Source organism: Sporosarcina sp. P26b, from assembly GCF_002743245.1.
In the GTDB taxonomy this organism is placed as follows: Bacteria; Bacillota; Bacilli; order Bacillales_A; family Planococcaceae; genus Sporosarcina; species Sporosarcina ureae_C.
Window position 1 is genome coordinate 1 of sequence record NZ_PDYW01000021.1, and the last position, 42,491, is coordinate 42,491.

The window sequence follows — 42,491 nt, forward strand, 5'->3', positions numbered from 1 at the left end:
GTCAACACTTTCACTTAAAATGTTTTTCTTTATTAAGTTTGATGTTTTCGCAACTGCTCAATGCGACGCTTATAAATATACCACCGTGTTTAAAGGAATGCAAGCTTTTTCACCATTCTTTTAAAAAAGAATGGTGAAACCGCGTACCTACAATGAAAGAAAGATACAAATCACTTATGCAATGGTGATTTAAAGACTTCATATTCTCTTTAGTTGTTTGTAGTTGTATCTTTATTTAGGGTTTGATGTATTAAAAGACCTTAACGATGGATATTTTTCTGTTAGATGATAAGTCAATATGGATGCCTGTATCTAAAATCTTCACTATCGGACGCAATGGGAAGTCTCGGTGTAAATAAATAACTTCGGCTATCTCATTGGTCGTTAGTTTTAATCTGGTTCCAATTGAAAGCTTATTGATCAGTTCGTGTAATACTTCAATTACCTTCATATCAAACTTGCCAAATTCCTCTTCCCTCATCAACTCAATTACTTTGAAAGAACTTTCCTTTTGTCTGTACGGTCTTTCCGACACCATCGCATGGTATACATCCGCCACTGAAAGTATTTGGGAGATTTCCGTAATCTCTTGTCCTTTCAGCCCTCTCGGATAACCACTGCCATCGAAACGCTCATGATGCTGGAGAATTGCTACTTTCATTTCCTGTCGTACTAATGAAGAGTCGTTAACCATTTGGAAACTGTGAATCACGTGTTTCTTTACTTCATTCAATTCCTCGCCTGTTAGGAACGCGACTTTATCAATGATTTTCTCATCTACTTTAGCCATACCGCTATCCGCTAATACGCCAGCTATACCAATTTGTAGTACTTGTCCTCTTGGGTACCCCATAGCATCACTTATTAATGCTGCTAGAATCCCTACACTAATAGAATGATGTGCGCGATAGTTTTGCATGGAGGAAAACTCATTTAGTCTTCTAACGTATTCCTTCTTTTCCAAAAATGCTTGAATTACCGGTAAAACAATTGTTCGCACTGCCGCGACGTCTAGTTTCTTACCTGATCTATAATTGATAAATTCTTTTCTATATGATTCTACTGCCTCGTCATATAATGTTTCCAATGATCTCGACTTTGGAGGGGCACTTTGATTCATCAGCTTTTCAACTTCTGGTGTTAGTTTTACTTCCGTTATTTGCTCTACAGGTCCTTGGTCTGTTTTACTAAGTGCCTTTGATTCAACCAAAACGCGGGTAATACCAAATGAATGAAGAATTTCGAAATGCTCTAGCATTAACTTCGTGTCTTTGACCATAATCGGGTTTTTCGTATTGACATACAGATCCTCTTTTAGAAAACTACCGGGCCTCAATTCACTTACCTCTTTGTAAATATCCAACGTTTTCACCTGATTTCTTGTTCGCTCTATCTATTATCATATAATATTCTCAATTATATGGATAGATGTCTGAGCAAATTTTCCTATTGAAAGCAAAAAAGTTATTGGAGAGGTTTAATTTACCTCTCCAATAACTTTTGCTTATTCTTCTGAATCTAGTTCAGTATCTATTTCCGTCTCTGGCAATACCTGTTCAGATGTTTCCACTTGATCGTCAAGCTCTTCCTCAATCTCTTCTTCGAGGTCATCGTCTTTTTCCACCTTTGCGACTGTTGCTACTCGTTCATCATCAGCCAAGCGAATAAGTCGTACCCCTTGTGTAGATCGACCAAATATAGAAATATCACCGATCGACATACGGATTAAAATCCCGTGAATCGTAATTAACATTAAATCTTCTTCTCCGTTAACCGACTTCATCGCGACAATACCGCCATTTCGATCTGTCATATGCATAGTTTTTAGTCCATAACCGCCACGTGATTGGGATCGGTACTCACTTTCAGGCGTACGTTTACCATACCCCTTCTCAGTAACTACAAGGATGTCGTCTCCAGCATCTACAATGTCCATGCCAATTACTTCATCCTCGAGACGCAATCTGATACCACGTACACCTGCGGCAGTTCTGCCGAGCGGACGGATAGTTTCTTCGTCAAAACGAATCATCATACCTTGTTTTGTACAGATCGCAATATCTGACGTTCCATCAGTAGATCTAACGGATATCAATTCATCTTCTTCACGCAATCCTAGTGCAATTAAGCCGTTCGCACGAATATTGGCATAGTCCATAATCGACGTTCGTTTAATAACACCTTGTTTTGTCGAGAAGAACAAGTAATGATCTTCAGTAAACTCATCAATTGGGATCATGGCCGTAACCTTTTCACCTTTTTGGAAGTCTAGCAAATTAATAATCGGCAAGCCTTTGGCAGTACGGCTGTATTCAGGAACTTCATAGCCTTTTTTACGGAATACACGGCCTCTGCTCGTAAACAGTAAAATCGTGTCATGCGTAGATGTATTTAACAAGTGCTCTACAAAGTCATCCTCATTCGTGCCCATACCTTGAATTCCACGACCGCCACGTTTCTGACTGCGATACGTATTGGCTGGTAGACGTTTAATATATCCTTGATGAGTTAATGTCACAATGGAGTTTTCCACGGGAATTAAATCCTCATCTTCAAGCATTTCAGAACCGCCAAGCATAATCTCTGTTCGACGTTCGTCAGAAAAACGCTCTTTAATTTCAGTCAATTCTTCACGGATAATTTCAATTAACTTTACTTCATCCGCCAAAATTGCACGCAATTCGGCAATAAGTGTCAGCAACTCCTGGTACTCAGACTCAATCTTATCTCTTTCCAATCCAGTTAGGCGTTGTAGACGCATATCGAGAATAGCTTGTGATTGACGATCGGATAACTCGAATGTCTCCATCAAGCTTGCCTTTGCTTCCCCTGTCGTCTTAGACGCACGGATCAATGCAATAATGCGGTCGATATGATCAAGAGCTATACGTAATCCTTCTAAGATATGCGCACGGTCTTCTGCTTTATTCAAATCAAATTGTGTACGGCGACGGATGACCACTTTCTGGTGTTCTAAGTAGTGGTATAGAATTTCTTTCAATGGCAACACTTTTGGTTGCTTGTCTACAAGTGCCAACATATTGATACCAAAACTAGTCTGCAAGGCAGTTTGTTTATACAGGTTGTTCAATAAAACGTTAGCATTGGCATCGCGTCGTACTTCAATAACAATTCGCATTCCTGTGCGGTCAGATTCATCTGCCAAGTGCGTAATGCCTTCAATCTTCTTATCGCGCACAAGCTCCGCAATCTTTTCGATTAACTTTGCTTTGTTTACTTGGAATGGTATTTCATTGACGATAATTGTTTCACGACCGTTTGCAGCCGTTTCGATTTCTGCCTTTCCTCGGATAATTAGGGAACCACGGCCTGTTTCGTAAGCTCGACGAATTCCACTACGTCCAAGGATCATACCGCCCGTTGGGAAATCCGGGCCTGGAATGATTTCCATCAGTTCCTCAGTTGTAATCGCACTGTTCTCTGCCAAGGCGAGTACAGCATCGATCGTTTCCCCTAAGTGATGGGGAGGAATATTTGTCGCCATTCCTACCGCAATCCCAGATGTACCGTTTACTAGTAAGTTTGGATAACGGCCTGGTAAGACGGCAGGCTCTTTTTCCTGCTCGTCATAGTTTGCTTGGAAATCAACTGTATTTTTATTGAGATCGCGTAATAATTCCATTGCTATACGAGACATACGAGACTCCGTATAACGCATTGCAGCTGCACCGTCCCCATCCACAGATCCAAAGTTTCCGTGTCCGTCGACTAGCATGTAGCGATAACTGAAGTCTTGCGCCATCCGTACCATTGTGTCATATACTGCACTATCACCGTGTGGGTGATACTTACCAATAACGTCTCCTACAATACGTGCGGACTTTTTATGTGGCTTTTCCGCGGTAATGCCGAGATCATGCATAGCATACAAGATACGGCGATGTACGGGTTTCAAACCATCACGAACGTCTGGAAGCGCACGGGAAACAATAACACTCATCGCATAGTTCAGAAATGATGTTCTCATCTCTGTATTAATATTTATTTCCTGCACTCCGCCTTTTGGCAAATCTGCCATGTTGTCAAGCTCCTTTCACCACTTATATCTATAATTTTGATCGATGCTAATTCATTCACAATCAATCAAGTATCGATATTTTGTGCGAAAACTGCATTGTCTTCAATGAATTTTCTGCGTGGCTCTACTTCGTCACCCATTAGTTCTTCAAATGTTGCATTGGCTTCTATTGCATCGTCCATACGAACTTGCAAGAACGTACGCTTTTCAGGATCCATTGTTGTTTCCCATAGCTGTTCTGGATTCATCTCACCTAGACCTTTGTATCGTGTAATGTCTGGTTTCGGTGAAGCTGGCATTCTGCTCAAGATTTCTTGCAAAGCCTCTTCGTCATAACAATACTCTTCCTTTTTCCCTGCGCGCACACGGTAAAGCGGTGGCTGTGCAATGTACACATAGCCTGCCTCGATCAACGGACGCATGAAACGGAAGAAGAAGGTTAATAATAACGTCCGGATGTGGGCTCCATCCACGTCAGCATCTGTCATAATGACAAGCTTGTGGTAACGGGCTTTATCTAAGTTGAATTCAGGTCCGATTCCTGTACCGAGTGCCGTAATGATCATACGAATCTCTGCGTTCCCTAGGATACGGTCCAAACGTGCTTTTTCTACGTTGAGGATTTTCCCTCGTAATGGCAAGATCGCTTGGAAGTGACGGTCACGACCATTTTTTGCAGATCCTCCAGCTGAGTCACCCTCAACGATATACAATTCACTGATAGCTGGATCTCTTGAAGAACAATCTGAAAGTTTACCCGGCAAACTCGAGATTTCCAACGCCGATTTGCGACGAGTCAATTCACGAGCGTTTTTAGCGGCCATACGTGCTCTTGCTGCCATTGTACTCTTACCCACTACTTGACGCGCTACCACTGGATTTTCAATTAAGAAACGTTGCAGTGCTTCGGAAAATAGTGAATTCGTAATCGTGCTAACTTCTGAGTTACCTAATTTCGTTTTTGTTTGACCTTCGAATTGAGGATCAGGGTGCTTAATGGATACGATAGCCGTTAGTCCTTCACGCACATCATCCCCTGTCAGATTATCTTCTGACTCTTTCAATAAGCCGTTTTTACGTGCATAGTCGTTAATCACTCGAGTCAATGCAGTTTTGAAGCCTTGCTCGTGTGTACCGCCTTCATACGTATGGATGTTATTCGCAAATGACAATAGGTTTTCTCCGTAGCCACTGTTGTATTGCATAGCCACTTCAACAGTAATCCCATCACGTTCGCCTTCGGTATAAATTGGATCTTCAAAAATCGGTTCTTTATTTACGTTCAAATGCTGGACGTATGATTTGATTCCGCCTTCGTAGTGAAACAGTTCTGATACTGTTTCTTCACCGCGCTCATCCGCAATGGTAATGCGTAAGCCACGATTTAGATAGGCAAGTTCACGTAAACGTGTTGCCAATATGCTGTACTCATATTCCGTTGTTTCCGTAAAGATTTCAGAATCCGCCTTGAATCGAATTGTAGTACCGGTTTCATCCGATTCTCCAATGACTTCAAGTTCTTTTGAGACGGGTCCTCTAGAAAACTCAATTGCGTATAGTTTATTATCACGCTTAACATAGACTTCCGTCTTCTCTGACAAAGCATTGACAACTGAAGATCCTACGCCGTGTAGACCACCAGAAACTTTATATCCACCGCCGCCAAACTTACCACCAGCGTGTAATACAGTCATGATGACCTCAACTGCGGGTCTGCCTGTTGACTCTTGAATGCCTACTGGAATCCCGCGGCCATTATCAGCTACACGAATCCAGTTATCCTTTTCTATGGTTACTTCGATGTGATCACAGTACCCAGCGAGGGCTTCGTCAATACTGTTATCTACAATTTCCCATACAAGATGATGAAGTCCTTTTGCACTTGTAGTCCCAATATACATACCGGGACGTTTGCGGACAGCTTCAAGGCCTTCCAATACTTGTATCTGACCTGCATCATAATCGGTCTGTATGTCCTTATCTTCAATTGCCAAGGTGTTCACCTTTCCTTTCCAAACCTATCAAACCGTACTGACCTATTCTCTACGTGAGACAGATCCGTCATGCACTTCAAAAATAGCTGCTTCCTGAATCGTATTATGATCAATTCCTGCGATATTGGTTGTCGTCACAAATGTTTGTACTTGTCCTTGCATTGTACTTAATAAATGTGATTGTCGATAATCATCCAATTCCGATAACACATCATCTAGCAATAAAATCGGAGTTTCGCCCACTTCTTGCTTTACTAGCTCAATTTCCGCCAGCTTTAAAGAAAGAGCAGTCGTCCGTTGCTGCCCTTGTGAACCGTACGTTTGAATATCGTACCCATTGACAAAAAACTGCAAATCATCACGATGTGGACCTATCAGTGTCAGCCCTCGTTCTAATTCGCGTCTTCGTACACTCTGTAACTGATCAGCAAATATTGTTTCCATCTCTTTGGCAGTCTGCCCAGAATGGAGATCTTTTAAAGTCCCATATGAAACTTCTAGTGATTCAAGACCACGTGAAATCCCTTGATGAATGGGGTTTGCCCATTTTTGTAGCAATTCCATGAAATAAAAACGTTTTCGAATAATTTGAACTGCCACTTGAATATACTGTTCTGTGTAAATATCGAACATAACATCCTGGAGATCCAATTTACCTCGATTTGCTTTTAACAAGGCATTGCGTTGTTTTAATATCTTTTGGAAATTGACCAAGTCATGCAAATAGACTCTCGAAATCTGTCCAATTTCCATATCTAAAAAACGCCTGCGCAGCTGTGGGCTGCCTTTTACGATATTCAAATCTTCAGGCGCGAACATGACTACATTCATCTGGCCGACATACATACTCAAACGATTTTGTTCCAGATGATTAACTCTAGCCTTTTTTCCCTTTTTGGAAATCGTCAGCTCTAACGGCATATGTCCAAATTTACGTTGGACGTCCCCTTCTATTTTACCACACTCTTGTTCCCAACGTATAAGTTCGCGATCATTTGACGTGCGATGGGATTTTGCCATGGCTAATACGTAAATAGCCTCCATGACATTGGTTTTCCCTTGTGCATTTTCGCCGATCAAGACATTCATTGTGGGAGAGAATTCTAATTCCAAAGATTCGTAATTTCGATAGTTCGTTAATTTTAGCCGATCAATATGCATCCGACTGTCCAGATTCATCCAATGACAGTTTGAATTTTCCTGCACCCGGGATATTTACTACATCACCGTCATATAGTTTCTTACCGCGTCGTTGTTCTGGTTCGCCATTTACATAGACGACATTTTCACCTAAAAACCATTTAGCCATTCCACCAGAGCTGATCACGTTCGTCATTTTTAGTAATTGTCCAAGCGTTATATATTCAGTATTAAACTGTACTGTTTCCATTTTTTTATCAATCCCTCTTAAAATATTCTGTCCCTCTAGTTTACCTAACTTTTCGCAATAAGTAAAAAGGTAGCCAACATGTTGACTACCCTTTTAAAAGATATTTTCTATAGTTACGGGTTAAAACGTTCTAACCGGTAAAATTAGTTGTAATATTGCTTCGCTATCAATTGATTTTAAGATGAACGGTCGCATGCTGCCAGTAAAATGAATCTTAAGATCCTGACCATCAATTGCCTTCAATGCATCCATCATATACTTTGCACTAAAGGAGATTTTCAAAGGTTCACCTTCGATATGCACAGCTTCTACCAATTCTTCTACATTTCCGACATCCGGAGAGTTTGAAGAGATTTGCACATGTGGACTACCGTCTGTTGAGAAGTGCACAATATTATTCCGATCTTCACGCGCTAACAAAGATGCACGGTCAATTGCTTGCAACAAATTACGACCATTAATTGTAATGGACGTTTTGTATTCAGTTGGAATCAGACGTGAGGTGTCGGGATAATTGCCCTCTAATAGTCTTGAATAGAACAAGACATTGTGCAACTTGAATAGTACTTGCTGATTGGCAATGAAGATTTCTACTGCAGTCGAGTCGTCGGGTAATATTTTGCTGAGCTCCTGAAGGCTTTTACCTGGAATGACTGCATTGAATGGTGAGCTCGCTTGAATTTCAGGTGTCACAATACGTCTAGCTAATCGGTGACTATCAGTTGCAATGCAATACAACTCTTGCTCTTTCATAATCCATTGAACGCCGGTTAGAACTGGACGCGTTTCTTGTTGAGATACAGCAAATACAGTCTCACGGATAAGCGATTTCATCAGGTCCGCTGGCATTTCAAAGCGTTCTGCATCTTTTACATCTGGCAGAATGGGATATTCGTCAGCACTTTGGGCAATAATATGGAATTCAGACTGACCAGAACGAATATGTGTTTTCATTCCATCACGTAATTCAATCATGACTTCATTAGTTGGGAGCTTACGAATAATCTCGTTGAATACTTTTGCTTGTAATACTAGTGTACCTGGTTGGATCGTTTGAATGATTTGTGTACCATCCTCTTCTACTGGAATGAAAGTAGATATCGTGATATCTGAATCACTTCCAGTCATCGTCAATCCCTTTTCAGTAATTTCTAATTTGATACCTGTCAAAATAGGTGTTGTCACTTTTGAACTGATCGCTTTGATAACATCGCTCAATCCATCCAATAATCTATCTCTCATAATTTCAAACTGCATATCGATACCTCGCTTATATAATAATAATTAAGTAATTAAATATAGTAGTAATAGTAGTAGGGGCTGTGGATATGTGGAAAAGCCTTTTGAATGTATGAGAATCATAGTTTCCCACATGTGCATAACAAGTGGACGACCTTGCATTACTTGTCCACAGTTATCCACAACTCTTTAGGCTCTTCCTAAAACCTTTTTAATATCTTGTACATCTTGTTGTAGTGATTTGTCTATATCAAGTTGTTTCGAAATCTTTTCATGTGCGTGAATGACAGTGGAGTGATCCCGACCACCAAATTCCGAACCGATCTTCGGCAGTGATGAATCTGTCAGCTCTCTTGAAAGAAACATCGCAATTTGCCGTGGAAATGCAATAGCACGTGTTCGTTTCTTCGCTACAAAGTCTTCTAATCTAATATTAAAATGCTCACCGACGGCTTTTTGAATGTCTAGAATCGATATAATCCGCGGACGTGAGTTTGGAATAATATCCTTTAATGCTTCAGCAGCCAAATCTGTCGTGACATCTGCATTTACTAATGAGGAGTACGCAACGACGCGAATTAATGCACCCTCTAGTTCCCTAATATTTGTATCAATTTGATTGGCAATGTATAGCATGACATCGTTTGAAATGTCGACTAAACCATCTGCTTTAGCCTTTTTGCGTAAAATTGCAATTCTTGTTTCAAGATCAGGCGGTGCAATATCTGTAATCAGTCCCCATTCAAAGCGAGAACGTAAACGGTCTTCCAGTGTGGGTATCTCTTTTGGAGGTCGATCACTGGAAATGATAATTTGCTTTGATTCTTCATGCAGCGTATTGAATGTATGGAAGAATTCTTCTTGCGTTTGTTCTTTTCCTGCCAAGAATTGAATATCATCAATTAATAGCACATCTACGCTACGGTATCGGTCCCTAAAATCACCGGCTTTATTATCACGTATGGAGTTAATAAACTCATTCGTAAACTTTTCAGATGATAAATAAACTACCTTTAGCGCGGGATTTTGTTCCAGTACATAATGACCAATTGCATGCATTAAGTGCGTTTTTCCTAATCCAACGCCTCCATAGATAAAGAGTGGATTATAGGCTTTTGCGGGTGCTTCTGCAACTGCAAGTGATGCAGCATGAGCAAAGCGGTTTCCTGACCCAATGACGAATGTATCAAATGTATACTTTGGATTTAACATGCCAGCTGAATTGGCCATAGGCGCTCTTTCTACTGGTTTAGGCTCTGGCTTTGGTAATTTAATATCGTTCTCCGCCATGTCTTGCGGAACGATAAACTCAACAATTCGATCTTCACCCGTTAGTTCGGATAGAATCCCTGTTATTAGATGGACGTAATGTGTTTCAAGCCAGTCCTTAGCGAATGAGTTTGGAACAGAAATAGTTGCATGTTCTGCTTCATACGTTAGTAATTTTGTTGATTTCAACCACGTCTCAAAACTAGGCTTCGAAACTCTAGCTTCAATATTCTTCAATACTTGTTCCCATAAACTCGATAGATTTTCCAAACGTGTGCCTCCTTTACAATAAAATATTAAAAAGCCCTGAATGCGCTTATACACAGTATCCATGGCTGTGGATAAATATTATCGAAACATGTTGAAAAAACTATCCACACTGTATTCACATATGTGGATAAGATTTTAGCTATAAATTATATACACAACAAAAGCTTTCTAATTGTAACAGGGAAAATGAATATTGACAAGGAGTCTGATGATTTATGCACAACTCCGTTAACTGTGCATAAAGTGGTTATCCACAGGCTTGGATATGTGAAAAACTTGTCGACAATTGCCGGTATAAGAAATCCACAATTTTAATCCATTAACAATTCATCCAGAGCGGCGTCATGGAGTATTGTGGATAAGTCTATATGGCAATTAAAAGTATTGCGTGCGGATCCTAAACTAAGGAATAGAAAAACATTGACATTCTTTTACTGGGTGGCTATACTATTCAAGACTGTCATAGTAGGAAAAGAGACAATCAAAGCAGGAGGTGTCTTACGAAATGAAACGTACATTCCAACCAAATAAACGTAAACGCGCTAAAGTTCACGGCTTCCGCCAAAGAATGAGTTCGAAAAACGGACGTAGAATTCTAGCAGCTCGTCGTCGTAAAGGAAGAAAAGTTCTTTCAGCATAAGGCCACTGACATCAGTGGTCTTTTTTTTAGCTATTGGACTATTTCTTAGTGACTGCCAAGTCTCTACCATTAGAGGATCAGCAGACTGTGGCGGAAGAAAATTAAAGCAGGTGCCAATATGAAAAAAAACCAGCGAATTAAAAAAAATAAAGAATTTCAGACAGTATTTAAAAAAGGTAAGTCCTTTGCTAACCGACAGTTTATTGTCTATACCTATAAGAAGGAAGACCAGGAAGAGTTCAGAATTGGCTTATCTGTCAGTAAAAAGGTAGGGAATGCCGTCACACGAAATCGGATTAAACGATACATCCGACAATCGTTCCTGGAAATGAAAGATGAGGTCAAACCTGATCTGGATTATGTTATTATCGCGAGAAATCAAGCCGCTACGCTTGATTTCCATACGGCCAAGAAAAATCTGCGACATGTACTAAAAATCGCGAAGGTATTTAAGTAAAGTTAAAGTCTCATTAAGATGTAGAACGATTAAAGCCGTCATGTTACACTGAAAAAAACTTAATAAATGATCTTGCGACTGTTTGGGGGAAAAAATGTTGAAAAAGAAATTAGTGTTCCTTTCACTACTTGTTGTAGTCGCTGTCTTCATGGCAGGTTGTACCGAATTCAAGGAGCCGATCACGGCCGAAAGCACAGGTATCTGGAACGAATATATCGTGTGGCCACTCGTCACATTGATTATGAAATTCAAATCGTGGTTAGGTACATATGGACTGGCAATTATCGTCGTTACAGCAATCATTCGTACCGCATTGCTTCCATTGATCATTCAACAAACGAAAAGTTCGAAGCGCATGCAGGAAATCCAGCCGCAACTGAAAGCGTTGAAAGAGAAATATAAATCCAAAGACGCGGTGACCCAGAAGAAGTATCAAGAAGAAATGCAACAGATCATGATTAACGAGAAAATCAATCCAGTTGCAGGATGTCTACCGGTTATCATTCAGATGCCAATATTTATTGGTTTCTATCACGCGATCAGCCGGATGAATGCGACGCCGACAATTGAACTGGGTAACTTCTTTGGAGTTGCACTTGGTTCACCAAGTATTTTATTTGCTGTCATTGCTGGGTTGTTCCAATTGACCGTTCTACGTACAGGGCCTGCAATGGATAACCCACAAATGAAGATGATGATGTATATTATGCCATTTATGATCATGGTATTCGGTTCATTCTTACCAGCAGCACTTGCTTTATACTGGATTGTCGGAAATATCATTTCATTGCTCCAAAACATTTTCATCTATAAGCCGTTCGATAAGCCGAAAAACGTCGAAGTAGAGAAAGCGGGAGGGAAAAAGAAATGAAACAACTTACACAAAGGGCAGCAACAGTTGAGCTAGCAATTGAATCAGCGTTACAGGACCTGGGTGTAACAAGAGATGAAGTAGAGGTACAGGTAGTGGAAAAGGGTAGAAAAGGATTTCTTGGTTTTGGCTCAAAACAAGCCGAAGTGCATGTAACTGTATTGAAGAAATCAAAGCCTGACCCTAAACCTGTAGTCACTCCGGTCACTGAACCGGCACAGACGCTAACGGATGACAGTAAAGAGCCATCACCTGTGACTGAGGCTCAAGAAGTTGTTCAACAGCCTGAGGTCAAAGCAGAGCCTGTGATGGATGAAGAAGCCAAACCAGCACAAGAAACTAAGACTTATAATGAAAAAGAAGCAATTGAAGAAACTAAGCGATACATCGAAGAGATGGCTGAAGGAATGGGTATTGAAGATTTAGTCATCACATATCAAACAAAAGGGAAGTACATTAACTTCCAGCTAGAGAGTGAAAAGGCAGCGTTCTTAATAGGCAAAAGAGGGCAAACGCTTAATGCAATCCAGCAATTAGCGCAGCTCGTCGCCAATAAAGTAACGAAGCAATTCAAGATTGTAAGAATTGATGTAGCGGATTACCGTGAGCGCCGTGAGCAGTCACTAGAACAGCTGGCGGATCGCATGGCAGACCGCGCAGTGCGCACTAAACGTCAAGTGGCACTGGAGCCAATGCCGTCCTACGAGAGAAAGGTCATCCATAACGCATTATCACTTAGACTCGATATCGAGACATTCTCTGAAGGAAAAGATCCATACCGACACATCGTCATCAAAGGAATCGAATAAAACGAACCCCGTGGAAGCTTCTACGGGGTTTTTTAGTGCGTATAAGTAGAGAATGACCTTTTGTGCGCTAGGAACTTTCACTTCTAGCGGGCGATCGTGTCCTGTCTGGAGCGTAAATTCCCTTCTCAATACACATGTAAGTCACTCAAATACTCTTTAGATTTCTTGCATACTTTCTTGCTCCTATATTATCTTTTCAGAAAGTTTCTACATGAGAAATCTTGAAACGACAGTGTTCTTTGTCGACTGCTAGCACATGATAAATTAACATGACGCTTGGTTCAAAATTCCTGAATTTATCCACATTTTTTTAAATTCGCGTGCTAGGAGATTCCGACGATTTATGATAATATAGGTTGTTAGAAAGTAGTATTCGCTATAAAAGATATGCACATGTGCACAACGAAGCCAGGAAGGTGAAAAACTTGCATTTTGATACGATAGCCGCCATTTCCACTCCCATGGGAGAAGGAGCGATTGCCATCGTTCGTCTGAGCGGCGATGACGCATGGAAGATTGCAGACCGTATATTCCAGTCACCAGCGGCGAAACCACTCTGCGAACAACCATCGCACACAATTCATTATGGACATTTGCACGATCCCGCCACTGAAGAATTAGTGGAGGAAGTCATGGTGTCGATCATGAAAGCACCAAAGACCTTCACGCGCGAAGACATTGTGGAGATCAACTGTCACGGAGGCATCACTTCAGTCAATAGAGTACTCCAATTGGTATTGACAGAGGGGTCTAGATTAGCAGAACCCGGCGAGTTTACTAAACGAGCATTTCTTAATGGCCGGATTGATTTATCCCAGGCCGAAGCAGTTATGGATTTGATCAGGGCCAAAACAGATAAAGCCATGAACGTTGCACTGAATCAGATGGAGGGGAAACTATCCCACTTGATCGGCGAATTGCGACAGGCATTACTCGAAACACTTGCACAAGTGGAAGTTAATATAGATTATCCGGAATACGATGATGTTGAAGAAGTGACAATTCCTTTGATGATTGAAAAAGGAACGTGGGTAATGAATGAGATTGATGAGTTATTGCGTACATCATCACAAGGGAAGATCTTGCGTGAAGGATTATCTACTGTAATTGTAGGACGTCCAAACGTTGGAAAATCATCGTTACTTAACAGCTTAGTGCAGGAAAACAAAGCGATTGTTACTGATGTTGCGGGCACTACCCGTGATATTATAGAAGAGTATGTCAATGTTCGTGGAGTTCCTTTGCGTCTTGTCGATACTGCAGGAATCCGGGAGACAGAGGATATTGTCGAGCGGATTGGTGTGGAACGTTCCAGGAAGGTACTGAAAGAGGCGGATCTCATTTTATTGATGGTGAATAGTTCTGAAGTGTTAACAGATGAAGATGAGCGATTATTTGAAGCTGTTGCCGGTATGGACATGCTCGTAATCGTCAATAAAACAGACTTGCCAGCAAAAATTGATCTGGATCGAGTCTATGAATTGGCAGGAAGAGACCGCGTGATTACTACTTCCATTCTGCAAGAGCAAGGTATTGATGAGTTGGAAGAAGCGATTGCTGCACTGTTCTTTGAAGGTTCATTGGAATCTAATGACTTAACGTATGTATCCAATGCCCGCCACATTTCGTTACTAAAGCAGGCGCGTAATACGATTGACGATGCAGTACAAGCAGCACAAGCAGGAGTTCCTATTGATATGATTCAAATAGACGTTACACGCACGTGGGAAATTCTCGGTGAAATCATCGGAGATACCGTTCAAGATAGTTTAATTAAAGAGTTGTTCTCAAAGTTCTGCCTCGGAAAATAATGATTTTATAAATGGGAAGGATGAACGAACATGCCACAATTTGAAGCAGGCACGTTCGATTGTATCGTCATTGGTGCTGGACACGCAGGCGCAGAAGCAGCCTACGCATCAGCCAAGATGGGCGCATCGACATTAGTTTTAACAATGAATTTAGACATGATTGCTTTCATGCCATGTAATCCCTCTTTGGGAGGGCCTGCAAAAGGGATTGTAGTGCGTGAAATAGACGCACTTGGCGGTGTGATGGCAAAAGTCATAGATAAGACGCATATTCAAATGCGTTTATTGAACACAGGGAAAGGTCCAGCAGTGCGTGCTTTACGTGCACAAGCAGACAAAGTATTGTATCAGCAAGAAATGAAGCGCATTCTGGAAGAGGAACCGAATATGACACTTCGCCAAGCAGTCGTCGAGCGATTAATCGTAGAAGATGATGAAATAAAAGGCGTTGTGACACAGATTGGCGCAATATTCCGTGCGAAGACCGTTATTATTACAACGGGTACATTTTTACGCGGGGAAGTCATCATCGGAGATCTCAAATACTCCAGTGGGCCGAATAACCAAATGCCGTCAATCAAACTGGCTGAACATTTACAGGAGCTTGGTTTGCAGACGGTTCGATTTAAAACGGGTACACCACCACGTATCAACAGCAATACAATTGATTACAGCAAGACAGAAATTCAGCCAGGAGACGATGTACCGCGTTCATTCAGCTATGAAACAACGGAATACATCATGGATCAATTGCCATGTTGGTTGACGTATACGACTCCTGAAACGCATGAAATTATCAATGATAATCTTCACTTATCCCCGATGTATTCGGGCGTAATTAAAGGAAAAGGACCAAGCTATTGTCCATCCATTGAAGATAAGATTGTGCGTTTTGCGGACAAGTCACGTCATCAGATTTTCCTCGAGCCTGAAGGTCGTAATACAAGGGAAGTATATGTACAAGGATTGTCAACAAGTCTTCCCGAGCATATACAACACCGCTTGATTGCAAGTGTACCAGGACTTGAAAAGGCTGAAATGATGCGTGCAGGTTATGCAATTGAGTACGATTCCGTCATTGCTACACAATTATGGCCGACGCTAGAAACGAAAAAGATTAAAAACTTGTACACAGCTGGCCAAATCAACGGAACATCCGGATATGAGGAAGCTGCAGCACAAGGACTGATGGCGGGAATCAATGCAGCATGCAACGTACTTGGCAAGGAAGAAGTTGTGCTGGGTCGAAGTGATGCATACATTGGCGTACTCATCGACGACCTTGTCACTAAAGGTACAAGCGAACCGTATCGTCTATTGACGTCAAGGGCTGAATATCGTCTATTATTACGACATGACAATGCCGATATGCGTTTGACGGAGATAGGTTATCAAAATGGAATGATTAGTGAAGAGCGCCATACGAAGTTTTTGGCGAAGAAAGCACAAATCGATGCGGAGATTGAACATTTACGCAAGATATCAATTAAACCGACAGACGAAGTTCAAGCAATTATCGCTGAAGCAGGTGGAGCAGCACTTCGTGAACCAATGAAGGCAGCTGATTTATTAAAGCGACCTGAAATGAAGTACAGCGAATTATGCAAAGTGGTTCCGCCTCTTGAAGAAATTAGCGATGAAGTGGCAGAGCAAGTTGAGATCTTCATTAAGTATGAAGGGTACATTGAGAAGTCTATGCAACAAGTAGCAAGAATGAAGAAGATGGAGAATAAGCGGATTCCTGAAAATATTGATTATGATGCAATTTCAGGTATTGCCAAAGAAGCAAAGGCCAATCTTAAAGAAGTCCAGCCGTTGTCGATAGCACAGGCATCACGTATTTCGGGTGTCAATCCAGCAGATATCTCGATCTTACTTGTCTATATTGAACAAGGAAAGATTGCGAAAGTATCCGGGTGAGTATAGGACTGGCGCTTAGGTGCGTCAGTCTTCTTGAAAAGGAATGAGAACATGACGGAAGAACAGTTTTACGAAGCGCTACAAGAGAAAGGCTTTGAATTGTCCGATACGCAGAAACAACAGTTCAAACGTTACTTTGAAGTACTCGTTGAGTGGAATGAAAAGATGAACCTAACGGCTATTACGGATGCACCTTCTGTATATCTAAAACATTTTTATGATTCCATCACAAGTGCATTTTACGTAGACTTCACGAAGTATGAATCAATTTGTGATGTAGGAGCGGGCGCAGGTTTTCCGAGTATCCCGTTAAAGATTATCTATCCACATCTTCACGTAACGATTGTAGATTCCTTGAACAAACGTATTACATTTTTAAACCATTTAGCTAGTGAATTAAAGCTTGAAAAAGTGGCATTCGTCCATGCAAGAGCAGAGGAGTTCGGCCGTAATCCGAAGTATCGTGAACAGTTTGATGTAGTGACTGCGCGCGCAGTAGCACGTTTGTCGGTATTGTCGGAACTCTGTATTCCACTTGCCAAGCAGGGGGGGCTCTTTGTTTCCATGAAAGGTGCAGATGCCTCCAACGAAATGGCAGATGCTACACGTGCTGTAAAACTACTAGGGGCAGTTTTACAGAATGAACATGCATTCCTTTTACCGGAAGAAAATAGTGAACGCCACATTTTTGTCTTTGAAAAGAAGAAGCAGACACCGAAGAAATACCCAAGAAAACCAGGTGTGCCTAATAAAACACCGATTACAGCAGACTGATTTAGGGGAATGTTTCACGTGAAACAATTGTATAGAAGAGATAAGAGGGAATAGTTCCGAAAAGGTGGTGCAGAGGTTGAAAAGTACTTTTTCGCGTTTTTTTGGTGGGGGAGAAAAGATGGCTACGATAGAAGAAGTTAGAGTTCAGCATCTGGAGAAGGTAGCACAGATAGGTATTGATACAATCATACCGAATCAATACCAGCCACGGGCAATTTTTAATGAAGAAAAGATTGAAGAACTTGCTAGAACGATTCATACACATGGCGTCATTCAACCAATTGTCATTCGTACAAAAGAGGACGGATCATACGAAATCATTGCTGGGGAACGAAGATATCGTGCGATGCGTAAGCTTGGCTGGACAGAAGTACCGGCAATTGTAAGGGACCTGGATGATAAAGAGACGGCCTCTATTGCTTTAATTGAGAACTTGCAACGCGAGGAACTGACGGCAATTGAGGAAGCACATGCTTATGAACGTTTACTGGAACTGCATGAATTGACACAGGAAGCATTGGCACAAAGACTTGGTAAGGGGCAGTCTACCATTGCGAATAAGATGCGCTTGTTGAAGTTGCCTGAACCAGTTCAAACAGCAATCTTGAAAAAAGAAATATCTGAACGTCATGCACGTGCATTATTACCTTTAAAGGAATCCGCACTTCAGATGGAAGTGTTGGAAGAGATCAAAACGAATCAATATAATGTTAAAGATCTGGAAGCTAGGATTAAAGAGATCTTGTACCCAACTGAATCAGTTGAGAAAGTGCAACCTGCAAGAAAGCGCGGACCTCGACAGAAAGCTGTTAGTAAGGATGTTCGTATCGCAGTAAATACGTTGCGCGAATCACTGGTACTAATGGCCAAGAGTGGGATTGAAGTAGAATCCGAAGAAGTAGATTCCGAAGAATACTACACAATCACGGTAAAGATATGTAAAAAGTGACGTATGAAAACTCTTGCTGACATACTAGCAAGAGTTTTCTTATATATCAATAGAGTTCGCACAGTGAAGATGATAAACTGAAATAGACCACATAGAACACATTTTTTGTCAGGTATTTTAAACATAAGAAGCAACTAGTAAAATTTTGGTGTACTATTAAGATAAATGAATTAGGAAAGAAAGCAGGTGCAAGAGTGGGTAAGATTATTGCTATAGCAAATCAAAAAGGAGGAGTCGGCAAAACGACGACTTCTGTAAACTTAAGCGCATGCCTTGCCCATTTAGGCAAAAAAGTGCTCTTAATTGACTCGGATCCACAAGGAAATGCAACGAGTGGAGTCGGTGTAAACAAAGGCGACGTGCAAGATTGTATTTATAATATTTTAATCGACGATGTACCGGTACGAGATGTTATTTTTCCAACGGATATCGAAAATCTTGAAATTGTTCCTGCGACCATTTCACTTGCAGGAGCTGAAATTGAGTTAGTATCTACTATTTCACGTGAAGTTCGCATGAAACACGCAATTCAAGACATCAAAGACGATTACGACTATGTCATTATTGACTGTCCGCCATCACTTGGTCTCTTGACTTTGAATGCACTGACGGCTTCTGACTCCATCATCATTCCTGTGCAATGTGAATATTATGCGCTCGAAGGACTTAGTCAATTACTGAGCACAGTCCGTCTCGTTCAAAAACATTTGAATGAATCGCTCTATATTGATGGGGTATTATTGACGATGTTTGATGCACGTACGAATTTAGGTATTCAAGTTATTGAAGAAGTAAAGAAATACTTCCAAGATAAAGTGTACAAAACGATCATCCCACGTAACGTTCGTTTAAGCGAAGCGCCGAGCCATGGTAAGCCCATTATATTATATGATCCACGATCCAAAGGTGCGGAAGTATATTTAGAGCTGGCAAAGGAAGTGGTGGAGAATGAGTAAAGGTCTAGGTAAAGGTCTTAATGCATTATTTCCTCGAGAGTCATTGGAAAAGGTAGAACTTTTACGCCTGAAAAGTATTAAAGTCAATCCATACCAGCCACGTAAAGAATTCAATGAAGAGTCCTTGATTGAATTGAGCGAATCCATCAAGGAACATGGCGTTCTACAACCTATTATTGTACGAAGTGTAGGGACGCAGTATGAAATAGTAGTAGGGGAAAGAAGATTCCGAGCTTCTGAATTGGCAGGTAAAAAGGAAATTCCAGCCGTTGTACGTGATCTAACAGATGAGCAATCAATGGAAATGGCTATTCTTGAAAACTTGCAGCGTGAAGATTTATCACCAATAGAAGTGGCGGAAGCCTATCAAAACTTGATGGAAAGTCTAGAGTTAACACAAGAACAACTTGCCTTTAGACTAGGCAAAAGTAGACCACATATCGCCAACCATATCCGTTTACTGGCGTTACCCGAAAAGGTCTTGAAAGACATTTCCCAAGGAATACTATCTATGGGACATGGCCGTACGCTTCTTGGTTTGCGTAAAAAAGAACAAATCTTAGCCATTGCTGAAAAGATTAAGACGGAAGGGTTAAATGTCCGTCAATTAGAGAAACTAGTACAACGTTTAAATGAAGATGTTCCACGTGAAACAAAAAAGGAAAAGAAAAAAGATATATTTATTGAAGCCCAAGAAACTACATTGCGTGAGCAATTCGGTACGAATGTTACTATCAAAAAAACCAAGAAAAAAGGTAAAATTGAAATCGAGTTTCATTCGGATGAAGACTTCGAACGTATTCTTGAATTATTGAACGCAGAGCGATGATACAAAAACCTATTTTGCTTTCATTGCAAAATAGGTTTTATTCTTGAAGAGAACTTGGACGTGACATCATGATATTGTTTGGATCGCTGTTTAATGTATTTACGATTATAGTGGGTACATTAATTGGTAGGTTTTTATACGCAATACCAGAACGAATGAAAGAAACGATCATGTATGGAATTGGTATGGCTGTCGTAGCTATTGGATTGCAAATGACATTCGAAACAACACAAATTGTCATTGTCATTCTTAGTATAGTCATAGGTGCAATTCTTGGTGAAATAATTGATCTTGATCAAAAGGTTAATCAATTGGGGCATTGGATTGAAAGAAAGTTACCTACCAAAAAGGCTGGGCCGGGAATTGCTCAAGGTTTTGTAACGGCTACGTTGTTCTTTTGCGTAGGCTCCATGGCAATCATCGGTGCTATTGATAGTGGTCTGCGTAATGATCACAATGTATTGGTAATGAAAGGAATCTTGGATGGATTTACTTCCATTATCTTTAGTTCCACTTTAGGAATAGGTGTAGCTTTTGCAGCCGTACCTCTATTCATTTATCAAGGAAGTATAACTTTCCTAGCTACATTCCTCAGTCGGTTTGTCCCTGATGAGTTAATGGAGTTATTCATCTCTGAAATGACCGCTACAGGTGGCTTAATGATTGCGGCAATCGGATTAAATTTAATCGGCTTGACGAAAATCAGGGTAGCTAATTTCATCCCAGGGATTGGTGTAGTTGCGATCATCGTAACGATTGTATACGCCTTTTGATGGCTGACGATGATGTGCTAGTTGCAAGGCTCGACCAATCATACGACTCATTTCAAACGGTAGATGTAGCCGAGTGCTTTGTAAGACGGCTTGCTCCATGAATCCACCGATATTAACGATTCCTTTGATTGATACATCGCCAACAGGTGGTAGTTCCTTACCAACCGCTTTGCCAGGTGCAATAGGTCCGCTATGAAACAATAGATCACCAACTGCGTCCTTTTTACTTAGACATGCATCAATTGCGACTACGAATGCATCGGGATACATGGATTTTGTTAACTCGATACGTTGCTGCAGGTTAAGCGCGTGCAAAGGGTCTCGTAACGTGCCGACTACCTTGTAAGGGAATAGACTTAGTTCAGACAAGTAAGAGCCGGTCAACGGACCAAGCGAGTCGCCGGTAGAGCGATCCGTTCCAATACAATAAAATATGATTGGTTGCTGTTTGAAGGGTATATGTTGCGCGAAGTAAGAACTTAATTTCCACACGACACCGGTTTCTTTACTGGAAATTCGGTAATGATAGGAAGAGGATTCAGCTCTATACATAGGATGACACCAGTCCTTTGTGATTATTTACGCTGAAGAGTATTCTGCTCAGGTATTGCTGTGCAGTATATCCTCGGGCGAACTGGTTTATACGAAAGGAGGATTTCTTTCAATGGCAACAACTTCTGCTACAGAAGAAGCGAAAGAAAGCCTAAAAGGTTTAGAAGCAGCAATGCAACAAGTAAAAGATACGATATTCAGTGCCGACTTTTGGCTCTCTACTGGAATTTTTGCTATTCGCATTCTCTTGATTATTGTGGTGGCAGGTGTAGTAGTAAAAGTAGGGCAAGTATTAATAAGGCGATTCTTCGCTATTAAGTTGAAAAGTCCGATGCGCAAAACAGAACGACGTGAAAAGACCATGATCAAACTTTTAGAAAACGCATTGAAATACATTGTCTATTTCTCCGCTATACTAGCCGTTCTGACAGAGTTCAAGATAGACGCAAAAGGTCTACTTGCAGGTGCAGGCGTGCTTGGTCTGGCTGTCGGCTTTGGTGCTCAAAGTTTAGTAAAGGATGTCATTTCAGGGTTTTTCATCATTTTCGAAGATCAATTTGGAGTAGGGGATTATGTACGTATTAACTCAGGTGAAGGAACGGTCATGGAAATTGGTCTCCGTACAACAAAGATTGCATTGTATGGTGGAGAGTTATATACCGTCCCGAATGGACAAATAGGTGAAGTTGTCAACTACTCTGTTACCAATTCCATGGTATTGCTTGATCTTGCGTTATCCTATGAAACGGATATTGATCGCGCAGAGGAATTAATCAAGGAATTCTTGAAACGATTGCCGAAAGATCGTTATTCAGAAGTGATTGGAGTTCCGGAAGTATTGGGCGTACAAAGTATGGAACCGTCCAGAATCCTTTTGCGTATAGCTGCAGAAACGGAGCCGGTAGCCAATTTCAGCGTAGGTCGCAAACTTCGTCAAGACTTGAAGAAGTTTATGGATGAGAATGGAATTAAAATTCCTTATCCAAAAATGGTGATCCGTGATGAACAAAAGGAAGGGGATTCATATGATGGCGGACAAAGAGTTTAATTTGCATGACGTGGTGGAGATGAAAAAACAACATCCATGTGGAACGAATGCATGGAAGATTATTCGGATGGGCGCGGATATTCGGATTAAATGTGAAGGATGCGGACACAGCGTCATGATACCGCGTAATGAATTCGCCAAAAAGATGAAAAAGGTTCTGCTAAAGAACGAGTCGTGACAGCACATGGACAATCTCACGCATTGTCCTTATAATGAAATGGTTGACTAACGAATAATGTAAGCTTTGGATAGATAAGAAAGGTGTGGGAATAATGGCGTTAACAGCTGGGATTGTAGGTCTTCCGAACGTTGGGAAATCCACTTTATTTAATGCAATAACAAAGGCAGGAGCAGAGGCAGCGAACTATCCGTTCTGTACGATTGATCCGAACGTAGGAATCGTTGAGGTGCCAGATGAGCGTTTGGATAAATTGACTGAGCTTGTCACACCAAAAAAGACGGTGCCGACTGCATTCGAATTTACGGATATTGCAGGAATCGTAGAAGGCGCAAGTAAAGGTGAAGGACTCGGTAACAAGTTCCTATCACATATTCGTGAAGTAGATGCAATTTGTCAGGTTGTCCGTTGTTTCGTGGATGAAAACATCACGCACGTATCAGGAAAAGTAAGTCCAATCGATGATATCGAAGTCATTAACCTAGAATTGATTCTAGCGGATATGGAAAGCGTAGATAAGCGTTTGGCGCGTGTTTCCAAAATGGCGAAGCAAAAAGACAAAGAAGCGATGGTAGAAGAGCCAATTCTACTGAAATTACGTGATGCATTTGAAAATGCAATGGCAGCTCGTTCCGTTGAATTAACTGATGATGAGCTTCAAGTCGTTAAAGGCATGCACTTGTTGACGATCAAACCGATGTTGTATGTTGCAAACGTTTCAGAAGATGAAATTGCAGATGCAGATAATAACCCATATGTACAACAAGTTCGTGACTTTGCAGAGAAGGACAATGCAGAAGTAATCGTAGTATGTGCGAAGATCGAAGAAGAGATGGCTGAGCTTGAAGATGACGAGAAGGAAATGTTCCTTGAAGAGTTAGGTATCAAGGAATCAGGTCTTGATCAGTTGATTAAAGCGACGTATAACTTACTTGGCTTTGCAACATACTTCACGGCAGGCGTGCAGGAAGTTCGTGCATGGACATTCCGCAAAGGCATGAAAGCACCACAGTGTGCTGGCGTAATCCATACCGACTTTGAACGCGGATTTATCCGTGCAGAGACGGTAGCATACGACGACTTAGTGGAGCACGGTTCCATGACAGCGGCTAAAGAAGCCGGCAAGGTTCGTTTGGAAGGTAAAGAATACATCGTTAAAGACGGCGACGTTATGCTGTTCCGCTTTAACGTATAATACAAAAAGGCTGATTCTCCCCGTGAGAATCAGCCTTTTTATTGGTTTGGAGTTAGCAAAGTTTAAGAATTACGGAGGTAAGTAGTAGAAAGTTAATTAGTGAGTACGAGGGGATTGCAACACTAGCCAGCGTACGCTTTTCGGGGGCACAATCTTGGGCCGCTTCCCTCCTACTGCCAGCTTCTTCACTTTATTGAGCTGGATAAACATATAACTTAGGCAACTCGGGATCATCCTTCACTAGTGCATCATCCGGAAACTTCTTTAACTCCTTATACATAGCAAAATCTCCGGCAGCTCCGCCGATTAGCATCGCACCTAACAGCAACAGCACGCCATCATTAAAGTACAACGCCAGAACAGCAGGCAACACACCTGTCATCCAAAATGGTAATAATAACGCTTTGCGAATACCTTTATTGTCCATCAACTGATCTGCAGTAGCGTACGCAACACCCATCTTCAAATTGACACCATACGCCATGTTCTTCCATGGCACATTACAAAAAATACGGAAACCTAGCAAATGAAAAAACTCATGTATAATAATTAATAAAATATATCCAATCAAAGCATAGACAACATACCATACTGAAAATGTCAAAGAGACTTCACCTTGTAGCAGACTGCGAATTAATACTAGTCCTATGAGCGGTAGTAAAGTGAGCCAAAGACTTTGCTTCGCTATTTTCTGTAAATCGAGCTCGACAATCACAGGCTGTTGTTCTTCCATATGAAATCACTCCTTATTCCATTCAGTATAGTATATCGGGGGTTGATATTTCAATTACGTTGTGATAACATGTACTGATGTGAGTAATATTAAATTTACTTACTCCTTGCCCACTTGTAAAAGTAGGGCCCAAGTCCATAAGGAGGTGACTATTGATGAGAAAGTACGAAATTATGTACATTATGCGCCCAACTCTTGAAGAGGACGCGAAAAAAGCGTTGATTGAACGTTTTGATACTGTCCTAACTTCAAACGGAGCGGAAATCATCGAGTCGAAAGAGTGGGGCAAGCGTCGTCTTGCTTACGAAATCGACGACTTACGTGAAGGTTACTACCAATTAGTAACTGCTAACGCTGGTGCTGAAGCAATCGATGAATTTACACGTCTAGCGAACATCAACGAAGGTATCATTCGTCATATGACAATTCGTGTAGATGCGTAATCTGATATAAAATTTAAAAATCTATGATGAGGGAGGTTTGATTCTGAATGATAAACCGTGTCGTTTTAGTTGGTCGATTAACAAAAGATCCTGAGCTGAAGTATACACAGACTGGAATCGCTGTAACTCGTTTCACACTTGCAGTGAACCGTGCGTTCGCTAACGCGCAAGGAGAGCGAGAAGCCGATTTCATCACATGTGTTGCTTGGCGTAAACAGGCTGAAAATATCGCGAATTACTTACGAAAAGGAAGTCTAGCTGGAGTGGATGGCCGTATACAGACGGGCAGCTTCGAAGGTCAAGACGGTAAGCGCGTTTACACGACAGAAGTTGTTGCGGACAGTACTCAATTCCTGGAGCCGAAGAGTTCTAATACAGAACGGCAGCAGACACCATCTTATGGTGGTGGAGCACCTTCGTATAATGCACCTTCTCAAGACCAGGGACAAGGATACAATAACCAGCAATCCTACCAACCGAATCAGCAAAATATGACACGTGTCGATAATGATCCATTCCAACCAGGCGGCGGTCCGATTGAAGTAACGGATGACGACTTGCCATTCTGATAGAACGGTTCACTTGATAACGTAAATAGGAAGGAGGACAACAATTATGGCACCACGTCGTGGAGGTCGCAAACGCCGTAAGGTTTGCTACTTTACTTCTAACCACATCACACACATCGACTATAAAGATGTAGATTTGTTGAAGAAGTTTATCTCTGAGCGCGGAAAGATGTTGCCTCGTCGAGTTACTGGTACAAGCGCTAAATACCAACGTAAATTGACGGTAGCAATCAAACGTGCACGCATTATGGCACTTCTTCCGTTCGTATCTGAAGAGCGGTAATATATAAACCACCACTGACTGAGTTACTCAGTCAGTGGTGGTTTTTTATTTATACAAAATGCAATAGTAGATTATTCACTACATATCCAATTTGCTGGAAACGACAACTGCCTGTATTTTTGATTTCACATCGAATCGTGATACAATTAGAAGGATGAATGTAGCTTTATATGAATTAAGGAATGTAACACTTTGTCTCCTAATTACTGATTGGTGGCAAAAGAAGCAATGAATGAATTGAGGCGTAAATATGCAAGATCAAGCAAGTAGAATTACGTATGGTGCGATGATGGTAGCACTCTTCGCTATATTACTGGCAATGACTTTGTACGTGCCATTACTTGGGTTATTGACAATATTGCTAGTTCCATTGCCCATTACGATTTATCGTTTGCGTTATGACCGAGTCTCCACGCTGATGGTTGCTGTGTGTACATGGCTTATCACATTATTGATTGGCGGATTACTTTCCATTCCAGCGGCAATTGTATTGAGCGCAGTTGGATTCATAATTGGAGATACTGTACGGACAGGCAAGACAAAGCTTTATGTATTTATGGCAACAGGCGTCACGTTGCTCATCTCACTAAGCTTATTGTATCTCGGTACTGTCTGGTTCATGAAAATTAATCCGATCGAACAGTTGCTACAACAATTTGAAGCTATACAGAAAGAAGCGTTTGTAATACTCTCTGGAATGGGAAGTTCAACGAAGGATATGGAACGGACTGTGGCAGAGGCGTTTACGTATTATCAAACCATTGTGCCTTCGCTGTTTATTTTATCTACCTTCGTGGTGGCCTATATGTTTATCATGCCCATCTTAGCGGTAGCGAAACGCTTACGTTTTGAAGTTCCTAAATTTGCCTCTTTCCTTAACATGCGCCTACCATTTGCAACGGTAGTAGCCTATCTAGTGTTGCTATTGGTTTCCATCTTATCGCAACCGGAACAAGGGACGACATTTTATCTAATGGAGGCAAATGCCATTCTCATCTTTAGATTCTTATTCTTCTTACAAGGTTTGGCGCTGATTTATTATGCATTGCGCAAGATGAAGCTTCCATTGATCGTCAATGTGCTAGCTACATTATTTGCCATGTTCCTCAGTCCCTTCACCGTTATGCTAGGTGTTTTGGATATCGCCATTAACATTCGTACATGGATAGATAAAGACAAGAGAGCGTAGGAGATGAGACAGTGAATATATTTTATAAAAAACGAGCGATACGGATCCCACTAGCCATCTTATCACTGCTTGGGGGAGTAGGTTCTGTACTCCTGATGCTATTGAACTTTTGGGTTGGCCTATTTTTTGCGCTCGCCTATGCGCTCGCACTTGGAGTTGCCTGGAAAGTAGAGAATGATAGCTATCTGGAAACCGAGAAGTATATAGAGACCCTATCCTATCGAATGAAAAAGGTAGGGGAAGAAGCGTTACTGGAATTACCCATTGGGATTATCTTGCTCAATGATAAGCAATTAATTGAATGGGTCAACCCATTTATAAACTCTATCTATCCAGACAAAACTTGGATTGGATCACAACTTTACGAGATGAACGAATCATTCCGTCAAGTAATTAAAGAAGACAGTGAGCAAGACGTTATCGTATTAAATGATCGCTCATATCGTGTGTACTTTAAGCCCGAAGAAAAGCTACTCTATCTATTTGACGTAACGGAGCGCGTGAAGATTCAATCCCTTTATTATGCTGATAGAACGACAATTGGAATTCTATTGGTTGATAACTATGATGAACTATCTCAGACGATGGATGATCAAACACGAAGCCAGATGAATTCCCTTGTTACGTCTTTAGTTAACCAATGGGCGGATGAGTATGGAGTATTTGTTAAACGAATATCATCTGAACGCTTTTTAGCAGTGTTTAACGAAGGGACGCTTGAACAATTAGAAAGAACCAAGTTTGCATTGCTTGATACGATTCGTGAGAACACGTCTAAACATAGCGTACCTCTTACGATGAGTATTGGGGTAGGTACAGGAACAACGTCGCTTACAGAGCTTGGTGAGCTGGCACAGTCGAGTCTTGACTTGGTTCTAGGACGTGGCGGAGACCAAGTAGCAATTAAGCACCATGACGGAAAACTGAAATTCTATGGGGGTAAAACAAACCCAGTAGAAAAACGTACGCGTGTGCGTGCACGCGTTATCTCACATGCGTTACGTGATTTAATCCAGGATAGTGACCGCGTCTTTGTTATGGGTCATAAGATGCCGGACATGGATGCCATTGGTGCATCGATTGGTGTACGTAAGATGGCGCGTATGAACGGTGTAGAAGGATATGTTGTTGTTAATTTTGACCAGCTCGATGCTAGCGTCAGTCGTCTGATGGATGAGGTACAGCAAGATGAAGAACTATATGATCATATGTTAATGCCTGAAGAAGCATTGGAATTGATGACAGAGCGTTCGTTAGTCGTTATAGTCGATACGCATAAGCCAAGCATGGTTATTGAAGAACGTGTACTGGAGAAGGCGCAGAAAGTCGTATTGATCGACCATCATCGACGCGGTGAAGAGTTTATCAATAATACTGTGCTCGTCTATATGGAGCCGTACGCGTCTTCTACGGCAGAACTTGTGACTGAATTGCTCGAGTATCAGCCGAAAAATGAAAAATTGACGATGCTGGAATCCACTGCCATGCTTGCAGGGATTGTGGTGGATACGAAAAGCTTCACACTTAGAACAGGTGCTAGGACATTCGAAGCTGCTTCCTATTTGCGAACGCATGGCGCAGACACGATACTAGTGCAACGTCTACTGAAAGAAGATATCACGACATATATTGAACGTTCAAAACTGATTGAGACTGTTGAATTTGCAGGGAATGGAGATATTGCGATTGCGAAAGGGCAAGAGGACGTTGTGCATAGTTCCGTATTGATTGCTCAAACGGCAGATATACTCCTAACGATGCAAGGCATCTCAGCATCCTTTGTTGTCGCGAAGCGTGATGACGGGAAAATTGGTATCAGTGCCCGCTCATTAGGTGAGTTGAATGTTCAAGTCATAATGGAAGACATGGGTGGTGGCGGTCACTTAACAAACGCGGCCTGCCAATTAGGTGTAGAGACAATAGATGAAGCCATAATTCTGTTAAAGAATACACTAGATCAATACGTAGAGAGGGGAAATGAATGATGAAAGTTATTTTTTTGAAGGACGTTAAAGGAAAAGGTAAAAAAGGTGAAGTGAAAGAGGTTTCAACAGGCTACGCACAAAACTTTTTATTGAAAAATAATGTAGCGGTTGAAGCAACGCCAGGTAATTTAAGTAAGTTGCAAGGCCAGAAGGAACGTCAGAAGAAAGATGCAGCTGCAGAGTTGGCAGAAGCTAAAGAATTAAAAGAGCAAGTTGAAAAGCTGACTGTAGAGCTACAGGCAAAAACTGGCGAAGACGGTCGTCTATTTGGTTCTATTACGTCCAAACAAATTGGACAAGCGTTGGAAAAGCAAAACAAAATTAAAGTTGACCGCCGTAAGATGGAATTACCTGAGCCAATCCGTGCACTTGGCTTTACAAATGTTCCGATCAAATTGCACCCTGATGTAACAGCTACACTTAAAGTGCATGTTACAGAAGAATGATAAGGAGATAATAGCTTGAACCAGATGATCGAGCGCACACCTCCGCATAACAACGAAGCAGAGCAGTCGGTTCTTGGGGCAATATTTTTAGAGCCACAGGCACTGATTACCGCATCTGAAATATTGTTGCCGGAAGACTTTTATCGGATCGCGCATAAAAAGATTTTCGAAACCATGCTTGTATTGAACGACAGAGGTCAACCAGTCGATTTGGTGACAATCGCCGAAGAGCTCAAAGTGAAAAATGAGCTCGAAGACGTCGGGGGCATTTCATATATTACAGAGCTTGCCAACGCGGTTCCGACTGCAGCAAACATTGTCTATTATGCAAACATTGTGGAAGAAAAAGCTTTGTTGCGCAGATTGATTCGCGTTGCAACTGATATTGTGGAAGATGGCTACACCCGGGAAGACGAAGTAGAAGCCTTACTTGGTGAAGCCGAGAAGAAAATGATGGAAGTATCCAATCGAAAAAACGCAGGTGACTTCCGTCATATTAAAGATGTACTAGTAGAGACGTATGACAATATTGAATTATTGCATACACGTAAAGGTGATGTAACGGGTATTCCAACCGGATTCCGTGACTTGGATAAGATTACAGCAGGCTTCCAACGTAATGACTTGATCATCGTGGCGGCTCGTCCTTCCGTCGGTAAGACTGCGTTTGCGTTGAACGTGGCGCAAAACGTGGCAACCAAGACAGATGAAAATGTTGCGATTTTTAGTCTCGAGATGGGAGCGGAACAGCTCGTTATGCGTATGCTCTGTGCAGAAGGAAACATAGATGCGCAAGTGCTTCGTACGGGGAATCTTGAAGCCGATGACTGGCGCAAGCTGACTATGGCGATGGGATCGTTATCCAATGCAGGAATTTTCATTGATGACAGCCCAGGTATCCGTATCAATGAAATACGTTCAAAATGCAGACGACTTCAACAAGAACACGGTCTAGGTATGATCATGATCGACTACTTGCAGCTGATCATGGGAAGCGGACGTGGCAGTGATAACCGTCAGCAAGAAGTATCTGAGATCTCCCGTTCACTGAAAGCCTTGGCGCGGGAATTGAAAATTCCAGTCATCGCACTATCTCAGCTATCACGGGGAGTAGAGCAACGCCAAGATAAGCGCCCTATGATGTCCGATCTTCGGGAATCTGGAAGTATTGAGCAAGATGCCGATATCGTCTCCTTCCTCTACCGGGAAGACTACTATGACAAAGAAACTGAAATGCAAAACATGATTGAAATCATTATTGCCAAGCAACGTAACGGCCCAACTGGTACTGTTACCTTGGCATTTGCAAAGGAATACAATAAATTTCTTAATATTGACTGGAGTCAGCATGAATCACCTCCGTCTTACGAATAAAACAGCACGCTCTTCTTCTACGACTGTAGAAAGAGCGTGCTGTTTTTTCATCGTTCCAAGCTAGCCACCCCTATCTGAAAAAGTGCGAATTCACACAAATCATGATAGAGTTAAAGGATATGGAATGATATATTTCAGCTTTAGAATAAGGTTGTACCCATAGAAAAGATCGTTAAGTGTTCGTTGTGCCGTATAAGTGTACAACGTCCAAAATTCATTGCCAATTATGGCTAGAAAGGAAAAAATCATGCAAAATAAAACAATATTTATCGTAGACGATGAAAAACCCATCGCAGACATTATAGAATTCAATCTGAAAAAGGAGGGCTTCAACGTCTTTTGTGCATATGACGGTGAAGATGCCATTAATCGCGTAGAAGAAATCCAGCCAGACCTTATGCTTCTAGATATCATGCTGCCTAAACGCGACGGCATGGAGGTGTGTAGAGAAGTACGAAAAAAACATGATTTCCCTATCATCATGCTGACTGCAAAGGACTCGGAAATTGATAAGGTTTTAGGGCTTGAGCTAGGCGCAGACGATTATGTAACCAAGCCGTTCGGAACAAGAGAATTAATTGCTCGTGTTAAGGCTAATTTGCGTCGTCATGCAAGAACGATCGCAGAGGACCAGGAAGAAGAAACGAATGATATCACTGTAGGACAACTGGTCATCCAACCGGACGCATACTTCGTTCAAAAGCGTGGTACTACAATTGAACTAACGCATCGTGAATTTGAATTACTGTATTACTTGGCAAAACATATCGGTCAGGTAATGACACGTGAACACTTACTACAAACTGTATGGGGCTATGATTACTTCGGTGATGTACGAACCGTTGATGTAACGATTCGACGCCTTCGTGAAAAGATTGAAGATACACCAAGCCATCCAAGCTGGATTGTTACAAGACGCGGTGTAGGCTATTACTTACGCGACCCGGAACAGGAGTAAACCACTATGCATAAGGTAGGTTTTTTTCGATCGATTCAAGTCAAATTTGTCTTGATCTACGTCTTGCTTATTCTTGTGTCTATGCAGATTATTGGGTTATATTTTGCTCGTGAACTGGAACAAACACTAAAAGATAATTTTACAAATTCGATTGTAGACCGGATGAATTTAGTCGAGTTCAGTGTAAAAGAAGAACTCATAAAAAAGCGGAATGATAACGATGTCACACTTGAACAAAGTTTAAAAGATGTGTTAGTCGAATTCACTTCAGACGATATTATTGAAATACGTGTCATCAACTCCAAATATCGAATTTTAGCTACAACTGCATACGAAAATCAGATGAAAGTTGGCCAACATTCAACGAATGATAATGTGCGTAAGTCCATTACATCAGGGAGTATAAAAGACATCATCACGCTTGATCCCAAGTCACATAATCGTGTACTTTCGTTAGCCCAACCGATTGAAAATGGCAATGAAATTATAGGATCACTCTATGTAGAAGCCAATATCGAATCAGTCTTCAAGCAAATTGAAGAAATCAATCGAATATTGGCGGGATCAGCAGCCGTTTCTCTCATCATTACGATTATAGTAGGGATCTTCATTGCAAGAGCATTCACCCGACCTATTTCAGATATGCGGCGACAAGCACAGGCAATGGCGAAAGGGAACTTCACCCGAAAGGTTAAAGTGTATGGAACGGATGAGATGGGTCAGCTGGCCATCGCATTTAATCACTTAACTAACCAGCTGCAAGAATCGCAATCCACCACTGAGAGCGAAAGGCGGAAGTTGGCATCTGTTCTGGAGAATATGACAGACGGAGTCATTTCAACCGATCGTAAAGGACGGGTGAGCCTGATTAACGACTCTGCCCTTCAAATGCTTGGTGTGACGAACGATCTTGTGATTAATCGACCAATCGCCAGTATTCTAGGTATTGATGAGGAATATACATTTGAAGAATTAATTCAAATGAAAGAATCCATTCCACTCGACTTCAGTACAGAAGACCAAGCGTATATTTTGCGTGCGACAATCTCCGTCACGCAGCGTGAAACAGGGTTCGTCAACGGCTTGATCATTGTATTGCATGACAATACAGAGCAAGAAAAGATTGATATGGAACGTCGTGAATTTGTATCGAACGTTTCTCATGAATTACGCACACCGCTCACAACCATGCGAAGTTATCTGGACGCATTAGCGGAAGGTGCTTGGCGCAACGAAGAAATTGCGCCGAACTTCTTACGTGTCACGCAAAATGAAACGGAGCGAATGATCCGTCTCGTCAATGACTTGTTGAAACTATCACGTATGGATAGTAAAGAATACGAATTGAATAAAGAGTGGGTAGAATTTAACCGATTCTTTAATGCGGTTATAGAGCGTTTTGAATTCTCGAAGTCGCAAAATGTCCGATTCACACGAAATCTGTATTCAAGTAGTTTATTTGTGGAGATTGATACAGATAAATTAACACAAGTATTAGACAACATTATTTCTAATGCCTTGAAATATTCACCAGATGGCGGCGAAGTACGCTTCGGTGTAACCGTCTCGGGCGATTATATTAAAGTGATGATTTCAGATGATGGAATGGGTATTCCAAAATCTAATGTCAATCGAATTTTTGACCGATTTTATCGTGCCGATCGTGCGCGATCACGTGCACTTGGCGGAACCGGTCTCGGTCTTGCAATCGCTAAGGAAATGATTGTAGCGCATAAAGGAGAGATTTGGGCGCAGAGTGAAGAAGGGAAAGGGACAACCATCTTCTTCAAGCTTCCATTTGAACAACAAGAGGATGGTGAGTGGGATTGAAGTATATTGAACCAATTAAATCCATTGTATTACTGTTGCTCGTCTCGCTGAGCGTGTTGTTCACTATTGCAGTCTGGAATTATTCGCCGAATTATGAACCGATGGAACAAGTGCAGACTGTTGATATTTCCATTTCCGAAAAGAAAACGATTGATGAGATTATTAAACCGTATAAAATGATTACCAATTTAAAAGATCAGGTATTGGGCTCTGTGGACGTAGAAAAGATGGATACCATTCTGAATGAAATTAATTCATGGGAATTGTCTGAACTACAATTGGTAAGTCAAAAAATGAATAAGTTTGAGATTGCACAAATCCTTCGTCAACCTAGTCAAATGACACTTTACTTTCCAGGTGAAGTACCCATGCTCGTCTATGACAATGTATTGCTAGTTGATGACGCCAATATCCCTGAAGCCACCTTTAATCGTCTAGTGGTCGACTGGAGTCAATCTACGCAAGCGCCAGTCGTTCACTTGTTAAGTGAGGTAAGTGGTCTGCATTATAAGATACAAGTGACGCTGCCGAATAAAACAAACTTTCTACGTAATGTAATAGATGTAGGCCAATCATTTGATGAATATGCAGAAATTGACCGTGGCAATGCACCATTTCTAGCTGTACCGAATGATCCTGTGACGATTGCGCGCAATACGTATATTCAGGAAGAAATCAATCCAAATAAATTCCGCGATGCTTTGTTCAGTGAATCTAATAATGCAGTTCGGCGTAATCAAGTCGATGCAACGCATGAAGAGTATGGAGATGATCATGCATTCTTGAATATCGACACTGAAATTAAAAGATTGAATTATGTCATGCCTGCTGTAGAAAGTCAGGAAATTGCGATACCATCTGAATTGCTATTGAATACAATAGATTTCATTAATGAGCATGGTGGTTGGACGGATGAATTTCGATATGCCTATATGAATCCGATATCTCGTTACGTCCGGTTCCAGCTATATGTCGATGGCTTACCTGTTTTTAGCGATCAATCCGGCACAAATGAAATTACGGAAACATGGGGAAATGGCCGTGTGTTCAAATATATCCGACCTTATTACAAATTGGACTTGAAAATCGAGTCGAAACAGAACGAATTGCCTTCAGGAGTGGAAGTAGCGGAAGCATTGCGTGAATCGCAAGAGGTAGATTTTGACCTAATTGAAGAAATCACACCGGGCTATTATATGATCCAAGACGTCGAGCAAGAATTGATTGTTTTAGAACCTTGCTGGTATTACCTGATTAAAGATAACTGGTTACGCTTCGCTCCGGAAGAATCGCAAGGGGGTGGCATGATTGGATTGGAATAGAACTAAAACCATTTTTATCATTGTCTTTTCCATTCTGAACGTCTTCTTGTATTGGCTCTATCTAGATCGGCAATTAGATGTGGGAAATATGCAGGTTCTCAGTAAAACTTCCGTCGAAGATACTTTGAGGTTGGAAAATATTACGTACGAACCAATCCCATTTACTAAAAAAGAAGTATCGTATCTATCTGCGCATGTCGTAACATTCTCAAATGATGATTTGAAGAAATTAACGAATCAATCGATCGTCTTAGTCGAAGAATCGCGGTTACTGTCCCATATGAAAAAGTCTGTTAAGGTGATCGATGACAAAGGCGAATATGGATTTGAGGAGTTCTTGGCGAAGTACGTGCTCAAAGGTGAAGATTACGTGCTCTGGGATATAGATGAAGAAGACCAGAATGCTGTATTCTTCCAACAAGTCAAGAATGAAACGATCTTTTACAGTCCCAACGCCATGCTCATCATGCACTGGGACAAGGATGGCAAAGTTACACATTACGAACAGCGCATGCTCGACGAGTTCTCAAGTTTTAATCAGAAAAAGGATTTACTATCACAAGATGATGCGGTTTCTTCGCTTGTTACACGTAGTTTATTGAAGCCAGATTCCACTGTTATGCAAGTCAAGTCAGGTTATTCGACACTTGTTCAGCTCACGGAAACGCAAGTATTTGCACCAACGTGGAATGTTCAGGTAAAATTGAAGGATGGAACTATTGAACAGCACTTCGTCAATGCGATTGAAGGAAAAGTCATCGAGTTCCAATCGGATATGTTAGAAGAACAAATAGAATAGGAGTTTTCTACATGCGATTTAGCATTTTGGCGAGTGGCAGTACAGGCAACTCGTTATATATAGAGACAGATGAGCACGCTTTTCTCGTAGATGCCGGCATGAGCGGTAAGAAAATTGAAGGTTTGCTCGGATCGATCAATCGCTCGATGAAACATATTGACGGCATTTTCGTCACACATGAACACAGTGATCATATTAAAGGAATTGGCGTACTTGCCCGGAAGTATAAAACACCCATCTATGCCAACGCAAAAACATGGCAGGCGATGGACGGACTAGTAGGAGAGATTCCTGTTGATCAGCGTTTCCATTTCGACATGGAAACGGTGAAAACATTTGGTTCACTGGATATCCAGTCATTTGCTGTATCCCATGACGCAGCAGACCCGATGTTCTATACGTTCAATGAAGGCGATCGTAAACTGGCAATCATCACCGACACAGGCTACGTTAGCGATCGTATGAAAGGCCACATCCAAGGCGCTGACAGCTTTGTATTCGAAAGCAATCACGATGTCAGTATGCTACAGATGGGACGTTACCCATGGTCGATCAAGCGTCGTATTTTAAGTGACGTGGGCCACGTATCAAATGAAGATGCAGCCGTTGCAATGAGTGAAGTGGTTGCTCAAAAAGAAGCGCATATTTATTTAGCCCATCTTAGCTTGGATAACAATATGAAAGACTTGGCGCGCATGAGCGTAGCACAGACCCTTGAAGACTGCGGCATTCGTGCAGGGGAATTTGTCCACTTGCATGATACGGATGCATCAGAATCCACGGAACTCGTGCTAGTCTAATGAAAATGCGAAAAGCCTTGCTAAATTAGTGAGGCTTTTTGCATTTTCAGATAGTCATTGGGGTACAGTACGTGTAGGAATACTTTCTGATAAGGAGGAAATGCGAATGGACGATGAAAGAAGAGAAGAAGGAAGAGAAGAAGGAAGAGAAGAAATGGAACGGCAACAGCCTATTCCACCGGTTGAAACGAAACGCGAACCAAAACGTAGAGGCAGTTTTTGGCCAGCTTTACTCGGTGCCTTATTGGGTGGAGTCATCGTATTTTCGGTCATGATGTACGCAACTGACTCATCAAGTACTAGTGATGTTGCTACGTCTAAAACAACGGAAGTCAAAAGCAACTCGGAACACGCCCAAGTATCAATGGACATCTCAAGCGAAGTTACGGATGTTGTAGGTGACGTTGCAAATGCTGTCGTTGGTATTACAAATATCCAGACGGTCCAAGACTTCTGGTCTTCCACAACGTCTACTCAAGAAGCTGGATCGGGTTCTGGTGTGCTGTATAAAAAAGAAGGTGACAAAGCATATATCGTCACCAATCACCACGTCGTAGAGAATTCCGAACAACTCGAAATTAGTTTTGATGACGGGACAAAGGTTGAAGGAAAGTTAATTGGCAGTGATCTGTGGACAGATTTAGCGGTTGTCGAAATTGATGCAGAACATGTTGATACAGTAATAGAATTCGGTGATTCCGATGCGTTAAAACGTGGGGAATCAGTTATTGCGATCGGTAATCCATTAGGACTTGGCTTTGCGGGATCCGTCACGGTTGGCGTAATTTCTGGTAAAGATCGATCCATTCCAATGGATCTCAACAAGGATGGAAACGTTGATTGGCAAGCAGACGTCTTGCAGACAGATGCAGCGATCAACCCAGGGAACTCGGGTGGCGCTTTAATTAATATGGCAGGTCAATTGATCGGGATTAACTCCATGAAAATCTCTGAGGCAACAGTAGAGGGAATCGGACTGGCTATTCCAATCAATATTGCATTACCGATTATCGAACACTTAGAAGAAACAGGACAAGTAAATCGACCGACAATGGGCGTATCGTTACTTGATCTTCAACAAATTCCTATTCAGCAACAGCAACAAACATTGAACTTACCTGAAAAGGTAACGGAAGGTGTCGTCGTAACAGATGTCATGCCGAATTCATCGGCAATACAAGCCGGAGTGAAGAAGTATGATACAATCGTTCAGCTGGATGAAGAGAAAGTGACGGATATGGTCAGTCTACGTAAGTATTTGTATAATAAAAAAGAAATTGGTGATCCATTGAAGATTACAGTTTATCGAGATGGAAAGAAACTGGACTTGGAAATGGTATTGAAAGACGGAAATACGTTCTAAGAGAATATACATTGTCCACATAGTGAACAACTTCTCGTCCACATCAGGCATCTAGCGAAAAAGCGCTACGATGCCTGATTTTTTTATGAAGTTATCCAATTGTGGATAAAATCAAAATAATGTGCATAATATTGTGTAAAATAAAATGTGTAATAAATAGTAAATAAATTTGAAGTGACAAGTGTTAAAGCCTTACAGAACAGTAGGTTAGAGCATTCGCATATTTGAAATGAAAAGTATTTTTCTATTCAAAACAAATAATGGTTGAAAAGTTATCCACAAAGTTGTGGTATACTAATTAAAGAATTTCACATGTAGTAGGGAACAAATAATCGAACACAATATGTAGACTAACCTGTGGATATGTGCATAAGTATTGTGGGTAACTTTTAGAGAGTGAGTGGATAAACTGTGAATATATCAATTGTCACCGTGGGTAAGTTAAAAGAGAAGTATTTGAAACAAGGAATAGAAGAGTATACAAAACGCCTAAATAGCTATGCAAAAATGCAATTAATTGAAGTCGCGGACGAAAAAGCACCAGAAACACTAAGTGATGCTGACATGGAAATTGTTAAAAAGAAAGAAGCCGATCGAATTCTGGCGAAAATTGCACCAGACGCGCATGTCATTGCACTAACAATCGACGGGAAAATGAAAACTTCTGAGGAATTTGCAGCTAGTCTTGATTCGTTGATGACGTATGGTAAAAGTAAGATTGTCTTTGTTATTGGCGGATCACTGGGTTTACATAGTAGTGTGCTACAGCGTTCGAATGAGAAGTTATCGTTTTCTAAGATGACATTTCCGCATCAGTTGATGAAGTTGGTGTTGGTGGAGCAGATTTATCGAGGGTTTCGGATTATTAAGGGGGAACCGTACCATAAATAGAGGCAAAAAAAGTTGCAGATATGAGGAGGTTTTAGTGTTTGAAGCTAATGATGAAGGAACATCAACTCCAGTATCTTCACGATACAATAGATGGATAAGAATGAACGTCTTTGATGAATTGACTTCTGTGAAATCAAAGTCTAAGTTAATTTCATTTATAGATCTAGGGTAATCCTTCTGTTGTTTAACTGAAGTTGTTGAAATGAGCAACTGTAGTAGTTGCTTTCTTTTATCTCTAGTTGAGGCTTCATACACCTTTAAAAACTTTTCCAAAAGAGTACGAACTATTGCAGGGGGAATAGCTTTAGTATCTATTGGGCCTAGCTGACTGCCCAGTTCATCTTTCTTTTGTTCTAGCTGAATCTTCTCATCTTCTACTTGCTGCATTCGCTCTTGTAGAATGGAGATTGGAAATAGACTTTGCTCAAATGCATCTAAATACTTAGTCTGAAGTGTCTTTACCTCACTTAGTCTGTTCTCAATACTAACCATTTCATTTTTCAAATTAGTGACGGATTGTACTGAGTTTGTATTTAAGTCTATGATTTTTGAATTGAATTGGATTTCATTATTTACGAAGAACTGAATTCTTTCAATTAGTGCATTTTCTGTATCATAAGCTCTAATTCCGTTTGACTTACAGGCAGAAGATCCTTTGTTATGAAAGTTGGAGCAAACGTAATAGCGATGCTTTTTCTTGGTTCCATCTTTTTTAGTAGAAGTGGTGGTAGATGGAACCATTCCTTGATCACAATCAGGACAGCGTAAGATGCTACTCAATAGAAAAGGTTCGCTAGATTGTCTCTGTTTAAATGATCTACTCTTTCTTCTAGATTCAACAAGGCTCCAAAGTTCGTCACCTATTATAGCTTCATGTTTGCCCTCGACTAGTATAGGGTTGAGATTCTTACCTTTTCTTCTCTTAGTATCCCAGTCCTCTACTTGTAACCATCTTATTTTGCCTACATAAGTTGGATTATCTAATATCTGAGCGATGCCATTAATAGAGAAGTGTTTATTTCTTTTTGTTCGATATCCTCTTTTGTTCAAGCTGTTTGCAAGTGCTTTAAGTCCATTCCCTGCTTGATACATTTCAAAAATCATCTTTACAACTTCTGCTTCGTCATTGTTAATGACTAACTCCTTTTCATATGAATCATAACCAAAAATCACACCACCATTCCATGAGCCTTCTAAAGCTCGTTGCTTCATTCCCAATTTTACATTCTCCGATAAAGTGTTGCGTTCCATTTCCGCAATAGAAGCCATAAGCTGAATGACTAGACGTCCAATCGGCGTTCCGCTATCAAAATTTTCCGAGTAGGAAATGAATTTGACGTTTTCTTTTTCAAATTGGTCCAGTAAGAGTAATGTTTCTAGCATATTTCTTGAAAGTCGAGATATTTTCCATACTAAAACTGCATCAAATTTCCCTTGGGATACACTATCAATCAGTCTATTTAAAGATGGACGCCCTCGTATTGATTTTCCACTAATACCTTCATCGACATACTCGTTTACTACATGCCAACCATTTAGCTGGGCGTATTGCTTCAAAATATTCAATTGTGCTGAAATACTATAACCTTCAGTTGCTTGTTCTTCTGTTGAAACACGAGCATAGATACAAACATTCCTTATTGTCTTCATAGATATCCCTCCAAATAAAAAAATGTAGTCAGGACCAAATAGGGTCCTGACTACATTATAGCTCGAGCTTTACTAAATTTTCTAGATTCTCTACATCGAAGTAAGTTATGATACTTTTTACTTTTCGATTTTTGGGTTTATCTGCTTTGGTTATCTCAATCTTTTCAAACAGGGAGCGAACTAGTTTAACCCTTGTATTATTATCCCAAGAGTTAAATCTTTCGTCAAAGTTATCAAAGAAATCTTGGGTGAAGCTTTCTGTGTCACGATTTAAAAGATACGACAATAGTACTGTCTCTTTTACTACGTGTGCTTCAGAAGCTCGAATAAGTGCTTCTAATTGATGTATCTGTCTTGTATGGAATTCAGAACCATCTTTATAGAAGAGGTCGTATGTTTTGGACAACTTCTTATTAAATGATTTTAATTCTTTATTTCCATTTGCTATAGCTTCTTTGCATATCTCTATTTCCGAATTTATTTCCATAGTTATCTTGCAAGCAAAAATAGACTGCAGAGTAGGAGATTTCATAACTTCGTGTAAATGTTCCAATACCTTTTGCTCAAGATAGGCTTTTGGTATCAAATTTGCAGAGCAACTTTTCCCGTTTTTATTATTAGAACATTGGTAGTAAGCATATTTTCCTTGTTTGTGATGAACCATTGATCCCTCACAATCTGGACATTTAATAATCCCTGACAAAAAGTGAAGTCCAATATTTTTGATAACCTTATTAAGGTTATTGTCTCGAAGTCTACTTTGGGCTTTTTCCCACATGTCTTCTGCGATGATGGCTTTATGTCGTCCCGGGTAGACATGGTCTTTATAGAGGATTTTCCCTGTATAAATTGGATTAGACAAAATATTTCTTATAGCAAATACTGTCCACTCTTCACCATTAATAGTTTTGTGTTGTAATCGGTTTAAATGAAGTGCAATCTTTCTGTAACCCCACTGCGAGTTAACGTATCTATTAAAAATGTCTTTAACCAATTCGCTTTCCCGTTCATTAACTTTAAGTCTCTTGTTAATAGAATCATAACCAGTGACACGTCCACCTGTGAACAAACCATTCTTCGCTCGTTGCTGCATTCCAAATTCAACATTGAAGACAATTCTCGAGCGATTGGCTTCGGCGAATACTGATTTCATGTAGAAAAACGTCAATTGGTCAGGATTCTCCGTGTTAATGTTATCTGCAATTGAAATTAGATATTTCTGTTTTGTGCTTAACATCTCTACGAGGTTTACTGCGTCCTTATGATTTCTAGCAAATCTATCGTCCATGACTACAATAATATGTGTAATATCGGTACTATTTAATACAGTGTTAAACATTTCCGTGAAGCGAGGACGTTTCTCCATACTTGTCCCAGAACCTACTTCTTCATATATTTCTTTTAATTTCAAACCATTATCCAAGCAATATTCTTTTATTTTTTCAGACTGAAATTCCAGTGAAAAGTTTTCCTTTTGATCTTCAGTACTGACTCTGATGTATCCAACCACTACTTTTTTCTCTATAGTCTCCAGCTCCCATATACATAATTTTTATGTTTATTAAAGTCCTTCTTCAATAGAAATGGAAGAGGGGCTTAATGCAACTTCGAGCAATAAGTTTATGAAGTTGTTTGCTTCAACAACACTTTGATCAGTCTCAGCGAATATTAATTTGTTTAGTTTATCTTCAGTATCAAGAATCAATTGATTTCCTCCTTATGATCAAAATAGTGTGTCGATTTTCACCGAACCCCTGTTGTACTCTCTAGGCTCTTTGTATATAGCACTTCCAGTAATCGTAAAGCCCTCGTACCAAAACTGAATCCTTTTGTACATCCGTATTGGCCGTACCCCATTTTAGCCACGTAGGCAGCTCGTAAAGAAGTCTCTTC

Annotated in this window: 40 protein-coding genes; 28 read left to right on the forward strand and 12 right to left on the reverse strand. The window is 40.9% G+C overall.

What is annotated here, in order from left to right; all coding sequences use genetic code 11:
• Positions 1 to 250: 250 nt before the first annotated feature.
• The 7 genes from CSV69_RS13555 to dnaA all read right to left on the reverse strand — a co-directional run bounded on the left by CSV69_RS13555 (position 251) and on the right by dnaA (position 10,201).
• Entirely contained in the window at positions 251 to 1,363 is a 1,113-nt protein-coding gene (locus CSV69_RS13555) for an HD-GYP domain-containing protein (protein ID WP_143560834.1), read from the reverse strand.
• Between the two features lie 141 nt (positions 1,364 to 1,504).
• The gene (gene gyrA, locus CSV69_RS13560; protein WP_099624943.1) at positions 1,505 to 4,039 is read right to left on the reverse strand and encodes a DNA gyrase subunit A; all 2,535 of its coding nucleotides are present in this window, start codon (positions 4,037 to 4,039) and stop codon (positions 1,505 to 1,507) included.
• 65 nt (positions 4,040 to 4,104) lie between these two features.
• Positions 4,105 to 6,033, reverse strand: a complete 1,929-nt coding sequence (gene gyrB / locus CSV69_RS13565) for a DNA topoisomerase (ATP-hydrolyzing) subunit B (protein WP_085427704.1) — start codon at positions 6,031 to 6,033, stop codon at positions 4,105 to 4,107.
• Positions 6,034 to 6,075: 42 nt separating this feature from the next.
• Positions 6,076 to 7,194, reverse strand: coding sequence for a DNA replication/repair protein RecF (gene recF / locus CSV69_RS13570; RefSeq protein ID WP_085427703.1), 1,119 nt, complete (start codon positions 7,192 to 7,194; stop codon positions 6,076 to 6,078).
• Complete coding sequence (gene yaaA / locus CSV69_RS13575; RefSeq protein WP_085427702.1) at positions 7,184 to 7,423, reverse strand: S4 domain-containing protein YaaA; 240 nt, start codon at positions 7,421 to 7,423, stop codon at positions 7,184 to 7,186. The genes recF and yaaA overlap by 11 nt, the downstream gene beginning before the upstream one ends.
• Positions 7,424 to 7,543: 120 nt before the next feature.
• Positions 7,544 to 8,680 carry a DNA polymerase III subunit beta gene (gene dnaN / locus CSV69_RS13580; protein ID WP_085427701.1) on the reverse strand — a complete coding sequence of 379 codons (1,137 nt, stop codon included), beginning with the start codon at positions 8,678 to 8,680 and terminating at the stop codon, positions 7,544 to 7,546.
• Between the two features lie 171 nt (positions 8,681 to 8,851).
• Complete coding sequence (dnaA, locus tag CSV69_RS13585) at positions 8,852 to 10,201, reverse strand: chromosomal replication initiator protein DnaA (protein ID WP_085427700.1); 1,350 nt, start codon at positions 10,199 to 10,201, stop codon at positions 8,852 to 8,854.
• Between the two features lie 505 nt (positions 10,202 to 10,706).
• Between dnaA and rpmH the strand changes: the two genes are divergently transcribed.
• The 11 genes from rpmH to CSV69_RS13640 all read left to right on the forward strand — a co-directional run bounded on the left by rpmH (position 10,707) and on the right by CSV69_RS13640 (position 20,990).
• Positions 10,707 to 10,841 carry a 50S ribosomal protein L34 gene (gene rpmH, locus CSV69_RS13590; RefSeq protein ID WP_029054388.1) on the forward strand — a complete coding sequence of 45 codons (135 nt, stop codon included), beginning with the start codon at positions 10,707 to 10,709 and terminating at the stop codon, positions 10,839 to 10,841.
• A 118-nt stretch (positions 10,842 to 10,959) separates the two neighbouring features.
• The gene (gene rnpA, locus CSV69_RS13595) at positions 10,960 to 11,298 is read left to right on the forward strand and encodes a ribonuclease P protein component (protein WP_099693689.1); all 339 of its coding nucleotides are present in this window, start codon (positions 10,960 to 10,962) and stop codon (positions 11,296 to 11,298) included.
• Positions 11,299 to 11,392: 94 nt separating this feature from the next.
• Positions 11,393 to 12,169 carry a membrane protein insertase YidC gene (gene yidC, locus CSV69_RS13600; protein ID WP_199170428.1) on the forward strand — a complete coding sequence of 259 codons (777 nt, stop codon included), beginning with the start codon at positions 11,393 to 11,395 and terminating at the stop codon, positions 12,167 to 12,169.
• Positions 12,166 to 12,978 carry an RNA-binding cell elongation regulator Jag/EloR gene (gene jag / locus CSV69_RS13605; RefSeq protein ID WP_085427698.1) on the forward strand — a complete coding sequence of 271 codons (813 nt, stop codon included), beginning with the start codon at positions 12,166 to 12,168 and terminating at the stop codon, positions 12,976 to 12,978. The genes yidC and jag overlap by 4 nt, the downstream gene beginning before the upstream one ends.
• A gap of 425 nt (positions 12,979 to 13,403) precedes the next feature.
• A complete protein-coding gene (gene mnmE, locus CSV69_RS13610; protein ID WP_099693690.1) occupies positions 13,404 to 14,789 on the forward strand; it encodes a tRNA uridine-5-carboxymethylaminomethyl(34) synthesis GTPase MnmE in 1,386 nt (461 codons plus the stop codon).
• 30 nt (positions 14,790 to 14,819) lie between these two features.
• Positions 14,820 to 16,709 carry a tRNA uridine-5-carboxymethylaminomethyl(34) synthesis enzyme MnmG gene (gene mnmG / locus CSV69_RS13615; RefSeq protein WP_099624942.1) on the forward strand — a complete coding sequence of 630 codons (1,890 nt, stop codon included), beginning with the start codon at positions 14,820 to 14,822 and terminating at the stop codon, positions 16,707 to 16,709.
• Between the two features lie 51 nt (positions 16,710 to 16,760).
• Positions 16,761 to 17,483, forward strand: a complete 723-nt coding sequence (rsmG, locus tag CSV69_RS13620) for a 16S rRNA (guanine(527)-N(7))-methyltransferase RsmG (RefSeq protein ID WP_085427695.1) — start codon at positions 16,761 to 16,763, stop codon at positions 17,481 to 17,483.
• A gap of 76 nt (positions 17,484 to 17,559) precedes the next feature.
• Entirely contained in the window at positions 17,560 to 18,432 is an 873-nt protein-coding gene (gene noc / locus CSV69_RS13625; RefSeq protein ID WP_099693691.1) for a nucleoid occlusion protein, read from the forward strand.
• 194 nt (positions 18,433 to 18,626) lie between these two features.
• Positions 18,627 to 19,388 carry a ParA family protein gene (locus tag CSV69_RS13630; protein WP_085427693.1) on the forward strand — a complete coding sequence of 254 codons (762 nt, stop codon included), beginning with the start codon at positions 18,627 to 18,629 and terminating at the stop codon, positions 19,386 to 19,388.
• The gene (locus tag CSV69_RS13635) at positions 19,381 to 20,217 is read left to right on the forward strand and encodes a ParB/RepB/Spo0J family partition protein (RefSeq protein WP_085427692.1); all 837 of its coding nucleotides are present in this window, start codon (positions 19,381 to 19,383) and stop codon (positions 20,215 to 20,217) included. Before CSV69_RS13630 ends, CSV69_RS13635 begins: the two co-directional genes overlap by 8 nt.
• A gap of 68 nt (positions 20,218 to 20,285) precedes the next feature.
• A complete protein-coding gene (locus CSV69_RS13640) occupies positions 20,286 to 20,990 on the forward strand; it encodes a DUF554 domain-containing protein (RefSeq protein ID WP_085427691.1) in 705 nt (234 codons plus the stop codon).
• Here CSV69_RS13640 and yyaC read toward each other — a convergent pair.
• The gene (gene yyaC, locus CSV69_RS13645) at positions 20,901 to 21,542 is read right to left on the reverse strand and encodes a spore protease YyaC (protein WP_085427690.1); all 642 of its coding nucleotides are present in this window, start codon (positions 21,540 to 21,542) and stop codon (positions 20,901 to 20,903) included. The genes CSV69_RS13640 and yyaC overlap by 90 nt on opposite strands.
• Positions 21,543 to 21,654: 112 nt before the next feature.
• On the opposite strand from yyaC, the gene CSV69_RS13650 reads away from it, so the two are divergent.
• The 3 genes from CSV69_RS13650 (at position 21,655) to ychF (ending at position 23,963) form a co-directional block, all read left to right on the forward strand.
• Entirely contained in the window at positions 21,655 to 22,590 is a 936-nt protein-coding gene (locus CSV69_RS13650; protein WP_085427689.1) for a mechanosensitive ion channel family protein, read from the forward strand.
• Complete coding sequence (locus CSV69_RS13655; protein WP_083034454.1) at positions 22,571 to 22,768, forward strand: DUF951 domain-containing protein; 198 nt, start codon at positions 22,571 to 22,573, stop codon at positions 22,766 to 22,768. Before CSV69_RS13650 ends, CSV69_RS13655 begins: the two co-directional genes overlap by 20 nt.
• Positions 22,769 to 22,862: 94 nt before the next feature.
• Positions 22,863 to 23,963, forward strand: coding sequence for a redox-regulated ATPase YchF (gene ychF / locus CSV69_RS13660; protein WP_085427688.1), 1,101 nt, complete (start codon positions 22,863 to 22,865; stop codon positions 23,961 to 23,963).
• Between the two features lie 190 nt (positions 23,964 to 24,153).
• On the opposite strand, the gene CSV69_RS13665 is transcribed toward ychF, so the two are convergent.
• Positions 24,154 to 24,696 carry a DUF3267 domain-containing protein gene (locus tag CSV69_RS13665; protein ID WP_099624938.1) on the reverse strand — a complete coding sequence of 181 codons (543 nt, stop codon included), beginning with the start codon at positions 24,694 to 24,696 and terminating at the stop codon, positions 24,154 to 24,156.
• A gap of 155 nt (positions 24,697 to 24,851) precedes the next feature.
• On the opposite strand from CSV69_RS13665, the gene rpsF reads away from it, so the two are divergent.
• The 14 genes from rpsF (at position 24,852) to rlmH (ending at position 38,948) form a co-directional block, all read left to right on the forward strand.
• The gene (gene rpsF / locus CSV69_RS13670) at positions 24,852 to 25,139 is read left to right on the forward strand and encodes a 30S ribosomal protein S6 (protein ID WP_085132250.1); all 288 of its coding nucleotides are present in this window, start codon (positions 24,852 to 24,854) and stop codon (positions 25,137 to 25,139) included.
• A 47-nt stretch (positions 25,140 to 25,186) separates the two neighbouring features.
• Entirely contained in the window at positions 25,187 to 25,708 is a 522-nt protein-coding gene (gene ssb, locus CSV69_RS13675) for a single-stranded DNA-binding protein (RefSeq protein WP_085427687.1), read from the forward strand.
• Between the two features lie 46 nt (positions 25,709 to 25,754).
• The gene (gene rpsR / locus CSV69_RS13680) at positions 25,755 to 25,991 is read left to right on the forward strand and encodes a 30S ribosomal protein S18 (RefSeq protein ID WP_029054370.1); all 237 of its coding nucleotides are present in this window, start codon (positions 25,755 to 25,757) and stop codon (positions 25,989 to 25,991) included.
• Between the two features lie 250 nt (positions 25,992 to 26,241).
• Entirely contained in the window at positions 26,242 to 27,180 is a 939-nt protein-coding gene (locus CSV69_RS13685; RefSeq protein WP_099693692.1) for a DUF2232 domain-containing protein, read from the forward strand.
• A gap of 11 nt (positions 27,181 to 27,191) precedes the next feature.
• Positions 27,192 to 29,165 carry a DHH family phosphoesterase gene (locus tag CSV69_RS13690; protein ID WP_085427685.1) on the forward strand — a complete coding sequence of 658 codons (1,974 nt, stop codon included), beginning with the start codon at positions 27,192 to 27,194 and terminating at the stop codon, positions 29,163 to 29,165.
• Positions 29,165 to 29,611: a 50S ribosomal protein L9 gene (rplI, locus tag CSV69_RS13695; protein WP_085132246.1), complete on the forward strand. Its 447-nt coding sequence runs from the start codon at positions 29,165 to 29,167 to the stop codon at positions 29,609 to 29,611. The genes CSV69_RS13690 and rplI overlap by 1 nt, the downstream gene beginning before the upstream one ends.
• A 24-nt stretch (positions 29,612 to 29,635) precedes the next feature.
• Positions 29,636 to 30,985: a replicative DNA helicase gene (dnaB, locus tag CSV69_RS13700; protein WP_369823290.1), complete on the forward strand. Its 1,350-nt coding sequence runs from the start codon at positions 29,636 to 29,638 to the stop codon at positions 30,983 to 30,985.
• A gap of 247 nt (positions 30,986 to 31,232) precedes the next feature.
• On the forward strand, positions 31,233 to 31,943 hold the full coding sequence (gene yycF / locus CSV69_RS13705) for a response regulator YycF (RefSeq protein WP_085427683.1): 711 nt from the start codon (positions 31,233 to 31,235) through the stop codon (positions 31,941 to 31,943).
• Between the two features lie 6 nt (positions 31,944 to 31,949).
• A complete protein-coding gene (walK, locus tag CSV69_RS13710) occupies positions 31,950 to 33,773 on the forward strand; it encodes a cell wall metabolism sensor histidine kinase WalK (protein WP_085427682.1) in 1,824 nt (607 codons plus the stop codon).
• Positions 33,764 to 35,095, forward strand: a complete 1,332-nt coding sequence (locus tag CSV69_RS13715) for a YycH family regulatory protein (protein WP_085427681.1) — start codon at positions 33,764 to 33,766, stop codon at positions 35,093 to 35,095. The genes walK and CSV69_RS13715 overlap by 10 nt, the downstream gene beginning before the upstream one ends.
• Positions 35,082 to 35,894, forward strand: a complete 813-nt coding sequence (locus CSV69_RS13720) for a two-component system regulatory protein YycI (RefSeq protein WP_099624936.1) — start codon at positions 35,082 to 35,084, stop codon at positions 35,892 to 35,894. Before CSV69_RS13715 ends, CSV69_RS13720 begins: the two co-directional genes overlap by 14 nt.
• Before the next feature lie 11 nt (positions 35,895 to 35,905).
• On the forward strand, positions 35,906 to 36,694 hold the full coding sequence (locus CSV69_RS13725; protein WP_085427679.1) for an MBL fold metallo-hydrolase: 789 nt from the start codon (positions 35,906 to 35,908) through the stop codon (positions 36,692 to 36,694).
• A gap of 106 nt (positions 36,695 to 36,800) precedes the next feature.
• Positions 36,801 to 38,057 (forward strand): S1C family serine protease, encoded by a 1,257-nt coding sequence (locus CSV69_RS13730; RefSeq protein ID WP_099693693.1) that lies wholly within the window; start codon positions 36,801 to 36,803, stop codon positions 38,055 to 38,057.
• A gap of 411 nt (positions 38,058 to 38,468) precedes the next feature.
• Complete coding sequence (gene rlmH, locus CSV69_RS13735; RefSeq protein WP_099693694.1) at positions 38,469 to 38,948, forward strand: 23S rRNA (pseudouridine(1915)-N(3))-methyltransferase RlmH; 480 nt, start codon at positions 38,469 to 38,471, stop codon at positions 38,946 to 38,948.
• Here rlmH and CSV69_RS13740 read toward each other — a convergent pair.
• From CSV69_RS13740 to CSV69_RS16915, 3 genes are read right to left on the reverse strand one after another with little or no spacing between them, the layout of a single operon-like run.
• Positions 38,841 to 40,598, reverse strand: coding sequence for a recombinase family protein (locus CSV69_RS13740; RefSeq protein WP_233192398.1), 1,758 nt, complete (start codon positions 40,596 to 40,598; stop codon positions 38,841 to 38,843). The genes rlmH and CSV69_RS13740 overlap by 108 nt on opposite strands.
• 55 nt (positions 40,599 to 40,653) lie before the next feature.
• Positions 40,654 to 42,108 carry a recombinase family protein gene (locus CSV69_RS13745; protein ID WP_099693695.1) on the reverse strand — a complete coding sequence of 485 codons (1,455 nt, stop codon included), beginning with the start codon at positions 42,106 to 42,108 and terminating at the stop codon, positions 40,654 to 40,656.
• 51 nt (positions 42,109 to 42,159) lie between these two features.
• A complete protein-coding gene (locus tag CSV69_RS16915) occupies positions 42,160 to 42,303 on the reverse strand; it encodes a hypothetical protein (RefSeq protein ID WP_158232679.1) in 144 nt (47 codons plus the stop codon).
• Positions 42,304 to 42,491: the final 188 nt, after the last annotated feature.

What these genes read in the sequence shown, in the direction of transcription:
- CSV69_RS13685 (WP_099693692.1), top strand. Translation starts at nt 26,242, where the DNA reads ATGCAAGATCAAGCAAGTAGAATTACGTATGGTGCGATGATGGTAGCA.
- dnaB (WP_369823290.1), top strand. Translation starts at nt 29,636, where the DNA reads ATGATCGAGCGCACACCTCCGCATAACAACGAAGCAGAGCAGTCGGTT.
- CSV69_RS13640 (WP_085427691.1), top strand. Translation starts at nt 20,286, where the DNA reads ATGATATTGTTTGGATCGCTGTTTAATGTATTTACGATTATAGTGGGT.
- CSV69_RS13665 (WP_099624938.1), bottom strand. Translation starts at nt 24,696, where the DNA reads ATGGAAGAACAACAGCCTGTGATTGTCGAGCTCGATTTACAGAAAATA.
- ssb (WP_085427687.1), top strand. Translation starts at nt 25,187, where the DNA reads ATGATAAACCGTGTCGTTTTAGTTGGTCGATTAACAAAAGATCCTGAG.
- ychF (WP_085427688.1), top strand. Translation starts at nt 22,863, where the DNA reads ATGGCGTTAACAGCTGGGATTGTAGGTCTTCCGAACGTTGGGAAATCC.
- dnaN (WP_085427701.1), bottom strand. Translation starts at nt 8,680, where the DNA reads ATGCAGTTTGAAATTATGAGAGATAGATTATTGGATGGATTGAGCGAT.
- mnmG (WP_099624942.1), top strand. Translation starts at nt 14,820, where the DNA reads ATGCCACAATTTGAAGCAGGCACGTTCGATTGTATCGTCATTGGTGCT.
- walK (WP_085427682.1), top strand. Translation starts at nt 31,950, where the DNA reads ATGCATAAGGTAGGTTTTTTTCGATCGATTCAAGTCAAATTTGTCTTG.
- recF (WP_085427703.1), bottom strand. Translation starts at nt 7,194, where the DNA reads ATGCATATTGATCGGCTAAAATTAACGAACTATCGAAATTACGAATCT.
- rpsR (WP_029054370.1), top strand. Translation starts at nt 25,755, where the DNA reads ATGGCACCACGTCGTGGAGGTCGCAAACGCCGTAAGGTTTGCTACTTT.
- CSV69_RS13740 (WP_233192398.1), bottom strand. Translation starts at nt 40,598, where the DNA reads ATGAAGACAATAAGGAATGTTTGTATCTATGCTCGTGTTTCAACAGAA.
- jag (WP_085427698.1), top strand. Translation starts at nt 12,166, where the DNA reads ATGAAACAACTTACACAAAGGGCAGCAACAGTTGAGCTAGCAATTGAA.
- yyaC (WP_085427690.1), bottom strand. Translation starts at nt 21,542, where the DNA reads ATGTATAGAGCTGAATCCTCTTCCTATCATTACCGAATTTCCAGTAAA.
- yidC (WP_199170428.1), top strand. Translation starts at nt 11,393, where the DNA reads ATGTTGAAAAAGAAATTAGTGTTCCTTTCACTACTTGTTGTAGTCGCT.
- yaaA (WP_085427702.1), bottom strand. Translation starts at nt 7,423, where the DNA reads ATGGAAACAGTACAGTTTAATACTGAATATATAACGCTTGGACAATTA.
- rsmG (WP_085427695.1), top strand. Translation starts at nt 16,761, where the DNA reads ATGACGGAAGAACAGTTTTACGAAGCGCTACAAGAGAAAGGCTTTGAA.
- rnpA (WP_099693689.1), top strand. Translation starts at nt 10,960, where the DNA reads ATGAAAAAAAACCAGCGAATTAAAAAAAATAAAGAATTTCAGACAGTA.
- gyrA (WP_099624943.1), bottom strand. Translation starts at nt 4,039, where the DNA reads ATGGCAGATTTGCCAAAAGGCGGAGTGCAGGAAATAAATATTAATACA.
- CSV69_RS13725 (WP_085427679.1), top strand. Translation starts at nt 35,906, where the DNA reads ATGCGATTTAGCATTTTGGCGAGTGGCAGTACAGGCAACTCGTTATAT.
- yycF (WP_085427683.1), top strand. Translation starts at nt 31,233, where the DNA reads ATGCAAAATAAAACAATATTTATCGTAGACGATGAAAAACCCATCGCA.
- rpsF (WP_085132250.1), top strand. Translation starts at nt 24,852, where the DNA reads ATGAGAAAGTACGAAATTATGTACATTATGCGCCCAACTCTTGAAGAG.
- CSV69_RS13730 (WP_099693693.1), top strand. Translation starts at nt 36,801, where the DNA reads ATGGACGATGAAAGAAGAGAAGAAGGAAGAGAAGAAGGAAGAGAAGAA.
- CSV69_RS13635 (WP_085427692.1), top strand. Translation starts at nt 19,381, where the DNA reads ATGAGTAAAGGTCTAGGTAAAGGTCTTAATGCATTATTTCCTCGAGAG.
- rplI (WP_085132246.1), top strand. Translation starts at nt 29,165, where the DNA reads ATGAAAGTTATTTTTTTGAAGGACGTTAAAGGAAAAGGTAAAAAAGGT.
- CSV69_RS13655 (WP_083034454.1), top strand. Translation starts at nt 22,571, where the DNA reads ATGGCGGACAAAGAGTTTAATTTGCATGACGTGGTGGAGATGAAAAAA.
- rpmH (WP_029054388.1), top strand. Translation starts at nt 10,707, where the DNA reads ATGAAACGTACATTCCAACCAAATAAACGTAAACGCGCTAAAGTTCAC.
- CSV69_RS13650 (WP_085427689.1), top strand. Translation starts at nt 21,655, where the DNA reads ATGGCAACAACTTCTGCTACAGAAGAAGCGAAAGAAAGCCTAAAAGGT.